The sequence below is a fragment of the Enterobacter cloacae complex sp. CDL013 genome (genome assembly GCF_049238805.1).
GTDB lineage: Bacteria > Pseudomonadota > Gammaproteobacteria > Enterobacterales > Enterobacteriaceae > Enterobacter > Enterobacter hormaechei_C.
The window spans coordinates 57,672-113,303 of record NZ_JBMKGT010000008.1 but is presented as its reverse complement, the minus strand read 5'-3'; the positions used below and the strand labels follow the sequence as shown (position 1 = coordinate 113,303).

The following is a 55,632-nucleotide window of genomic DNA, read 5'->3' as shown; positions in this document are numbered from 1 at the left end:
GCCTGCGTCGGCGTGGCGTCTTTTACCACCTGTAAATAGAGCGGCAGGAAAGTGACGGAGCCAAACAGCGACATGCCGATAATAAAACCGATCAGGCTACAGAGCAGGAAGCTGCGGTCGCGGAAGAGCGACAGCGGGATAATCGGCTCCCACGCCAGCCGCTCTTCGTAGATAAACCCGGCGATCCCCGTCAGGCCGAAGGCCAGAATACACCACAGCTGCGGGTCGCTCCATTGGCGGATCGTCCCGCCCTCGGTGGTAAACAGAATGATGCACAGCAACGCCATGCTGAGGTAAATCGCCCCCAGGTAGTCAATCTCATGCTTGCTGCGCTGCGCGCTGCCGTGGAAAACCGCGCCAATCACCAGCAGGGCAAACAGCCCCAGCGGCAGGTTGATGTAGAAAATCCAGCGCCAGGATGCGTGCTGAACGATAAACCCGCCGATCAGCGGCCCTATCACCGTCGCCAGGCCAAACACGCCGCCAAACAACCCCTGATAGCGACCCCGATCGGCAGGCGGGATCACGTCCGCCACGGCAGCCATGCTGATCACCATCAGACCGCCGCCCCCCAGCCCTTGCAGGGCGCGCATCAGCACCAGCTGGGTCATGTTCTGCGCCAGACCGCACAGCGCGGACCCTACAAGAAACAGCACAATCGCGATTTGCAGAACGATTTTTCGGCCAAACAGATCGCCGAATTTGCCGTACAGCGGCACCACGATGGTCGAACTGAGGATATAGGCCGTTACCACCCACGAGAGCTTATCCAGCCCGCCCAGCTCACCGACGATGGTCGGCAGCGCGGTGGAGACAATGGTCTGATCCAGCGCCGAGAGCAGCATCACCAGCAGGAGTGCGCTGAACAGCAGCTTAATCGACGGCGCCTTTTTCGCAGGTTGAGTCATTACGTCGGACTCCATAAGACATCACTTGAAATTAATTAATCGTATAATTAATATTTGTGGAAGTGATGAATAAGATCAAGAGATACGGTGACCATGCCAGCACAAAAGGACAATTCTGAACCCCGCCGCCCCGGTCGGCCACGCGGCGGCAAGCGCGTTACCGCCAGCCGTGAACAGCTGCTGGACATCGCCCTGAACCTCTTTTCCCGCCAGGGGATCGCCAATACGTCGTTGAACGCCATCGCCCGCGAAGCAGGCGTGACGCCCGCCATGCTGCACTACTACTTCAACTCCAGAGAACAGTTACTGGATGCGATGATTGAGGAGCGCTTCCTGCCGTTACGCGAGCGGATCGGGGCGATTTTCGCCGACAACCGGGATTCGCCGGTGGATGCCCTGACGGAAATGGTCAGGGTGCTGGCCGAACTGGCGGAAAAGTATCGCTGGTTTGCCCCGCTGTGGATGCAGGAGGTGATTGGCGAGATGCCGGTACTGCGCACCCATTTGCAGGCACGCTTTGGCGATGAGAAATATCACACCACGCTGGCAACCATCAAAGGCTGGCAGCAGGAAGGAAAGCTGAATCCGGCGCTGGCCCCCGAACTGCTGTTCACTACGCTGCTGAGCCTGGTGCTGGTGCCGTTCTCCCGCATGCGCAATGACGAGAGGCTTAGCGCCCTCTCGCCGGATATCGTGGTGCGCCACGTGTTAGCCGTGATAGGCACCGGGATCGGCGGTTAAAGATTTTTGGACAGATAGTGTCTCTGCATTCCCTGATAAGGGTAATCCTGCAAGGACATCTGCACCTGATAACCCTGTTTTTCATAGAACGGACGCGCCTGGAAGCTGACCGTATCCACCAGCGCGTGACGACAGCCTTTGCGACGGGCCTCCTCTTCAGCCGTTTTGATAAGCTGGCTTCCCACACCCGTACCCCGCACGCTGTCACTGACCCACAGATAGTCGATGTTCAGCCAGTCGCCTTTCCGTACGCCGATTAACCCGCCCAGCATGACGCCATTGTCGTCTCGCATATATACGCCAATATCGCCACTAAACGTCGCCAGATCTAAATACTGCGCGTTATAGGCTCTTAGCCCCGTTAATAATTCTTCTTTTTCTTCAGCCGTGACTTTATCTGTAATGCTCAGGTGCATAAATCTCTCCTTATTTTCAGCGCAATCTGAATATCTCACAGCTTAACCTTCATAAAAACTCCTTATTTCCTCCATTGTTTAAACAAGGAAATATTCATTCAATATGTAAATAAAAAAAACCTTTCCAATAGGCTCCGAAAACGTATAATGAGAACGATCATTCTCACTTTTTACGGTAGCCGACGATGAGCACAAAGCTGGAAGAACGACAAAAACTACGGCAGGACGAAATCATCACCGCCGCGCGCCGCTGCTTTCGCGCCAGTGGATTTCACGCTGCCAGCATGTCGCAGATCGCCAGCGAAGCCAGGCTCAGCGTCGGACAAATCTATCGCTATTTCAGTAACAAAGACGCGATCATTGAAGAGATGATCCGGCGCATTATCGACTCACGTATTGAGGAGATGCAGGGCAAAACCCTGGTTGAAGGGATGCCGCAGGCGCTTGCCTGGCGCCAGACGCTTAACGAAGATGATGACGCGCTAATGCTCGAAATGTCCGCAGAGGCCACGCGCAATCCGCTGGTGGCAAACATGCTGATCGAAGCCGAAGCCCGCATGTTCGCCAACGCCTGTGAGCACCTTAAAAAGCAGTTCCCCCACCTGAGCGATGAGCATATTCGCTGCTGCGTGGAGATTACCGCTGTGATGATCGAAGGCACGATTTACCGTCGACTCACGCCTTTAAAAGTACCGTCAGAACAATTAGAGCCCATATACCAGAATATTTTAAATATGCTTTTCTCTGCGAAGTAATCGCATGTGAATAATTAGCGGAAATAATTAATTTCCCTTTTTTCATTTCTGGCTCAGCCAGAGATGCGGGATCGCTGTGCTTTTAATTAGCCCTCCTCCCTGTTAAGCGATTAACAGGGCAGGCTTCGTTCACCCTGGAAAAAGATTATGAAAACCATAACAACCTCCATCGCGGCATTACTCCTCCTGACAGGGTGCGATAATGCGCAAACATCTGCTCCCCAGCGTCCTCTTCCGGAAGTGGGGATTGTCACACTCATGAGCCAGCCGGTGTCCGTCGTTAGCGAGCTGACCGGCCGCACCGCCGCCGCGATGAGCGCCGAAGTGCGCCCTCAGGTGGGCGGCATTATTCAGAAACGGCTCTTCACCGAAGGCGATACGGTCAAGGCCGGGCAGGCGCTGTATCAGATCGATCCTTCCAGCTACCGCGCCGCTTATAATGAAGCTGCCGCCGCACTGAAACAGGCGCAGGCGCTGGTGCAGGCCGACTGCCAGAAAGCCCGACGCTATGCGCAGCTGGTGAAGGACGACGGCGTATCACGTCAGGATGCGGAAGACGCGAAGTCCACCTGTGCGCAGGACAAGGCCAGCGTCGAGTCAAAGAAAGCCGCGCTGGAAAGCGCCCGCATTAACCTCAACTGGACCACCGTCACCGCGCCGATTGCCGGACGTATCGGCATCTCCTCTGTGACCCCTGGCGCGCTGGTGACCGCCCAGCAGGATACCGCGCTGGCCACCATTCGCGGGCTGGACAGTATGTACGTCGATTTAACCCGTTCCAGCGCCGATCTGCTGCGTTTACGCAAGCAAACCCTCGCCAGCAACAGCGATACGCTGAACGTGTCGTTGATCCTCGAAGACGGCAGCAGCTACAGCGAAAAAGGCCATCTGGCGTTAACCGAAGTGGCGGTGGATGAGTCTACCGGCTCAGTTACCCTGCGCGCCGTCTTCCCGAACCCGCAGCATCAGCTTCTGCCGGGCATGTTCGTCCGCGCCAGAGTGGATGAAGGCATCATGAATGACGCGATCCTCGCCCCGCAGCAGGGCATCACTCGCGACGCCAAAGGCACCGCCACCGCGCTGGTGGTGAACGCCAGCAACAAGGTCGAACAGCGTCAGCTGGAGACGGGTGACACTTACGGCGACAAATGGCTGGTGCTGAGCGGTTTGAAGGCTGGCGATAAGCTGATTGTGGAAGGCACCGACAAAGTCACCGCCGGGCAGGAAGTGAAAGCTGAAGAGATGAAAACCAACGGAGGAAACGCCTGATGTTTTCCCGTTTCTTCGTGCGTCGCCCGGTCTTTGCCTGGGTTATCGCCATTCTCATCATGCTCGCCGGAATGCTGGCGATCCGCACGCTGCCCGTTGCGCAGTACCCGGACGTGGCTCCGCCGTCGATCAAAATCTCCGCCACCTATACCGGTGCCTCCGCACAGACGCTGGAAAACAGCGTGACGCAGGTGATCGAGCAGCAGCTCACCGGGCTGGATAACCTGCTCTACTTCACCTCCACCAGCAGCTCGGACGGGTCGGTGAGTATTAACGTCACGTTTGAACAGGGAACCGATCCGGACACCGCTCAGGTACAGGTGCAGAACAAAGTCCAGCAGGCGGAATCGCGCCTGCCGACCGAGGTGCAGCAGTCCGGGATCACCGTCGAAAAATCCCAGAGCAACTTCCTGCTGATCATGGGCGTATATGACAAAACCGACACCGCCAGCAGCTCGGATATCGCCGACTGGCTGGTGAGTAATATGCAGGATCCGCTGGCGCGCGTGGATGGCGTCGGTAGCCTACAGGTGTTCGGTGCAGAATACGCGATGCGCATCTGGCTCGACCCGGCGAAGCTGGCGTCGTACTCGCTGATGCCCTCCGACGTGCAGAGCGCGATTGAAGCGCAGAACGTGCAGGTTTCCGCCGGTAAAATCGGCGCGCTGCCCTCGTCGAACGCCCAACAGCTGACCGCCACCGTCCGCGCTCAGTCGCGTCTGCAAACGGTCGATGAGTTCAAAAAGATCATCGTCAAGAGCCAGTCCAACGGTGCGGTGGTGCGCATCAGCGACGTCGCGCGCGTGGAGATGGGCAGCGAAGATTACACCGCCACCGCGAAGCTGAACGGCCACCCGGCGGCGGGTATGGCGGTGATGCTCTCACCGGGCGCCAACGCGCTTAACACCGCCACGGCGGTAAAAGATAAGATCGCCGAGTTCAAAAAGTCGATGCCGGAAGGCTACGACGTGGCCTACCCGAAAGACAGCACCGAGTTCATCAAGATCTCCGTTGAGGACGTGATTCAGACCCTGTTCGAAGCCATTATCCTCGTGGTGGTGGTGATGTACCTGTTCCTGCAAAACATCCGTGCGACGCTGATCCCGGCGCTGGCGGTGCCGGTGGTGCTGCTGGGCACCTTCGGCGTGCTGGCGCTGTTCGGTTACTCCATCAACACCCTGACGCTATTTGCGATGGTGCTGGCGATAGGGCTTTTGGTGGATGACGCCATCGTGGTGGTGGAAAACGTCGAGCGTATTATGCGCGACGAAGGGCTGCCCGCCCGGGAAGCGACCGAAAAATCGATGGGCGAAATTTCCGGCGCGCTGATCGCCATTGCGCTGGTGCTCTCTGCGGTATTCCTGCCGATGGCCTTCTTCGGCGGCTCTACCGGGGTCATTTACCGCCAGTTCTCGGTCACCATTATTTCGGCGATGTTCCTCTCCGTGGTGGTGGCGCTGACCCTGACGCCCGCGCTGTGCGGCTCGATCCTGAATCACACCGCTCCGCACAAAAAGGGCTTCTTCGGCGCGTTTAACCGCTTCTACAGTAAGACCGAGCACAGCTATCAGAACAAGGTGCTGCGCGCCCTGCGCCGTTCCGGTGGCATGCTGGTGATCTACGCCCTGCTCTGCGGCGCGATGGGGTTCGCCATGCTAAAACTGCCGGGCAGCTTCCTGCCAACCGAAGACCAGGGTGAAATCATGGTGCAGTACACCCTGCCTGCCGGCGCAACCGCGGTGCGTACCGCCGAGGTAAGCCGCCAGGTACGCGAGTGGTTCCTCACCAAAGAGAAAGCCAATACCGACGTGATCTTCACCATTGAAGGCTTCAGCTTCAGCGGCAGCGGCCAGAACGCCGGGATGGCGTTCGTCTCCCTGAAAAACTGGTCAGAGCGCAAAGGCGATGAGAATACCGCCCAGGCCATTGCCCTGCGCGCCACGCAGGAGCTGAGCACCATTCGGGATGCCACAATTTTCGCCATGACGCCCCCGGCGGTGGATGGTTTAGGCCAGAGCAACGGCTTTACCTTTGAGCTGATGGCCAGCGGCGGCACCGACCGCGACGCGCTGCTGAAACTGCGTAACCAGCTGATTGGCGAAGCCAACCAGGACAACTCGCTGCACGCCGTGCGCGCCAACGATCTGCCGCAGATGCCGCAGCTTCAGGTGGATATCGATAACAACAAAGCCGTGTCGCTGGGGCTGTCCCTGAGCGACGTCACCGACACCCTCTCCAGCGCCTGGGGCGGGACCTACGTGAACGACTTTATCGATCGCGGCCGCGTGAAAAAGGTCTACATCCAGGGCGACAGCGACTATCGCGCCGTGCCGTCGGATCTCAACAAGTGGTATGTGCGCGGCAGCGACAGCACCATGACACCGTTCTCCGCCTTCGCCACCACCCGCTGGGAGTACGGCCCGGAAAGCCTGGTGCGCTACAACGGCTCGGCGGCGTATGAGATTCAGGGCGAAAACGCCAGTGGCGCCAGCTCCGGCACGGCGATGAGCAAAATGGAGCAGTTGGCAAACAGCCTGCCGTCCGGCAGCACATGGGCGTGGAGCGGTTTGTCGTTGCAGGAAAAACTGGCGAGCGGCCAGGCGATGAGCCTTTATGCCCTCTCGATCCTGGTGGTGTTCCTGTGCCTGGCAGCGCTGTATGAGAGCTGGTCAGTACCGATTTCGGTCATCATGGTGATCCCGCTAGGGGTGCTGGGCGCGGCGGTTGCCGCCTCCCTGCGCGGCCTGAACAACGACGTCTATTTCCAGGTGGCGCTGCTGACCACCATCGGTCTGTCGTCGAAGAACGCCATTCTGATTGTCGAGTTTGCCGAAGCCAAAGTGGCCGAAGGCTACTCCCTGACGCGCGCCGCCCTGCGGGCCGCCCAGACGCGTCTGCGTCCGATCATCATGACCTCGCTGGCGTTTATCGCAGGCGTGACGCCGCTGGCGATTGCCACCGGCGCCGGGGCCAACAGCCGCGTGGCGATCGGTACCGGTATTATCGGCGGGACGCTGGCCGCGACGCTGCTGGCCATCTTCTTTGTTCCTTTATTCTTTGTACTGGTGAAACGTCTGTTCTCCGGTAAGCACGCAAACCGGAGGTCATAATGTTTCGTGTAACCGTATTAACGTTAGCGCTGCTGAGCGCGGGCTGTGTGTCATTAGATCCCACGTATCAGCGCCCGGACGCCCCCGTCCCGACGACGTTGCCGGGCGCCCATGGCGAAGCCAACGCCGTGGTGAGCCAGTGGCAGCAGGTGATGAATGATGCGCGGTTGAAAAGCGTGGTGACGATGGCGCTCAACAGCAACCGCGACGTGCAAAAAGCGATTGCGGATATCGACGCCGCCCGTGCCCAGTATGGCGAAACGCGCTCGTCCCTGTTCCCGACGGTGGACGCGGAACTGAGCCACACCCGCAGCCGCACGCTGGCGAGCGGTGTCGCGACAAGTGACGAAGCCAACGGCGCGGTCTCCAGCTTCGAACTGGATCTGTTTGGCCGCAACCAGAGCCTGTCGCGTGCCGCGCGTGAAACCTGGCTTGCCAGCGAATTCACCGCGCAGAACACGCGCCTGACGATGGTCAGCGAGCTGACCACGGCCTGGGTGACGCTGGCGGCGGATAACAGCAATCTGGCGCTGGCGAAGTCCACCCTGGAGAGCGCCGCAAACTCACTCAAGATTGTGAAGCGCCAGCAGGAAGTAGGCGTGGCAGCGGCAACGGACGTCAGTGAAGCGATGGCGGTTTACCAGCAGGCGCGCGCCAGCGTGGCGAGCTACCAGACGCTGGTGATGCAGGACAAAAACGCTCTCAACCTGCTGGCGGGCGATACGGTGCCCGAGAACCTGCTACCCGGCACGCTGGAGAGCCTGAGCGACAACGCCATCACGCTGATCCCGGCGGGCGTTAGCTCCAGCGCGCTGCTGCGTCGTCCGGACATTCAGGAGGCGGAACACAACCTGCTGAGCGCCAACGCCAACATCGGCGCGGCGCGCGCCAACTTCTTCCCGACCATCTCGCTCACCGCCAGCGCGGGCGTCGGCAGCGATTCGCTGTCGTCCCTGTTCAGCCACGGGATGAAGGTCTGGTCGTTTGCACCTTCCATCACCCTGCCGCTGTTCAGCGGCGGCAACAATATGGCGCAGCTGCGCTATGCGGAAGCCGAGAAAAAAGGGTTAATTGCGACCTATGAGAAAACCATCCAGAGCGCGTTCAAGGACGTGGCCGACGCGCTGGCCCGGCGCGAAACGTTGAGTGAACAGCTTGATGCCCAGCGTGAATACGTGGCGGCGGAGCAAAAAACGCTGGATGTGGCGACGCGCAGTTACAAGGCTGGCGCGGGCGATTATCTGACGGTGCTCACCGCGCAGCGGTCGCTGTGGTCGGCGCAGGAATCACTGATTGCCTTGCAGCAAACCGACCTGGAAAACCGCATCACGCTGTGGCAATCGCTGGGCGGCGGGATTCAGTAACATCACTGCCGGGCGGCGCAACGTTGCCCGGCCATCAGAGTAAATACCTATGGCAAAAGTCTCTTTTTCTTTCGCGGCCATCCTTGGCCTGCTGACGGCGATCGGGCCGCTGTGTTCCGATTTTTATCTTCCGGCGCTGCCGGAGATCGCCACCCAGCTCAACACCTCCACAACGCTGACGCAGCTTTCTCTTACCTCGGCGCTGATTGGCCTGGGGCTGGGACAACTCTTTTTCGGCCCGCTAAGCGATCGCATCGGACGTAAAACGCCGCTGCTGTTCTCACTTTTGCTGTTTGTACTGGCTTCAGTGCTTTGCGCCAGCACGCAGAATATTTACGCCCTGATCGGCTGGCGATTTGTGCAGGGCGTTGCCGGGGCGGGCGGCTCCGTACTTGCCCGCTCCATCGCCCGCGATAACTATCATGGCACGATGCTAACACAGTTTTTTGCCCTACTGATGACGGTCAACGGCATCGCGCCCGTGGTGTCCCCGGTACTCGGTGGCTATATCGCGTCGCATTTCGACTGGCGGATGCTGTTCTGGGTAATGGCAGGGGCGGGTCTGGCGCTGCTGATCGCCAGCCAGCTTTTTATCCGCGAGTCCCTCACAGAGAAACAGGGCAGGGGATCGCTGACGCAAACCGCCAGGACGGTACTTAAAAATCGTCGCTTTATGCGCTACTGCCTGATCCAGGCCTTCATGCTGGCGGGGCTGTTCGCCTATATCGGGGCATCCTCCTTTGTGATGCAAAACGAGTATGGCCTGAGCGCCATGCAGTTCAGCCTGCTGTTCGGTGTGAACGGTATCGGCCTGATCGTCTCAGCGCTGATTTTCTCCCGTCTGGCACGCCGCCATCTGGCGGAAAGATTGATGCGAACAGGCCTCGTTCTGGCGTTGTCCTGCGCGGGGCTGACATTGCTCTTTGCGTGGATGCAGCTTTCCGTTCCGGCACTGGTTGCACTCTTTTTCACCGTCGCATTTAACAGCGGGATCAGCACCATTGCGGGTTCAGAAGCGATGAGCGCAGTCGACACGAAGGAGTCCGGCACAGCGTCAGCCATTCTGGGCATGCTGATGTTTTTATTCGGCGGGATCGCAGCGCCTCTCGCGGGTATCGGCGGAGAAACGATGCTGAAAATGAGTCTCGCGGTGTTAGTAAGCTATGGCATTGCACTGGCGATCGGATCCCGCACGCAGAATGCGTAAATTCATACTTTTGGCTTGAATCGCGTTGATGAATGTAACGATATATTTCAGGGGAAGCATGTGACTTTCAAAGGAGGTTTCGATGAAATCTGCACACCTGGTTTGCCTGCTCGTTTGCCTGATTTTCGCTGCGTTTGTTCACGCGCAGGAGAAGAGCGCTCCGGAGAAAGAGGCCCAGATAAAACAGCAGGTCCTGAAAGATGTAAAGAAAACCTGTACCCCGCAGAAAAAGCAGAACGATAAGGCCTGGCAGGCGATGATTTTGTCGTCTGAGGCCAATCAGCTGCTGATCAAAAACGCCATCACCGCCGTGAAGCGTGACAACCTGGACGCCTACTGGGATGCAGTCAGTCAGGTGGATTGTATGGAAGATTACTGAGGGTTGAGCGCCGGGTGGCGCTGCGCTTACCCGGCCTACATTACACGTTTAACGCTTCCGCACATCTGGAATAATTAAATCCCCGCGCAGCACGTAGGACCCCAGCATCTGCGTTTTCTCTGTCAGCCAGCTCACGATACGCGCCGCCATGGCGTCCATGGAATACTCAATGGCCGGGATCACCGGGATACCCGGCAGATGCAGCGAACCGCCGAGGCTAAAGACCATGATGTCTTCCGGTACCGATTTATTAAACGCCTGTAACTGCGGGATCACCCGCTGGGCTTCCTGCTCATCCGCCACCAGCAGCGCGTTGAAGTTCAGCGTGGACGCGTTGTTGAGTAATTCCTGAAGCGCAACGGACGATGAAGTTGCGTCCATAAACACGAGGTTGCGATTAAAGGGCAGGAAGTTTTTCTCCAGCGCATGTTTGTAACCCAACAGCACCTGATCGGCAAAGCCGCTGCCGTGCGGGTGGATGAGCGCTATCTGGCGACGCCCCTGGCTGGTGAGATAGTTGCAGGCCGTTTCAGCCGCGAACGCGTGATCGAACTGAATGCTGTTGGCGTTATCGGCTTCCATACAGTCGACCAGAATCACGTTGTCCATGTCCACGTCCAGCGGGAAACGCGCGCCAATCACCAGAATGTCATCACATAAGCCGCAGGAGAGTTCTTCAAGGGCGTTCATCACTTCTGTTTTCGTGTGTGCGAAACGCAGCAGCAGATGTTTTTGATGCTGGCTGAGGTGTTTTTCCAGCGCGTACAGGTAACCGGTGGTCTGGTTAATGTTTTCCTGCGCGCAAATCACCCCAATGCAGCCCGTCGACTGGCTGAGCAGCGACTGGGCGATCACGTTGGGACGATAGTTCAGCTCGTCCACCGCTTTCAGAACAGCCTGGCGGCTGGCTTCTTTAACGCCACGCGACCCGCTCAACACCCGTGATACCGTGGCTTTGGACACCCCGGCCAGACGCGATACATCGTTGATTGTAGACATCTCTCTCCCCTGTCAGACGCAACTGGCGTCTGTAATTTCCATCACCGCTACGGCTCACATTATAGCCAGAACGGAGTATATCCGTTTCCGTTTTCCATGGAAACCGATTTTCCGTTTCCACTCAAATTGATGCCAAAACAGCCAAATTATGTGACCCACATCCGGTTAATTAGCCTCATAAGTAAGGGATCTTGATGGTTGTCACAGTTCTGTCTTTTATAAATGGAAACCGGTTTCCGTATCATGTCCAATCATCCTCGCAATAACTTTTTACATTTTGAGGATGGTTGTCGATGTTCAAGATTATGCTGTGCTGCTCTGCCGGGATGTCCACCAGCCTGCTGGTCAGCAAAATGATCGATGTTGCAAAAGAACGGGGCTTACCCGTGAAGATAGATGCGTATGGCGTATCCGAATTTGATACGCAGTTTCCGCACTATCAGGTGGTGCTTCTCGGACCGCAAGTGAAATACATGTTAAAGACACTCTCAGACAAGGCAGCGACGCAAGGCATTCCGGTGCAGCCCATCGACATGATGGATTACGGCATGCAGCGTGGCGATAAAGTACTGGACTATGCTCTGTCGCTTATCGAAGCGGCACACTAAAAGGTGTTCACATGAGTTCGTTATATCAATCTATGGTCGCGGTCATTGAGCAATCAATTACCCCGCTGGCCGCGAAGCTGGGTCAGCAAAAGTATGTGATTGCCATCCGCGACGGCTTTACCGCCGCGCTGCCGTTTATGATCATCGGCTCGTTTATGCTGGTGTTTATCTTCCCGCCGTTTTCGGCGGATACCACCAACAGCTTCGCCCGCGGCTGGCTGGATTTCTCCGAGACCTACCGCGAACAGCTGATGCTGCCCTTTAACCTCAGCATGGGCGTGATGACCTTCTTCATCTCGGTGGGGATTGGGGCGAGCCTGGGGCGTCAGTTTAACCTCGATCCGGTGATGTCCGGCCTGCTGGCCTTTATGGCCTTCCTGCTGGTCGCAGCACCCTATGCCGATGGCAAAATTTCGACCCAGTATCTCTCCGGCCAGGGGATCTTCACTGCGCTTATCACCGCGATCTACTCCACCCGCGTGTACGCGTGGCTGAAGCAGAACAACGTCACCATCCGCCTGCCGAAAGAGGTGCCGACCGGCGTGGCGCGTTCGTTTGAGATCCTGATCCCGGTGATGGTGGTGATCGGGACGCTGCACCCGCTGAACCTGTTCATTGAAGCGCAGACCGGCATGATTATCCCGCAGGCGATCATGCACCTGCTGGAGCCGCTGGTCTCGGCGTCTGACTCCCTGCCCGCGATTCTGCTCTCCGTGCTGCTGTGCCAGATCTTCTGGTTCGCGGGTATCCACGGCTCGCTGATTGTCACCGGCATCATGAACCCGTTCTGGATGGCGAACCTCTCTGCAAACCAGGCGGCACTGGCGGCGGGCGCGGCGCTGCCGCACGTTTATCTGCAAGGTTTCTGGGATCACTACCTGCTGATTGGCGGCGTAGGCTCGACCCTGCCGCTGGCGTTCCTCCTGCTGCGTAGCCGCGTTACCCATCTGCGCACCATCGGCAAAATGGGCGTTGTGCCAAGCTTCTTTAACATCAACGAACCGATTCTGTTCGGCGCGCCGATCATCATGAACCCGATGCTGTTTATCCCGTTCGTGTTCGTTCCGCTGGTCAACGCCTGCCTGGCGTACGGCGCAACTAAACTCGGCTGGCTGGCTCAGGTGGTTTCGTTAACCCCGTGGACCACGCCCGCGCCGATTGGCGCCTCGTGGGCGGCGAACTGGGCGCTGAGCCCGGTGGTGATGTGCCTCGTCTGCATGGTGATGTCGGCGCTGATGTACCTGCCGTTCCTGCGCGCCTATGAGCGTACGCTGATTAAAAACGAAGAGCAGAAAGCCCAGGCTGCAACCGTGGGTGCCGCTGAAGCCACAAGCAATTAAGTCAAAGAGGAAGGGTCATGAAATACGCATTTCCCGATAACTTCTGGTGGGGCAGCGCAAGCTCCGCTCTCCAGACGGAAGGGACACGAGAGGGTGAAACCACGTGGGACTACTGGTTTGCCCGCGAGCCGAACCGTTTTCACAACGGCGTGGGGCCGCAGCACACCTCCACGTTTTATCAGCACTGGAAAACGGACATTCAGCTGTTAAAACAGCTGAACCACAACAGCTTTCGTACCTCGATTAGCTGGGCGCGCCTGATCCCCGACGGTATCGGTGAAGTGAACCCGGACGCGGTCGATTTTTATAATCAGGTCATTGATGAGCTGAATGAACAGGGCATCACGCCGTTTATCACCCTGTTCCATTTCGACATGCCGATGGCGATGCAGGAAATTGGCGGCTGGGAAAACCGTGACGTAGTGGACGCGTACGCCCGTTATGCACAGATATGCTTCGAGCTGTTCGGCGACCGCGTGCTGCACTGGTTTACCTTCAACGAGCCGATCGTGCCGGTGGAAGGCGGTTATCTGTATGACTTCCACTACCCCAACGTAGTGGATTTCCGCCGGGCGGCCACCGTGGCGTATCACACGGTGCTGGCCCATGCGAAGGCGGTTCAGGCCTACCGCGCCGGGCACTACGCGGGGGAGATCGGCATCGTGCTGAACCTGACGCCGTCGTATCCGCGTTCGCAGAACCCGGCAGACGTGAAGGCGGCGCACGTTGCGGATCTAATGTTTAACCGCAGCTTCCTCGACCCGGTCCTGCGCGGCGAATACCCGGCGGATCTGGTGGCGCTGCTGAAATCTTACGACCAGCTGCTCGCCTGCAAGCCGGAAGACGGTTTCCTGATTGCGGAAGGGAAAATCGACCTGCTCGGCATTAACTACTATCAGCCGCGTCGCGTGAAGTGTCGCGACAGCGCGGTGAACCCGCAGGCGCCGTTTATGCCGGAGTGGTTCTTTGATAATTACGAGATGCCGGGCCGCAAGATGAACCCGTACCGCGGCTGGGAAATCTACGAGCCGGGTATTTACGATATTCTGGTTAACCTGCGCGACCATTACGGCAACCCCCGCTGCTTTATTTCGGAAAACGGCATGGGTGTCGAAAATGAGCAGCGCTTTATTGAAAACGGCCAGATTAACGATCAATACCGCATTGATTTTATTTCTGAGCATTTATCGTGGCTGCACAAAGGTATTAGCGAAGGCTGCAATTGCCTTGGCTACCATATGTGGACGTTTATTGATAACTGGTCGTGGTGTAATGCGTATAAAAATCGCTACGGATTTATCCAGCTCGATTTAAAGACGCAGCAGCGCACCATTAAAAAAAGCGGAGAGTGGTTTGCCGCTACCGCCTTAAATAATAGTTTTGATAAAGAGTAAAGATAATGATCGCACTAGAAGAAGCCGTAATGGAAATTATCGTCAACGCCGGTCAGTCCCGCAGCCTGTGCTTTGAAGCCCTGCACGCGGCGCGCCAGGGCAACCTTGACGAGGCCAAAAGCCTGCTGCGCGAAGCCGACGGCTACGCGCGCCAGGCGCACAAGATGCAGACCAAACTGATTGAGCAGGACGCGGGCGAAGCCCGCCAGCCGATGACATTAATTATGGTGCACGCGCAGGATCATTTAATGAATTCGCTATTAGCGCGTGAATTATCTGAAGAGATTATTCATTTATATCAGAGATAGTCTATGGCGAAATAATTTAATGTAATACCTCTGTACCTAAAACTAGAAATCCACTTGTTCTGATGATAGCGACATATTCTGTCAGATCGGAGCGGGATGGTTATTGTCTGAATAAAATTAAACTATATTGAGATAACCATGAATACGATTAAAAAACTTCCATTAACCATGGCGGTTATCGCCGCGCTTTGCCCAATTTCCGTCCTCGCTCAGGAATTCACGCAGGAGCAAATCGACGCCATTGTGGCGAAAGCGGTGGATAAAGCCCTGGCCGAGCGTCAGGCTAAAATGGATGCGGCGGTCGCGAAAAAAGCGGACGTGGTGACCGAGCCGCAGAGCGCGGCGCAATCTCCGGATATGGCGATCCCGTTCGGGGTTAAATTTACCGGCTACGCCCGCTACGGCGCGCACTTCCAGGCTGCCGATCAGAAATACGTGGCGGTGGACGGCTCCTACAACGGCGCGTCCGCCATTGGTCGTCTGGGTAACGAAGGCAACGGTGGCGAGTTCCAGCTCTCTAAAGCCTTCAAGGGCGAAAACGGCGCCATCTGGGACATCAACGTGATGATCGACCACTGGGGCGACGAAGTTAACCTCAAGAAAGCCTACGCCGGCGTGACCAACATTATGGCCTCCAACCCGAACGCCTACTTCTGGGCGGGTCGCGACTTCCACCAGCGTCCGCAGCAGGGCATCAACGATTACTTCTGGATGAACCACGACGGTCAGGGCGCCGGGGTGAAGAACTTCGATATCGGCGGCGTGCAGTTTGACGTCGCTGCCGTGGCGGCAGTGGAATCCTGTAGCCCGGAAGTGATGGAAGACGAAGCGAACCCGTCACGCATCACCTGTACCGGCGGGTCCGGCACGGGCGACAAAGGTAACTACGCGGCCACCTCTAAAATCCACGGCATGAAGCTCGGTCCGCTGGATCTGGAGCTGTACGCCAACTACGGCTTTGATTCAAAAGCGGTAGAGAGCGACGAGCGTCTTAACGCCTGGCAGGGCGGCGTGGTGCTGAGCCACACCAACGACAGCGGCGTGAACAAGGTGATCGCCCGCTACTCCGATAATTCGGACAACAGCGTGTTCAATAAAACCGAAGACCTGACCACGGTCTACGCCAGCTTCGAAGGGCTGTACAAATTCACCCAGGCGACGCAGGTGGAGTACATCCTCGCCTTCCACGATTACGACAATAGCCGCGATAAGACCGACAACCGCAAGAACTACAATGCCATCGTGCGCCCGATGCACTGGTGGAACGACGTTCACTCCACCTGGCTGGAAGCGGGCTGGCAGCACGTGGATTACGACAACGGCGGCGACAACAAGGGCTGGAAGCTGACCCTGTCGCAGAACATGTCTATCGCCATGGGGCCGGAGTTCCGCCCGATGCTGCGCTTCTACGTGACCGGCGGCAAGGTGGATAACGAACGCACCGCGCGCGTGAACAACACCAAAGATGAGACGCTGGACGACTTCAACGTCGGCGCGATGTGGGAGGCGTGGTTCTAAAGTAAAAGCAAAACGGCAACGAAAGTTGCCGTTTTTAGTGTTCGCTCCCTCTCCCCGTGGGAGAGGGCCGGGGTGAGGGCATCAGGCCGCACACAACCATGCTATGCTGTTGACCGAATTAACGACAACATAACAGGGGAGAACATGGGTTCCACACGCAAAGGGATGCTCAACGTCCTGATCGCCGCCGTTTTATGGGGCAGTTCCGGGGTTTGCGCGCAGTACATCATGGAGAAAAGCCACATTTCTTCGCCTTACCTGACCATGGTTCGTCTGCTGTTTACCGGCGTGATCCTGTTGACGCTCTCCTTCGTTCACGGCGACAAGATTTTCTCGGTCATCAAAAACCGCAAAGACGCCCTCAGCCTGCTGTTTTTCTCGCTGGTTGGCGCGCTCACCGTGCAGCTCACCTTCCTGCTGACGATTGAAAAATCCAACGCTGCGACGGCCACCGTGCTCCAGTTTCTGTCGCCGACCATTATCGTGGCATGGTTTGCGCTGGCGCGGAAAACGCGTCCCGGCATATTTGTCTTATCCGCGATTTTCACGTCGCTTGTGGGTACCTTCCTGCTGGTCACCCACGGCGACCCGACGTCGCTCTCCATCTCGCCTGCCGCGCTGTTCTTCGGTATCGCCTCAGCGTTTGCCGCGGCGTTTTACACCACCTATCCATCGACGCTGATTGCCCGCTACGGCACGCTGCCGATTGTCGGCTGGAGTATGTTGATTGCGGGATTAATGCTGACGCCGTTCTACGCCGGACGCGGCACCACCTTCGTGATCGACGGCGGCCTGCTGCTGGCGTTTTTCTACCTGGTGGTGATTGGCACCGCGCTGACGTTCAGCCTGTATCTGAAAGGCGCACAGATGATCGGCGGGCCGAAAGCGAGCATTCTGAGCTGCGCCGAACCGCTGAGCAGCGCGCTGCTGTCGGTGGTGTTGCTGGGGGTGGCATTCACCCTGCCGGACTGGCTGGGGACGCTGTTGATTGTGTCGTCGGTGGTGTTGATTTCGATGGATTCACGCAGAAGGGTTAAGGCATCGGCGTAGCCTGATGCCCTCACCCCAACCCTCTCCCACGGGAGAGGGAGAAAAGCACTACTTCGCCTTAACCTTCCCCGCCACCAGCAGCGCCGTCAGCAGCATCAGCGTGCCGGAAATCACCAGCGGTGACGTCAGCCCCAGATGGTCGAGCGCTACGCCGCCCACCGCCGCGCCGCAGGTGTTCGCCAGCTGGATCACCGCTACCTGAATCGACCCGGCTTTTTCCGCCTGATCGGCAAGCGAGCGGGTGATCCACGTCGACCAGCCCACCGGCACCAGCGCAAAGGCAAAGCCCCAGATAATCGCGATGGCAGACGCCACCCACTTATCGCTGCCCCACAACACCAGCACCGCGGCGCTGATCGCCAGCACCAGCGGGGCACCCGCCAGCGCCACTTTCAGGGAGCGCTTCAGGAACTGAGACGACAGTGAGGTGCCGACAAAACTGGCGATACCGAAGCTCAGGAGCACCAGCGTCAGGCCGTCCACGTCAAAGCCCGCCATGGTCATATACACCGGGCGGATATAGGTGAAGAAAGCAAACTGCCCGGCAAAGGCCATGAAGATGGCGGTCATCCCCGCCAGCACGCCCGGACGTTTCAGCAGCGCGAACATGTTCTGTTTGTGGTGCGCCGCCTCACCCGACAGGGACGGCAGCGCCTTCCACACCCAGATAATGCACAGCACGCCCATCACCGCCGCCGCGTTAAAGACGTTACGCCAGCCAATAATCCCGCCGAGGAAGCTGCCCAGCGGCGCGGCAATCACCAGCGCGATGGAGACCGCGCCGAAGATGACGGACAGGGCCTTCGGCACCGTCCGCGCGGGCACCAGGCGCATGGTCAGCGAGGCGGACATCGCCCAGAAGCCGCCTAACCCCAGCCCCAGGCAGGCGCGACCCAGCAGCAGCAGGGTGAAGCTTTCAGCGAAAGAGACCAGCAGGCAGGAGAGCGTCAGCAGCACGCTGAACAGAATGACCACTTTACGACGGTCAATGGTGCCGATCGCCTGAGTGATAAACAGGCTGGCGAACATCGCCACAAACGCGGTGACGGTAACGGACTGCCCCGCCACGCCCTCGGAAATGCCCAGATCCTGCGCCATCGGCGTCAGCAGGCTCACCGGTAGAAACTCGACGGTGATCAGGCAGGCGACGCAGAACGCCACGGAGAAAACCGCCGACCAGTTGGGGCGCGACACCTCTTTGGTCTGCGGTCTGGTTGTGGGCTGGATATGTTCTGTCATGGCATCACCTGAAGATAAAAACGTGCGGAAAAGTCGCGCAGTTTATCATCAAAAGTGTGACGAATTTAACGTTTCGACAACTTTTCTTGCATCGCTGCATTCGCCAGCCCAACGATCCACTCCTGGTGCCCGTTGATCATCGGATTCGGCACGGTGCGAGCAAGTTCCTGTGCAGGAACGCCTTTCTGCGACTCCTGAGTCAGAATACGGACGCGGTTTCCCGGCAAGTCTTCAAACAGCCAGGCGTGGATCACATCCAGACGCGAGCTGGCATCGCCCTCCACCCAGCCGTGCCAGGCGATCCGTGCGGCTTCGCCGTCAACGGGCGGAACATACTCCGTGACCTGCGCCTCAACCGGGAAGCCAAAGGTCGTAAAGCGGAAGCGGGCGTTGGCGCTCAGTTCCGGACCGCTGCCGTCGTGAAAACGAATATCTTCGGCGTTGCTGTAGTAGTTCGGCCACAGGGTAGTGTCGTTAAGCTGCGCCCAAATCTCTTTTGCGCTCAGCCCGGCGACGATGATTTCGTTGGATGCAAAGTTATCGGTTGTGCCTGGCAGGTAGTCGTTTGGCCAGATAATGGCGGATTGTTTCATGGTTCACCTCATCAGCGAGTGGATGAAGTGATGGTGCGCCTGCGGCAGATATAAATCTAATGACGATGCTTTATACTCTTCATCACGTTTCGTGATATCAGTGCAGATAAAACACGCCCTCTTCCGGGAGGAAAAGCTGGTTATAGCGCAGCTGGAAGGCGTCAAGCTCCTGCGGATCGGGCTCTATCTCGCGCATGAAGCCGAGCGCGAGGCGGATTTGCGCATCGGTGATCGGTGCGGCCAGGCGGGCTTTACGCAGCATGCGGTGCCAGGTATGCAGATTCTCTTCGCTCCCGTCGACGATGCAGACCTGCCAGATAAGCAGGACCTGGGCGGTGTTTTGCAGGTGCGCTTCGTCTGGGCGCTCAAGGTAGCGGATAAACTCATTGCCCGGCGTTTTACCGAACTGGTCGATCATCGATTCTACCGGCATCGGGGTGATACCCAGCCGTTCGCTCAAGCGTTTGATGGCGCGGCGGGAATCCGAGGTCAGGACACGAAACCCAACTACAAACACCACGGCAAGCGTTGCCAGCATTATCCAGACCATGCGTTCTCCTTAGACTAGCCGCCCATCATAGCGGGAAACGCAACGCGTCGACAGCGGGCAGCGCCATAATAGTGAACGGAAAAGAGGTAGCAAAACATCATGAAAGCGGATCTGCGCACGCTGGATCTAAACCTGCTGAAAACGCTTGACGCTCTGCTGGATGAACGCAGCGTCACCCGCGCGGCGGCGCGTCTTGCTCTGACCCAGCCCGCCGTGAGCGGCATGCTCAACCGCCTGCGGGACTACTTCGACGATCCGCTCTTTATCCGCGCCCCGCACGGCATGGTGCCAACCACGCGCGCGGAAGCGCTGGCCGCTCCGGTGAAGCGCATTCTCGCGGATATCGACGTGCTGCTTCAGCCCGTTGCCTTTGACCCAAATACCGCTCGCCTCACCTTCACTCTTGCCGCTACGGATTATGCACTTCGGGCGGTTGTTGTGCCGTTTATCGCCGCCCTTAAAACACAGGCGCCTGGCATACGCGTGCGCGTGGTGCCCGTTACCCCCGGTAGCCTTGTCAGCCAGCTTGAGCAGGGCGCTATTGACGTAGCGCTTATCACCCCCCACACCACGCCCGATGAGCTTCACAGCCGTGCGCTTTATGATGAATGGTACGTATGCATGATGCGCGCCGATCATCCAAACGCCGGAGAGCCAATGACGTTAGACCGATTTTGCGCCCTTGAGCATGTGCTGGTTTCTTACGAGGGAGACGGCTTTCGCGGGGTAACCGATAGCGCGCTGGAGAAAATTGGCCGGACGCGGCACGTGGGGCTCTCGGTGAGCCACTTTTTGGTTCTGCCGGACGTGCTGGCCCTCAGCGATATGATTGCCGTCGTGCCGTCACGCATCGCGGAAAATCAGACGGGGATGTTCATCTGCGAGACACCAGTTCCCGTGCCAGGCTTTACCAAGAGCATGGCCTGGCACGGCAGAACGCACCGCAATCCCGCGCAGGCGTGGCTGCGCGGGCTGTTGCTGCAAACCAGTCAGCGGGCCTGAAGCCCCTTAAGCAGCGCCTCGTGGAAGCGCTCAGGATCCTGCATCTGCGGCGCGTGGCCCATGTCGTTAAATTCCACCAGCGTAGCGTGCGGGATGCGCTTCGCCGTCTCCTTTCCCAGCACCGCATAGTTGCCGAGCGTTTTGCGGATCTCAGGCGGGGCGAGATCTTTCCCGATGGCGGTGTTGTCCTTCGTGCCGATCATCAATAATACCGGCATGCTGAGTTCGCTAAATTCGTAGATCACCGGCTGGGTGTAGATCATGTCGTAGAGCAGCGCCGAGTTCCAGGCCACACGTTCTTTTCCCGGCCCGTTGTTCAGCCCGGCGAGCATGGTCACCCAGCGTTCGTATTCCGGCTTCCACTCTCCGGCATAGTAGGTATTTTTCTCGTACTGACGAATGCCGTCGGCACTGACCTTCAGCTCACGCTGGTACCACTGGTCGACCGTAATATGCGGCACGCCGCGCGCTTTCCAGTCTTCAAGCCCTATTGGGTTCACCATCACCAGCTGCTCCACCTGCTGCGGCCACATCAGCGCGTAGCGGGTCGCCAGCATGCCGCCGGTCGAGTGGCCGATAACCGTGACGCGATCGACGCCCAGCGTTTTCAGCAGCGCGTGGGTGTTATCCGCCAGCTGCTGGAAGGTGTACTGATAATGCTCCGGCTTGGTGGATTTGCAGAAGCCGATCTGGTCGGGTGCGATCACGCGATACCCGCTGGCTGAAAGCGTGCGGATCGTGCCGTCCCAGGTACCGGCGCAGAAGTTTTTGCCGTGCATCAGCACCGCGGTGCGGCCGTTGGGTTTTTCCGGCTTCACGTCCAGGTAAGCCATATCCAGAGGCTGGTTCTGCGAGGTAAAGGTAAAGTGTTTTACCGGCCAGCCGTAGTCAAAACCTTCCAGCTTCTCGCCGTAGGTAGGTGCATTCGCGGCCATTGCGGGGGAGGCCAGCGCCATCAGCAGCGCCAGGCAGGACAATCGTCGGGTTAACATGCAAGCTCTCCGTTAGCAAAAGGGGCTAAGGCTGCACGAAAGGCGGCAGCAAAAACACTGTAGAGCATGGAGAAGGGTGAGTGTGTAAAGCGGGGTAAAGGTGTGGCGTGCAAATAAAAAAGCCCGGCATCACACACCGGGCAAAGAAGTTACCTGCACACTCAGGCTGTTTTTAATTTCTGCGCGCGATTTTCACGGCGAATTTTACGTTCTTCCAGCACCGCGACCATCGCCATCAGGACGATACAGCCGATCGCTGCCGCATCCAGCGCCGCGAAGGTGCCCGCCCAGCCGGTGAGGCCGAAAATCGGCGTGCCGTCGGCGATCATCCCCAGGCCCAGCTTGGCGAAGCTGTCGCCGATCAGGTAGGCGAAGGTGCCTTTAATCCCATCGGCGGCGCCGATCGCTTTTTTCGGCACGAACCCTACGGCCGCCACGCCAATCAGCAGCTGAGGGCCAAACACCAGGAAGCCGAGCGCGAACAGGGATGCGAGGTAAACGTACTGGTTGCTGGCGTGCTGGTAGACACCGAGGGTGGCGATAATCAACGCCAGCGCGATGCAGGCCACCAGCGCGCGACGGCCGTTGGCGAGGTCGGAGAGCCAGCCCCACAGCAGCGTGCCGACCAGCGCGCCCACTTCGAACAGGGTGAAGCCCTGAATCGCCACCTCTTTAGAAAGCTTCAGCTCCTGGAAAGCATACACGGTTGACCACTGGTCAATGCCGATACGCACCACGTAGAGGAAGATGTTTGAGAAGCAGAGCAGCCAAATCACTTTGTTTTTCAGCACGTACTCAACAAAGATCTGCCATTTGGTCATCTCGTTCTCTTCGGTCTCTTTGTCCTCTTCGCTGATCTCCTCGCCGAACAGCTCTTCGGCTTTGCCGAGGCCGTACGATTCCGGGGAGTCGCTGCCGTAGCGAAGGCCGATAAAGCCGACGATCAGGGCGATAATCGACGGGAAGATAAACATGCCGATCACATGGCCGTCGAACAGGTAGTTTGCGCCGAACAGCGCTACGCCAGCCGCGCCCGCCCCGCCGAGGTTGTGGGAGATGTTCCACATGCCGAGGTAGGAACCACGCTTGCGGCGCGGGGTCCATTTGGTAATGGTGGAATAGCTGCACGACCCGCCGGTACTCTGGAAGAAACCGCTCAGGGCGTAGAAGGCGATCATCAGGAACAGGCTAACGGAACCCGCGCCCATGCTGGCGCTGAAGCCGAGCATACAGATGGCGGAGAGGATCAGCATAAACGGCAGGAACTGCTTGGTGTTTTTGCCGTCTGCATAGTACGAGACAACGGTTTTCCCCACGCCGTACGTAATGGAGAAGCCCAGGCCAATCATCCCCAGCTGCGTCATGCTCAGCCCGTAGGTGGAGATCATGTCGTTCTGCGCGATATTAAAGTTTTTGCGGATCAGGTACATGGTCAGGTAGCCGATGAAGACCACCAGGTAGGACTGCATGAACGGTTTGAACCACATCTTGCGCCGCACGTCGAGCGGCAGATCCAGGGTCGGCTTGCGCACCTGATTTAAGAAGGCCAGCATGGTTGGTTTACTCCTGAGCTGATTTTTGCAGCATTGTAAAAATCAGCCGGGAGAGATGCCTGAGACAGCGTCCAGGTAAAACCGGGAAAATTTCTTAGTTTTGCGCCACTCGGAGTGAAAAGGTGAGGCGCATCACATCACACTGGCTTCACGCGGGGCCTGTGCATGTAAAAACGGCAGCAGCAGCAGGGCGGAAATTCCCGCCGCGATGGCGATCACCGCGAAGAAACCGCTCCAGTGCCAGATGTCGATGACCCGCGCCAGCGGCCAGCCGGAGAGCGATGCGCCCAAGTAGGCAAACAGCCCGACAAAGCCCGTCGCCGCGCCGGCCGCCTCCTTGTGCGAGCACTCCGCCGCCGCCATGCCGATGAGCATCTGCGGGCCAAACACGAAGAAGCCGATGGTGAAGAAGCACGCCGCCTGCATGACGTAGCTGGCGAACGGCATCAGCCACAGCGAGCCGACGGAGAGCAAGATCCCGGCGGCAAAGATCAGGTTCATCGGGCCGCGGTTGCCGTTGAACAGCTTATCCGAGCCCCAGCCCGCCACCAGCGCGCCGATAAACCCGCCCAGCTCGAACATCGTCACCGCCGAGTTGGCGGTCACCAGATCCACGCCGAGCGTCTCGGACATGTACAGATTGCCCCAGTCGTTGATGGCCGCGCGCACCACGTAGACCAGCACGTAGCAGAGCGACAGCAGCCAGATGTACGGGTTTTTCAGCACGTATTTGGTGAGGATCTCCCTGCGGGTCAGCCCCGCGCCCTCCTGCTGCTGGGCAATCTCCATCTCGTCGTGCCGCCAGTCGCCCACCGCAGGCAGGCCCACGGTCTGCGGCCTGTCGCGCAGGCGCCAGCAGAGGAACAGCCCGGCGACAATCGCCAGGCCACCCGCAATCATCATCCCCGCGCGCCAGCCGTAGTGCAGCGCCGCGGCACCCACCACCATCGGGATCAGCGCCCCGCCGACGTTATGTGCGGTGTTCCATATCGCCCACCAGCCGCCACGCTCGTTGCGCGAGTACCAGGCGGTGAGCAGACGCGCGCAGACCGGCGCGCCCCAGCCCTGGAAAAAGGCGTTCAGCGCCCACAGCAGGGCGAAGGCCCAGAGCGAGGTGGAGAAGCCAAACAGAATATTCACCACGCCGGTGGCGATCAGCCCGACGCCCATAAAATAACGCGCGTTGGAGCGATCGCTGACGATGCCGGAGAAGAACTTCGACAGGCCGTAGGTGATGTAAAACAGCGTCGCCAGCAGGCCGATATCGGTGCGGGTCATCACGCCGCTCGCGAGGATCTCCGGCGCGGCGGCGTTGAAGCTTTTGCGGGTAAAGTAGAACAGCGCGTAGCCGAGCCAGATGGTAATCAGGATATGGCGACGCCAGTAGCGGTAGCGGGAGTCGATTTCCGCTTTGTTGCTTAGCGGGGCGGCGCTGGCGGGGGTTTTAAACATGATGCGTCCTTAACGGCAAACTGACGCTGACGCGCGTCCCGTGGGTGCAGGAGAGGCTCAGCGTGCCGCCAAGCGCCTTTACGCGCTCGCGCATGCCCGCCAGGCCAAAGCCCTGCTGGCCGGAGCCCGGCGGCAGGCCGCAGCCGTCGTCTTCAATTACCAGCATCAGGCGCTCGTCCTGCTGCCAGCCCTGGATCGTGACCGCGCTGGCACTGGCATGTTTGACGATATTGTTCAGCCCCTCCTGACAGACGCGGAACAGGGTTACGCGCTGGCCTTCGCTCAGCGCAGATTCGTTAATTCGCCAGTCGAGATGGCTGACAATGCCGCGGCTTTCCAGCTCCATCTCGCGCATCAGGGAGCGTACCGCCTGCTCCAGGGAGAGATCGTCAAGCTGGCGCGGGCGCAGCCGCCCTAACAGGCGACGAACGGAATCATAGACGCCCAGCGAAAGCTGTTCGATATGCGCCCCGCCCTGCTTCACGCCCGCGTTTTCTGCCGCCAGGCGCTGAACAATGCCCGCCTGGGTACGGATGGCGGTGATGGTCTGGCCGATGTCGTCGTGCAGCTCGCGGGCAACCTCTTGCCGCACGCTCTCTTCCGTCTCCAGCAGACGCTCCGCCAGACGGCGGTTGCGCGCCAGCTCGTTTTGCAGGGACTGGTTCAGCTCGCGCAGGCGCTGTATGCCCGCGCCGAGCAGCAGCCCGGTCAGGCTCTGGGCCAGCAGGGAAAGCAGTAAATCTACCGGATGATCGTGCCAGGTCTGGCTGGCAATCAGCGCGATGGCGTTCATCAGCGTGGCGATCAATGCGCCCTGCCAGCCGTAGTGCCAGGCAAGGGCGATGATCGGCAGCGCCAGACAAAACGGCGTGAAGCGTGATAATTCAGCGGGGAGACCAAGCTGGAGCCACAGGCTCACCACAAACAGCAGCAGATACCAGATGAGATGCCGGGCGCGCCAGTTCACCGGCTGGGAGACCAGCGCCGGGCCGAGCGGCTGCCAGACAGTGCTTGTAAGATAATGCCAGATCACAAGGCAGGTCGGGGCCAGCGTCAGGCCGCCGGTAAGGGTCAGCAGCAGGGCGTTAAGCACCTCCTTTTCACCCACCCACGGCAGGGACTGCAACAGCGCGGCGGCAATTAGCGCCGCCCCCTGACGCAGCAGCGTGCGCCAGTCGCGCTGGTGACGGTAGCGGGAAATCAGGGCGACCGGGATAAGCGTGAGCAGGCTTCCGGTCATCAATAACGGCAGATGCGCCAGCGCCACTTCCTGCGCCAGCCAGATCAGCATCAGCCACTCTGCGCCCAGCAGCACCGGCCAGTAGCCGCGCGGGCATTGCAGCATCAGCCCCAGACGCAGGCCAAAGGGGAACAGCAGCACCGCCAACTCCGGGCGTTCCACCAGATGCAGGCTGATACTCCACAGGCAGAACCACGCGGCGGAGAAGATAAAAAAGCTGGCGACAACGGCGATCAGCCGCGAAAAAAGGGAGTTCATTGCCAGCTGTCAAACATACGGCGCGCCAGCTCGACATCGTTACTGACGTTGAGTTTTTCCATCAGGTTGGCGCGATGAACGTGAACGGTCTTTGGCGACAACCCCAGCTCTACGGCAATCTCTTTCACCGACATGCCCTGGGCAAGTTTCTCTGCCACCTGACGCTCGCGTCTGGTGAGTGGATCCTGCCGTCCCGCCGCCAGCTTGATGGCGATATCCGGCGTCAGGTAGCAGCCGCCGGTGGAGACGGTGCGCACGGCGGCGATCAGCTCATCCGGGCTACAGCGTTTTGAGAGGAACCCGCGCGCCCCCGCGTTGAGCGCCTGCTCGACCAGCGCCGGGCTGTCGTGGACCGAGAGCATAATGGTCGCCATTCCTTTCGGCAGCTGGCTTAACAGCTCCAGCCCGGAGAGATCCGGCATCGAAATGTCGCAGATACAGACCTGCACCCCGCGTCCCGGCAGGCCCGCCAGCGCCTCGCGACCGGAGCCAAACTCGGCCACGACCTGGAAATCCGGTTCGAGGTTGAGAAGCTGGGCAAAGCCGGAGCGGACGATAAGGTGGTCGTCGATAAGGGCGATGGTGGTCATGTGTGTTCCTGCGGTCTGAAAAAGCCGGATGACGCTGCGCTTATCCGGCCTACAAGAGCGAAAGACGCTTACCTTAAGCGATTTACTCGAAAAACACCGCAATTTTGTTAAACATGGTGGGATCGGACTGGTTGCGCGCCACGTTGGTGACGTCTTCCAGCTTGTCGATCTGCGCTATCATCTGCTCCAGACGCTGGTCGTCGTTGACCAGTAGCCAGATGCGGCTGTGCTCGCTGCCCTGAATCGGCAGGCAGAGAATGCCTTCCACGTTAAATGCCCGGCGGGCAAACAGCCCGCAGACGTGGGTCATGACGCCAGGGTGGTTGCGGACGGTGAGTTCCAGAATGACGTTATCATGTTGTTTCTGCATGGCTTATTCCCCCACCATCTCAGTATTGGCCGCACCCGGCGGCACCATCGGATACACTTTTTGTTCAGGGTCGATACGCACGTGGATCAACGCCGGGCCAGGGCGAGAAATCGCATCCTGCAACGCCGCGTGGGCATCTTCTTCGGCGTTCAGATCGCAGGTGTGCAGGCCAAAACCAGCGGCAATCTGCATGAAGTTGATCATCCCCGGATAGGTCGCCGCAAACACGCCCTGCTTATAGAACAGGCTCTGCTGCTGGTGTACCAGACCCAGCGCCTCGTTGTTCATCAGAATGATTTTGACGTCTAACTGGTTTTCGGCCGCCGTCGCCATCTCCTGAATATTCATCATCAGGCTGCCGTCACCGGAGAAGCAGATCACCTTACGGTCCGGGTTGGCGAGCGCCGCGCCAACCGCTGCGGGCAGGCCGAAGCCCATGGTGCCAAGGCCGCCGGAGGTCAGCCACTGGCGCGGGCGGTTCAGCGGATACGCCTGGGCAGTCCACATCTGATGCTGGCCGACGTCGGTGGTGATAATCGCGCTGTCATCCACGCAGGCGGCAACAGCGTTGATAAGACCATAGTGGCTCAGCGGGTCGCCCTCGGTTGGGATAGCGCCCGGGAACTCGCGTTGCAGATCGGCCACCAGCTGGCGCCAGTCGGCGCGGTCGGTTGCCACCGTCTGCGGGATCAGCTGCGCCAGCACCTCGGCCACGTCGCCCTGGATCGCCACGTGCGGCTGCTTGATTTTACCCAGCTCGGCGCGGTCGATATCCACGTGAATGATTTTGGCGTTCGGGCAGAACTGCTCGGTTTTGCCAATCGCCCGGTCATCAAAACGCGCCCCCATAACTATCAGCAAATCCGCCTCTTGCAGGATGTAGTTGGTGCTGCGCGCGCCGTGCATGCCCAGCATCCCTAAAGACAATGGATGCGCTTTGGGCAGCATACCCAGCGCCATCAGGGTCATGGTGGTCGGCAGGTTGGCTTTTTCCGCAAACTGGCGGATTTCATCCGCGGCGTTGATCGCCCCGCCGCCCAGATACAGCACCGGGCGTTTGGCGGCGTTGATCATTGCCGCCGCATCGCGCACGCTCTCAGCGCTGAACTCCGGCGCGGGGGCACGCTCGCCCGGCTCCGGCAGAATGTCGATCTCGATCTCTGCGGTCTGGACATCCTTAGGAATGTCTATCCACACCGGGCCCGGGCGGCCAGACTGCGCAATGCGGAACGCATCGCTGATAACCTGAGGCAGCTCGCTGATATCGCGAACTAAATAGTTATGTTTGGTGATGGGGATAGAGATGCCGTAGGTATCGACTTCCTGGAACGCATCGGTGCCGATCATCGAGGACGGCACCTGGCCGGTAATGCAGATCAGCGGAATGGAGTCGAGACGCGCGTCGGCGATGGCGGTCACCAGGTTAGTGGCGCCCGGCCCGCTACAGGCCATACAGACCGCCGGTTTACCCTGGGTACGCGCCATGCCCTGGGCGATAAAGCCTGCGCCCTGCTCGTGGCGCGCCAGCACGTGGCGGATCTGTGTGCTTTGGCTTAACGCATCATACAGCGGCAGCACGGTCCCACCCGGGATGCCCGCAACGGTGGTGATGCCCTGTCGTTCCAGTAAATGAACAATCAGCTGCGCGCCTGTAAAACGCGTCTTGGTGGATGTTGTGCCCGAACTTGCCATGCTCCAGTCCTTTTCTTCTGAGCCAGCTTTACGCGTCGTAGTTCAGGTTGCAGATGCGTTGGCTGCGTTCCCTCACCCCAGTCACGTACCTATGTACGCTCCTGGGGATTCGCTCACTTGCCGCCTTCCTGCAACCCGAACTACTTAGCGTATCCGGGAGGGGTCCTAAACGAAAAACCCCGCCCGGTTTGCGCCGGCGGGGTTTTGGATTCGTGTGTTGATCCAGTCCCTACGGCGCATTGCCGACGACCACCACCACACGCACGACGACCACTGCGGCAGGTTGCGCAGTTTTTAGTAGGGTCGAAGTGAAGATGGATGAAGTCATTGGGGACCTGTGTTTGGAATCATTGATTGGATTTATACAAACACAGGTTTTCGGGCGTGACAATGGAAATATTTTCATCTGCGCAAAAATGCGTCAGGGATCACGTTTCAGTAAGTTGCTCGCTCATTCCAGGCATCACTATAGATGACATTGCCGTCACAATACTTCCAGGTGATTTTCTCGTAGCGTATAAGAACCGTTTTAAGGTGTGTTCCGGTGTTTGCGCCGGGATACAGGTCTGGTGTGATTGAGGTTATTTTCACATTCTCAAGGAGGATATTAAAATATTCCTATTCTAAACCCGCCTCATTAATCTGATACATCTTAATAGTGGCTGACTTGAGCATTCTTCCCGTACTCAGCGCCCGAAATAAAATCGGGGTTACACGATCAAATTCCTTCTGAAACATGACGGGCATGTGTATGCGCGTGCCCGTTAATTTCCGGTATTTCCGTCGACTGGAATGTTGACATTATGAGTGAACGATTTGAGTTCAATTGCACCTTCACGCCCTGACACAAGGCAAGAGCCAACCATGGGAGAACCATTTTCATCTGTTAAAAACAAATAAGCTGGGTTTGACATAAAAAAATCCTTTTTATATTATTTAATCGTACTTATCAAAGTGGCCGAAAATTATCGGATGTACAATAATAAATACAATGATAGAAATGAATGTTAGTAATACCCAGTGGTCAGGCACCAACCACAGGAACAAGGAGGCGCACGCAAAAATATAAACAGGAAATAAAATATCCGTAAATAGAATTGATAACAGACTCTTAAACATGCTCCTTGCCCTTTAAGTCTTTATAAATTGCATCGAAATCCTTATAGAATCCCAACTGCACCTTCTTAATGAGTTCAGACAGGAAAGGCTCAAAAAAGTAGTAAAGCATCTCCAGTTGTGCGGCATAGAGGGTGGCGTAATACTTAGGGTCCAATGTTTTCAGGCGGCGAGCAGCAAGAGCGCACTTCTGTTCCGTTCCAATCAATTGAAGCGCCATGACAACGTTAGGTACGCGGCGTGCAAGCCGTTCGACGACGATTTCAGACAGCAGGCCTGATTCGGACAGGGATTTGGCCAGACCCCATGCTATTGCTAAACGCGCGGCCTTGCTGGTCGGTATGTTATTAACAAGCCCTGTTACTATTGAATCTATCTTGCGAACGCGATTGTGTTCATTCCCGTTTTCTGAATCGGAAATAACATGTTCAAAATAAAGATAGAGCATGTGTGCTATTACATCGCGATAACGGTAAAGCGAGAGGATTGAGAGGTACATTCTCTTTTCTTCGGAGAGAAGCTCGTCACACACATCGTGATAGCTGGGGGTTAAGCATGATGAGTACCAACTTACACACTCAATTCCTGAGTAAATATCAGAGCCAATCCCCTTTAATGCTCGCCATGTTCCTGCAACACCTTGCTGTCCATAAATAGCCAACTGCCTGTCACTCTGGAACTTCATCTTTAAATAATCAGATGCTTGCATAATGTATCCACACAATTATTGTGGCTATAGAAATATACATTGAAAAGTCCAGAAATTCAAACCAGTAAAATTGCTTTACATAAACATTCACATAAAATAAGTCAGTACGATTTTATTTATTAAGGTTATATACGAAACAACTTAATTACTTGAAGGGCATTAGCGGTTTTTATTAGTTCACACATTTTTAGTTTAATCATTGCAAAATGAGTCTAATACCTATCTCTATAAAGAAAGTTGCATAAGCGATGCTATCCCGTTCACAACGAAGCTAAATAGCAGAAACCTCGCTTTTACAGCAGTCTTTTTATGGGCAGTCCAGAAAACAAAAAACCCCGCCTAAGCGAGGTTTTTATCAGGGTTTTGCGGTTGGTCGCCGCAGAACACACTGTGTTACGTCAACGCGAAAAGTATACGCGATCGAAGACGAACGCGCAATTCCGGCACGGATTTTGACGTTTTTGAGTATGGATCGCCTTCCAAAATTTGTCCATAAAATACTGTTCATGCATACAGTATTTATCTATACTGAGGGTGTTCGCAGTGAGCGAGGGGGCCGCAGTTTACCGGCGCAACGAAGTCCTGGCTGAAACGGGTGGTGCCGTCAGTGCCTTAACCCCTGAAGTGAGCACACTGTGTTACGTCAATCCAGGTGCTGGCCACAGGCGGCGGAAAGGTACGCCAGCATCGTGCTCCTTTTAACCAAAAGGAGACGCGTATGAGCGTCGTGGATATGGTCATACTTGTCCTCAAACTCATTGTTGCTGTATTGCAACTGCTTGATGCTGTCCTGAAATACGTTCGGTGATTCAGGTTCAAGTCGCACCTGAGAGGGGCGGGCAACCGCCCCTCTTTAATAACGAGGGAATGCTATGTCGCGTCTGTTAATTGAGCCTGTTACGCCTGATGAACCGGGCTATATCGCCCTGAAGGCGGAGAGTATCGCGTTGAATTTCAATATGCTGCGCAGGCTGGAAGAAAACTGGCAGCGGGGTGAAAACCGCTTTAACACGCCGGGTGAAAAGCTGCTGGGGGCGTTTCTTAACGGCAGGCTGGTGGGCGTGTGCGGCCTCAACCGCGATCCGTTCAGCCAGCAGCCGCGCGCCGGACGTATTCGTCATCTCTACGTCAGCGAAAAGTGCCGTGGGCAGGGCATTGGCAAACAACTTTTGACCGTGGTGATGGCGGATGCCAGCATCTGGTTTGATTTTCTTAATACCCATGCGCCGGAAACCGCGTACGGATTTTACCATCGGGCGGGCTTCAGGCTGGTGTCAGACGAACCCCGGGTGACGCACCGCCTTTTTTGCGCAGTGTAAGCGGCTGGCAGCATCGACGGGTGAATGTTACAGTTGGATGACATTTCACCAACCGATACGCCATGACCATCACCGTTTTCTGCATTTTACTGTTCGCCGCACTGCTGCATGCCAGCTGGAACGCCATCGTTAAAGCCGGAACGGATAAACTCTACTCGGCGATCGGGGTCAGCGGTTCAGCCGCGCTTATTGCCCTGATTTTACTGCCCTTCTCTCCTCAGCCAACTGCCGCAAGCTGGCCATATTTGTTCGTCTCCTGTGCGTTACAGGTGGTGTATACGGTACTGGTGGCAAAAACTTATCAGGTCTCCGACATGAGCCAGACCTACCCCCTTATGCGCGGGACGGCCCCTCTGCTGGTGGCGCTGATCAGCGTAATGGTGCTCGGGGATCATCTCTCCCGGTTTGCGTGGTCCGGCATCGGGGTCATTTGTCTTTCGATTCTGGCGATGGCGATGAACGGCCGCATGCAGTCACGCAAGGGGATCTGGCTGGCGCTGCTGAACGCCTGTTTTATCGCCGGGTATACCCTGGTGGACGGCACCGGTGTGCGACTCTCGGACACTGCGCTGGGCTACACGCTCTGGACCTTCTTCATGAACGGTTTCTGTCTGCTGAGCTGGGCAATGGTGGCGCGGCGTCGCGAAGCGTCCAGCTACCTGCGCCTGCATTGGAAAAAAGGGCTGCTCGGCGGCGTCGGGACGATGGGATCTTACGGTCTGGCACTCTGGGCGATGACCCAGGCACCGCTGGCTGTGGTCGCCGCACTGCGTGAAACCTCTATTCTCTTCGGCGCATTAATCGCATTTGTGCTTTTAAAAGAGAAGGTTGCCGGCCTGCGCATCGCGGCGGCACTGGGAATTGCTGCCGGTGCGATCCTGCTGCGCCTGGCGTAATTCGCTGGCAACATTAGTTGCCGATCTTGTTTACAAATCCTGCCTTCACGTCTTCTGTCATTCATCACAGTAATGCTTAAATTGTCATCCCTCTGTGGTAGATTCCTCGCGCATTTATGGGAATGCATAGTCACTTATTCTTCATTTATCTCTTTTGGCAAAAGTATTCAGCGACATGAAAAAGCAACGGAACGTGAACTTATTGTTGATGCTGGTGTTACTGGTGGCCGTCGGGCAGATGGCGCAAACCATCTACATTCCGGCGATTGCCGATATGGCAAAAGATCTGAGCGTCCGCGAAGGTGCAGTACAGAGCGTGATGGCAGCCTATCTGCTAACCTATGGCGTTTCACAGCTGGTTTATGGTCCCCTGTCCGATCGCGTCGGGCGTCGTCCGGTCATTCTGGTGGGCATGAGCATTTTCATGGTAGCGACGATGATCGCCATTACCACTCACAGCCTGACCGTCCTGATTGCCGCCAGCGCCCTTCAGGGTGTGGGCACCGGCGTCGGCGGGGTTATGGCGCGTACCCTGCCGCGTGATATGTACCAGGGCACACAGCTTCGCCACGCCAACAGTCTGTTAAATATGGGTATTCTGGTCAGCCCGCTGCTGGCCCCGCTGATTGGGGGTCTGCTGGACACCGTCTGGTCCTGGCGCGCCTGTTATGCCTTCCTGCTGGTGCTGTGCATTATTGTCACCTTCAGCATGGGGCGCTGGATGCCGGAAACCCGCCCAAAAGACGCGCCGCGCACGAAGCTCATCGCCAGCTACAAAACGCTGTTCGGTAATGGATCCTTTACCTGTTATCTGTTGATGCTAATCGGCGGCCTGGCGGGCATTGCGGTGTTTGAAGCCTGTTCCGGCGTGCTGCTGGGCGCGGGCCTTGGCCTGAGCAGTATGGTGGTGAGTATTCTGTTTATTCTGCCGATCCCGGCGGCGTTCTTCGGCGCATGGTTCGCCGGACGTCCGAACAAGCGTTTCTCCACCCTGATGTGGCAGTCGGTGATCAGCTGTCTGCTGGCCGGGCTGATGATGTGGATCCCGGGGCTGTTTGACGTGATGTCGGTCTGGACGTTGCTCATCCCGGCAGCGCTGTTCTTCTTCGGCGCGGGCATGCTGTTTCCCCTCGCCACCAGCGGCGCGATGGAGCCGTTCCCGTTCCTCGCAGGCACGGCAGGCGCGCTGGTGGGCGGTTTGCAGAACATCGGTTCCGGCGCGCTGGCCTGGCTTTCGGCTATGATGCCGCAGACCGGGCAGGCGAGTTTAGGCTTGCTGATGACCCTGATGGGGCTGCTGATTTTGCTGTGCTGGCTGCCGCTGGCGTCGCGTGTCTCGCATCACGAACAGCCGGTTTAACCGCATGATGGCCCGGCTTCTCGCCGGGCTTTTCACAGACGGGCGCAATCATCGCCTGCAATAGCCGCTCTGGGGCAGGCCGCCACGCCCCCTCTTCCCCGTCATAAAACTGAACATCGGCGTTTATCGCATACGGGATGTTGGCATGTTGCAGCTCGCACGCCATCTGCGAGGCGGTTGGCGTCAGGCTTTTCGATTCGCCCACCCCCCAGCCGCCAACCCAGCTCACATGCCCGGTTTTTTGTTGCCAGTGCAGCGCGGCGTTGATTCGGTTACGGATAGCCGCTTTCTCAGCCGCAGTTCCGGACGTCCACGGGTATTTACCGTTCGTTTTCAGCGGACCCCAGGGGAAAATATGCCACTCCGCCAGCAGGTAATTCTGGCTGTGCGCGGGCAGCTTCAGGGTGGATAAATCCTCCGGCGCGGCGCGCAGACGAGGGGCGATAAAAATCATGCGGCTGGCATCAATGGCGTGAATGTCTTTGATCGCTTTCTCATACACCCGGTTGAGCGAAGCAACGTTGTGGTTGAGCTTGTCCGCCGGTTCGTAGATCAGGTCAAAGCCCAGCAACGGCGAGCGCTGACCAAAATAGTGCGCCACGGCAATCCACCAGTTAATCACCTCTTTTTCGGTATCCGCTTTCGGGTCGTTTTTATATTCATCGGCCTGATAAGCGATGATGGGGATGACGCCGTATTGCTCGCATGCCTCCACCAGCTTACGCAGGTGAATCAGCCGCGCTTCCGTCGGTTCGCCCGCCACCCGAATACGGACATGGTGTATGCCTTTCGCCTGAAAATCACGGACCACCAGCGGGTCGAATTCGCGGATACCGCGCTCGGTGCGTGCCCAGTCCACATCCATCCCGACGCCCAGCTGCTGCGCATAACGGGCAGCCGTCAGCGGCGGCTCAGCGGCAGTCGCCCAGCCGGAAGAGAGTAAGATCGCAGTGGCAATAAAAGGCTTTAACACGGTTTACCCTGGAAAAATCAAAAGCATTACCTGTATTTAGCACGCTTTTTCACATTTGGTGTAGAGCGAAAGCGTAATAATTCTTCAACCCGCCAGCTCTCTTAGCCAGCCGATAAAGGCGTCAATTTTCGGCCACTGACGGCCGGGAAGCGTTGAGACGTAATAATGCTGATGGCACTTGAGGGTTTCCCCATCAAAAGGTGCGATCAACTCCCCCCGTTCGAGACGTTTTTGCACCAGCCGCTTTCTCCCCATCGCCACCCCGACATTATTCATGGCCGCGATAATGGCTAAATCAGAACGATCGAAGCCAATACCCGATGATAACGGCATATTCACCGCGAAATGCTGCGCCCAGCTCAGCCACTCATGGAATCATTGCTCCAGGCCTGACGGTCGTGCAGTAACGTGCAGTGGCTGAGGTTATGGGGGTTTTTCAGCAGTTCATGCTCCCGGGCATACGCTGGCGAGCAGACGGGCAAAATCTCTTCATCCATCAAAAAGTGATGAGAAAGGTGGTTTGGCGGCGTATCGTCGAAATAGAGCGCCAGATCGATGCCGGTTCGCTGCATGTTGACGTAATCATTACCAGTCAGAATAGTAAGTGAAATCGACGGGTAGCGGCGGGTAAAATCCCCCAGCATCGGCACCAGCCAGCACTGGGCGATCGAGGGCCGGGAGTACACCGTTAGCGTACCTGACAGCGCCTGGTTTTTAATGTCCAGGATCTCCTGATTCAGGGTGTCGAGGGACGATTTCAGCGTCCAGTAAACGCGCTTGCCTTCCTGCGTCAGCTCCACTTTACGGTGTGAGCGGACAAACAGCTGAATGCCCAGCTCCTCTTCCAGCAGGTTAATGCGGTGGCTCACCGCGCTGGGGCTGAGCGACAGCTCCGCCGCCGCCAGGGCGAAGGACTCATGCCGGGCAGCCACTTCAAAGGTGTACATTTTCGACAGCTGCCAGCCGTTTAACAGCCGGTTTCTGGCTTCATTCGCATCGGTCATCACAATTCCCACACGTAATTTCTGCGTTCAGCATACCGCTCAAGAATGAATTTATGTGAACCAACGGCAAAATAAGTGCGCTTTTTAGAGTCCAGTCACTCAGTTGATCCAATCTGGCTCATCTGAACGCCAATTTATATCGTTTGTCAGCCCAAGCCGTTTTTTCGTCCAATATCCCCAGATGACATAAGGGTGAGGTGAGATATGGGATCTCAGGTCTGGGTTGTGGCAACGCTGCTTGTCAGCATCGTGTTGATTGTTTTAACCATCGTAAAACTGAAGTTTCACCCGTTCCTCGCGCTGCTGCTGGCAAGCTTTTTCGTTGGCGCGATGATGGGGATGAGCCCGCTGGATATGGTTAACGCCATTGAGAGCGGGATTGGCGGTACGCTGGGCTTCCTGGCGGCGGTTATCGGTCTTGGCACTATTCTCGGCAAAATGATGGAAGTCTCCGGCGCGGCAGAGCGCATCGGGATTACGTTGCAGCGCTGCCGCTGGCTGTCGGCGGACGTGATTATGGTCCTGGTCGGCCTGATCTGCGGCATTACGCTGTTTGTGGAAGTGGGCGTGGTACTGCTGATCCCGCTGGCGTTTTCCATCGCCAAAAAGACCAACACGTCGCTGCTCAAGCTGGCCATTCCGCTCTGTACCGCACTAATGGCAGTGCACTGCGTGGTGCCTCCGCATCCGGCCGCACTATTTGTCACCAACAAATTAGGGGCGGACGTCGGGACGGTGATTGTCTACGGTCTGATGGTGGGCCTGATGGCGTCTCTGGTTGGCGGCCCGCTGTTCCTGAAGCTGCTCGGCGATCGTCTGCCCTATAAGCCGGTTCCGGCGGAATTTTCAGACCTGAAGGTGCGGGAAGAGCACACTCTGCCGTCGCTGGGCGCCACGCTGTTCACCGTGCTGCTGCCGATTGCCCTGATGCTGGTGAAAACCATTGCCGAGCTGAACATGGCAAAAGAAGGCTCGCTGTATACCCTGCTGGAGTTTATCGGCAACCCCATCACCGCGATGTTTATCGCCGTGTTTGTCGCCTACTACCTGCTGGGGATCCGCCAGCACATGGGCATGGGCGCAATGCTGATCCATACGGAGCACGGCTTTGGCTCTATCGCCAACATTTTGCTGATTATCGGTGCGGGCGGGGCGTTCAACGCCATCCTTAAAATCAGTGGTCTGGCGGAGACGCTGGCGCATATTCTCTCGAACCTGCATATGCACCCTATCCTTCTCGCCTGGCTGGTGGCACTGGTGCTGCACGCCGCCGTGGGTTCGGCAACGGTAGCGATGATGGGTGCCACGGCGATAGTGGCGCCGATGCTGCCGCTCTACCCGAACGTAAGCCCGGAGATCATCACCATTGCCATCGGGTCCGGCGCTATTGGCTGCACGATCGTGACCGACTCTCTCTTCTGGCTGGTGAAGCAGTACTGCGGCGCGACCCTGAATGAGACCTTCAAATACTATACGACGGCGACGTTTATCGCCTCGGTGCTTGCACTTGGCGGCACATTCCTGCTTTCTTTCATTATCTGAGCGCGAAGAGACGTATTATGGAAAACGCAACTATCACTACTTTAACCGCACAGTTTCCTCTGGTTGAGGATCTGATTGCCCTGAAAGAAACCACCTGGCTTAACCCTCGCACCACGACGCTGGCGGAAGGATTGCCGTATGTCGGGCTGACGAAAGCCGACGTAGACGACGCGCACGCGCGCCTGAAACGCTTCGCGCCGTATCTGGCGAAAGCGTTCCCGGAAACGGCGGCAACGGGCGGGATTATCGAATCCGACCTGGTCGCGATCCCGGCGATGCAGGCGCGGCTGGAGAAAGAATCTGCGAAGCCTGTTACAGGCACGCTGCTGCTGAAAAAAGACAGCCATCTGCCGATTTCCGGCTCGATCAAAGCGCGCGGCGGCATCTATGAGGTGCTGACCCATGCGGAGAAACTGGCGCTGGAAGCCGGGTTGCTGAGCGTTGAAGACGACTACAGCGTTCTGCTGGAGCCGCGCTTTAAGGACTTCTTCAGCCAGTACAGCATCGCGGTGGGCTCAACCGGCAACCTGGGGATGTCCATCGGCATTATGAGCGCACGCATTGGCTTTAAGGTGACGGTGCATATGTCCGCCGACGCCCGCGAGTGGAAGAAAGCCAAACTGCGCAGCCACGGCGTGATCGTCGTGGAATATGAGCAGGATTACGGCGTGGCGGTAGAGCAGGGACGCAAAGCGGCGGAAAGCGATCCGAACTGCTTCTTTATTGACGATGAGAACTCACGCACGCTGTTCCTGGGCTATGCGGTTGCTGGCGAGCGCCTGAAGGCGCAGTTTATCGAACAGGGCCGCGTGGTGGATGCCGATCATCCTCTGTACGTCTACCTGCCGTGCGGCGTCGGCGGTGGTCCCGGCGGCGTGGCGTTTGGCCTGAAGCTGGCCTTTGGCGATAACGTCCACTGCTTCTTTGCGGAGCCAACGCACTCACCGTGCATGCTGCTGGGCGTTTATACCGGGCTGCACGATGAAATCGCCGTGCAGGATCTGGGTATCGACAACGTGACGGCGGCGGACGGTCTGGCGGTAGGACGTGCCTCCGGCTTCGTGGGCCGCGCGATGGAGCGCCTGCTCGACGGGTTCTATACCCTCTCCGATCAAAGCATGTACGACATGCTCGGCTGGCTGGCGCAGGAGGAAAGGATTCGCCTGGAGCCGTCGGCGCTGGCGGGGATGGCCGGGCCGCTGCGCGTCGATGCCGATGAGAACGTTACCCACCTGGTGTGGGCGACCGGCGGCGGCATGGTGCCGGAAGACGAGATGGCGAAATATTTAGCGAAAGGGAAGTAATTATGCCGGGTGGCGGCTGCGCCTTACCCGGCCTACAGGTGCAAAATTTGTTGAATGTGGGTTACCGCAAACAGCAGTGACAACGACAGCACGGCCAGGGCGATGAGGAACTTATCCCGCACCGCTTTCGGCTGCGCAAAGTCGTTCTGCGCCACGTCCATCAGGTTACGGCTGCGGGTGTAGCGCCATAAAATGATGGCTACCAGCGCCAGCACAACAATGGAGATCCAGAATGGCGCCCCCGTGCGGTGCCAGTTGTGCTTAATGGCAAGAGCGATCAGCGCGCCATACCCCAGCAGCGTGCGCAGCCAGGCCAGCGAGGTTCGCTCTGGCTGAAGGCCGGGGTCCGCTTCCCGCCGCGCTTTGCGGCTATCCGGCATACAGCACCAGTAACATCACTACGCCCGCAACCATCAGCAAAATCGTACTGATAATGAGCAAGCCGCGCGTGTAGGGGAGATCCTGCTTCAGACGCATCGCCTTTTCATTTCTCAGCCAGCGCAGATAGCCATAAATCGCCAGCACGCCGGCAATCAGGCACAGCAGCAGGGCCAGCACTTCGCGAATCAACGGGGTGGCAAAATCGGGGGCGAGCTGATCAAGGCCGACGCCTGCGGCCAGAAAGCCCAGGGCGGTGCGGATCCACGCTAAGAACGTGCGTTCGTTAGCCAGTGAGAAGCGGTAGTCCGGTGCTTCACCGAGGCGGGAAATGTTCATGAAAGTTCCTTGTCGTGCTGCATGCAGGCTTCAGCATAGCGTAATTCAGCCACGACAAGGAGACCGGCATCAGGCGATGCCGGTTAGAAAGATTAGTGCAGCTCTGGCCAGTAATCTTTATTCGCTTCAATCAGATCGTCCAGAATCGCCTTCGCCACCGATGCGCTCGGTACGGTTTTCGACAGGGTAATCGCCTGCCAGAGTTTCTGATACGAGCGCTGCTCCCAGGCGTCCACCACCAGTTTTTCCACCGCCACCTGCTGGCTCATGAGTCCTTTCTGGAAGTGCGGAATATCACCCACGGTCAGCGGCTCCGGTCCGTTGTGGCCGACCAGACAAGGGATTTCTACCATCGCGTCAGCATCAAAGTTATGGATAGCCCCATTGTTAGGCACAATCAGCAGCATGCGTTCCTGGGTGTTAAAGGCAATCGCGGTCGCCAGATCGACGATGTACGACGCATGTTCGTCAATTTCCAGTTCACCGGCAGAAGAATGACCGGCTTCGATAATCGCCCGACATGAACTGAATACATGCTTCTCACGGTGATCCATCACTTCATTGGCGCGGGTACGCTCCGGATTGGAATGGGCGACCACATAGTCCGGGAACAGGTAATACTTCAGGTAGGTGTTCGGCATGGTGTCCGGATCCAGCGCCTGTACGTCTTTGGCCTTGGCGAAGGTATCGTTCCAGCTCGCTTCAGTATGCACATCTTCCGAAGGCGGAACATAACCGTTTTTCGCCACGTATTCGCGCAGCTTCGGCATCAGATCGTTGCCGTTCTGATCTTCAATCGACGTCCACCAGCCGAAGTGGTTCAGACCGTAGTAGCGCACGCGCATCTCTTTGCGGTCTTTCAGGCCGACGATTTGCGCCATACGTCCTTCAATGCCGATCGGCATGTCGCAGATGTTGAGAATTTTCGCGTTCGGACGCAGGCGGCGCGTGGCTTCCGCGACAATCGCCGCCGGGTTGGAGTAGTTCAACATCCACGCGTTCGGGGAGTACTGCTCCATGTAATCCACCAGCTCCAGCACGCCGCCGATGGAGCGCATGCCGTAGGAGATGCCGCCCGGCCCGCACGTTTCCTGGCCCAGCACGCCGTGGCGCAGCGGGATTTTTTCATCTTTTTCACGCATGGGATATTTGCCAACGCGAATATGCGCCATCACGAAATCCACATCGGTAAAGGCCGCTTCAGGATCGGTGGTGTAACTAAATTCAATCTCCGGCGCCTGCTCCTTAAGGATGATTTTACACGCCTCGGCGATGATCTCCTGACGTGCTCCGTCATTGTCATAGAACTTCAGCGCACGCAGCGGGAAACGGTCACGGTTGGCTAACAGCATCAGGACGATACCAGGCGTGAATGTACTGCCGCCGCCTGCAATAACAACTGAGAATTTTTTCATGATATAGCCTCTGTCAGAGTGGTTTGTTCGTTTGTTAAAGGGGTTTTCATCAGCGATTCCAGCTGGTCGCGCACCTGAGGAACGTGCAGACCGACAATCACCTGTATGCCGTTGCCGCGCCGCACCACACCGTGTGCGCCCAGGGCTTTGAATACGTCATCGCTTTGGGTTTTCGTCATATCCACCAGGGCGATACGCAGGCGGGTGGCGCAGTTATTGATACTTTCGATATTCGCTGCGCCGCCGAGCGCCTGTAAGAACCCAGCGGCCTGTCCGACCTGCTGGCTGGCTGCCGCCGGGGCGGTGGTTTGCCCACGAGCGGCCTTATAGTCGGCCTTGCTGTAGAGCTTGATTTCGCTCTCTTCCCGGCCCGGCGTTTTGAGATTCAGACGTTCGATAAGCGTTCTGAAGACCACGAAGTAGATCCCGGTGAAGCAGAGGCCGATGCCAATCTGGGTGAATACCGTCGAGGCGTGGTTATGGAACATCGGGATCCAGTTTTGCGGCAGGAACTGGTCCAGCAGACCGCCGCCCATGTTCCCCACCACCCCGAAGATATACATCACCGTCGCCATCGTTGCGGCCAGCACGGCGTGGATGGCAAACAGCAACGGCGAGACAAACAGGAAGGTGAACTCCAGCGGTTCGGTAATGCCCACCAGCACGGCGGTAAGCGTGGCCGGGATCAGCAGACCTGCCACTTTGACGCGGTTCTCCGGTGACGCGGTATACCAGATAGCCAACGCAATACCGACTGAGCCAAACACCTTAGAGTTGCCGTGCAGCGCGAATCCGCCCTCCGGGAACAGCGTTTTAAGCGGCACAGTGCTCTGGCTGAATTCCTGAAGGTGCTGTGCCCAGTAGACCTGAATGCCGCCTTCTACCGCAGCCGGGCCGAAGATAAACGGGCCGTAGACAAAGTGGTGTAATCCGGTTGGGATCAGAATGCGTTCCAGGAAGGTATAAACCCATACGCCCAGCGCGCCAGCGGTACGTAGAAAGGCCTGCAACGACTCAATGCCCATCTGCACTTTCGGCCAGCCCAGCAGCGTCAGCCAGGCGCAGGGGATCATGACGAAGAACGCGAGGATAACGACAAACGAGGTGCCCTGGAAAATCCCCAGAAAGACCGGCAACGGCTTGTCGAAAAATCGGTTGTGGATGGCGGTGACGAGCCCGGAAATGATAATCGCCCCGATGATGCTGGTATCAAGCGTTTTGATTCCGGCAATCATCGCCAGCCCGCTGCCGGCAGTGGGTTCAGCAGAGAAGTCGACGCCAAAGAAGTGGCCCCAGGTCATCCCCATCGCGTTGATAAAATAGTTCCAGGTCAGGAAGCTAATCAGCACCGCCAGACAGGCGCGGCCCTGCGCCTGCTTTGCCAGGCCAATCGGTAAGCCGACAGCAAAAATCAGCGGCATATTACGGAACACCGCCCAGCCGCCCTCTTCGATGATGTGAACAATTTGCGCGAACAGATTATCAGGCGCGGTTAAGGCCTCACCGACAAACAGCGGATTGCGAAGCATGATGGCGATCCCAACCACGATCCCGGCAAAGGGAAACAGCAAAACCGGGGTGAACATGGCGCCGCCAAAACGTTGTATTTGACTGAGCATTTTTAAATCCTCATGAAACAACCTGTAGGGGATAGAGGCCTTTATGGTTTTTTACTGGCCTGAGGTGAGCATAAGAAGTTACTGATGCGGGAACATGGCGTGCCGCTGCGATTCGTGATCGCATTCATGGTTTTAATTTGACCAATCAGGTCTACTTTTTAAACTAAACATGGACAAGTTAAGACGTATTCCACGCCATGATGTGCGCAGAGAGGTCTACTGGTGATCTACAAATCAATTGCCGATCGGCTACGGCTGCGGCTGAATTCTTCGGACTACAACATTGGCAGTCCGTTACCCGGAGAAAAAGCGCTGGCAAAGGAGTTTGGCGTAGCCCGGATGACCGTCCGCAAAGCGCTGGATCTGCTGGTAAGCTGGGGGCTGGTTGAACGTCGACACGGTAGCGGGACGTTCGTGGCGCGCAAAGACGTTCATCATGAAACGACTAACCTGACTGGGCTGGTGGAGGTATTGCGCCAGCAGGGGAAAGAAGTGCAAAGCAAGGTGTTGCAGTTTGAAGTGATGCCCGCGCCGCCCGCCATCGCCAGCCAGCTGCGGATTCAGGTTGATGAGCGGATCTATTTTTCAAGGCGGGTGCGTTACGTGGACGGAAAACCGCTGATGCTGGAGGACAGCTTTATGCCGGTGAAGCTGTTCCGCAATCTTTCCCTGGCGCATCTCGAAGGGTCTAAGTTTGATTACATCGAGAAGGAGTGTGGGATCACCATCAGCGGCAACTACGAGAGCCTGACGCCGGTGCTGGCAGATAAACAGCTGGCCGGTTATATGAATGTGCCGGAACAGACGCCGCTGCTGCGCATCACCTCCCTTTCCTACAGCGACAGCGGCGAGTTCCTCAATTATTCCGTGATGTTCCGGAACACAAGCGATTACCAGGTGGACTACCATCTGCGGCGTATCCACCCGGAAGACTTATTAGCCCATCCCCCAGAATAGCACCGCCAGTAGCTGCGGGGTGATGATGCGCAGAAACATCACCAGCGGATAAACCGTGGCGTAGGATAACGCCGCCGCGCCGCTGGTGGCGTGCAGGTTATTGGCGAACGCCAGCGCGGGCGGATCGGTCATGGAACCGGCCAGCATGCCGCACAGCGTGAGATAGTTCATTTTAGCGAACATACGCGCCAATAATCCGACAGTTATCAGTGGGATAGCGGTAATAAATATGCCGTATCCTACCCAGCTCATCCCTTCGCCGTTCACCAGAGTATCGACAAAATCGCCGCCGGATTTCAGCCCCACCACCGCCAGAAACAGCACGATGCCCAACTCCCGCAGCGCCAGGTTAGCGCTCGGCGGCATAAACCAGTAGAGCTTACCGATGGAGCCGATACGCCCGAGGATAAGCGCCATAATGAGCGGCCCGCCTGCCAGACCCAGCTTCAGTGCTACCGGGAAGCCGGGCACATACAGGGGGATGGAGCCAAGCATGACGCCAAGCCCGACGCCGATAAAGACCGGCAGCATCTGCACCTGCTGGAGTTTTTGCTGGGCGTTGCCCACCATGTCCGCTACGGCATCAATAGATGAAGGACGCCCGACGAGGTTGAGAATATCACCGAATTGCAGGCTGGCATCCTGGCTGGCCACCAGCTCGACACCGGCGCGGTTAAGCCGGGAGATCACCACGTCATAACGCTCTTTAACCTGCAAATCGCGTATTTTCTTGCCCAGAACCTTCTCATTGGTCACTACCACGCGCTCCACGCGCATGTCCGTTCCACGGGTTGAGAGTGAGGTATCCACCTCCTGACCGATCACCAGCCGGGCATTGTTTAAATCCGCCGGTTGCCCTACCAGATGCAGGAGATCGCCGTGCTGAATAAGGGTATCCGGTGAAGGCACCATCAGCGTGTCATCACGTTTCAGGCGGGAACAGATAATGGTCGCGCTGTTCAGAATGGGAACATCCTGAATCGCCATATTGTTCAGATTAGGGTTTTCGACGCGAATGTTGATGGTTTTAATGAGCGCATGGCCGTTGGTCAGCGTGCTTTCATGCTCTTTTGCCTCCTGTCCAACGTTAACGCGGAACAGCACGCGCACCAGCCACATCGAGAGCAAAATACCGCAAATGCCAAACGGATAGGCCATGGCGTAGCTCATCCCCATCTGATCGACGACATCAGCAGGGATACCCAGATCGCGCAGAATTTGCTGGCCCGCCCCGAGCGCGGGCGTATTCGTGACGGCACCGGAGAAGATGCCCAGCACGACGGGCAGCGGAATAGCGAAGAGTTTATGCAGGATTGCGGTGACCAGCCCACCCATCACAACAATGCCGAAGGCAAAGAGATTAAGGCGTAAACCGGAGACGCGCAGGGAAGCGAAGAAGCCCGGCCCCACCTGAATACCGATGGTATACACAAAGAGGATCAGGCCGAACTCCTGGATGAAATGCAGCATATCGGCGCTGAGCACCCACCCAAGCTGGTCGGCAAAATGGCCGACAAAAATCCCGCCGAACAGCACCCCGCCAATCCCAAACCCGACGCCGCGGATTTTGATATTCCCCAGCCATAGCCCCACTACCGCGACAAGGGCCAACACGCTGACGGTTAACGCGATATCACTCATGTTCCACATCCTGTGTATAACCTTAGTTATGATAAGGATTCTCTCAGAGCTGGCGGCGGTTGTATGGGCGATGGCGCACAAAAAAGCCGAAGGTAAACGCAAAACGGTCACCCGAAGGTGACCGTTTTTAATGTTTGCATCCTCTCCTACAGGGAGAGGGTCGGGGTGAGGGCACCAGCCCGCACACGATTAGCTATTCAACGCCGGGCGTTCGCTAATGGCGATGCGCTGAGGCGCAATGGCTTCCGGCACGTTACGGGTGAGGTCAATGTTCAGCAGCCCGTTAGTGAACGTCGCGCCAGAAACTTCCATATGGTCTGCCAGAGTAAAGCTCAGGCTAAACGGCTGAGTGACAAGCCCCTGATGCAGCCATTTGGTCTCGGTGTCTGGTTTTTCCGGTGACCCTTTCACGGTCAGGCGCGCACCCTCAAGCTGGATGTCGAGATCTTCCTGGCGGAACCCGGCCAGCGCAAGCGTGATGCGGTAGTGGTTATCATCGCTTTTTTCGATGTTGTACGGCGGAAAGGTCTGCTGTTCGGTTGCGCTTTGCAGCGCGTTAGCCAGTTTGTCAAAACCGATCCACTGACGCAGCAGAGGGGAAAAATCATAGTTACGCATACTAAATCTCCTTCTGAGAAGCGAGTTCGGCACAGTTTAATTTTGTGCACAGTTGTACCTGCAAACCCTTGCGGATTCGCATATGCTCCCTTTACGGCAAGCAATTTCAGGTGGGCCGCAGCCGCGACCCGCTTAATTAATTGATTTCGATACGACGCGGTTTTTTCTCTTCCGGAATCACACGTTCCAGTTCGATAAACAGCAGGCCGTTCACCAGGTTCGCGCCCTTGACGTGGATGTTCTCAGCCAGCTGGAACTTGCGTTCAAAGTTACGCTCTGCGATACCCTGGTAGAGGTAGGTTCGTTCTTTCTGCTCGCCCGCATGGGAGCCTTTCACCACCAGCAGATTGTCCTGCGCGGTGATCTCCAGTTCGCTCTCTGCGAAACCGGCAACAGCAATCGCAATGCGATAGTGGTTTTCGTCAACCAGTTCAACGTTGTAAGGAGGATAGCCGTTGCTCTGGCTCTGGTTGTTTTCTAAGTGGTTGAACAGACGATCAAAACCAATGGCAGAACGGTATAGCGGAGAGAGATCGAAATTACGCATAGATAAATGCTCCTGAAATCAGCGAGAAAATGTAGCCTTCCACCATGGACAGGCTTCTGCTTCCCCGAACACCCATCAGGCGTGTCCGTTATCGGGTTACATTCTTAAAATGGGTATGGATACGGCCTTTTCAAGCCTGTTGATGTGAGATTTTTTTGCACTTTGCTGGTTGTCGCATAGACTCAGGGGCACAGCACAAAGGGTTAAATTGCGATGGCGACCACAGTGCGGGAGTTTGGAGCTATCCATTTTGGACGCGCCTCGCTATAACCCTGAGTTGCAGGTCAATGCCGTGCTACTAATGATGACTGAGTGATGATGAGAAATGTTCTGATTAAGCTGGCGACGTTCAGCGGGGTTGTTTTACTTTGCGGGTGTTCGAGCGTGATGTCGCACACCGGCGGTAAAGAAGGAACATATCCGGGGACGCGCGCCAGTGCCGCAATGATCTCTGATGATGAGACAAACTGGGGTACCAAATCTCTGGCGATTCTTGATATGCCGTTTACGGCGGTTGCCGATACGCTTTTGCTGCCGTGGGATATGTTCCGCACCGACAGCTCAGTGCGTTCGCGCGTTGAGAAAAGCGAGCAGGAGACGCTGGCAACCAACTCCGTCATCCCGCCCGCAGCGATGCCTCCACGCTAATTCTGTGCGGTTTCCGTTAGCCACAGCTGGCGGAAACCGTCCTTCTCTTCCATCCATGTAATAAATCGTCCGTCCGGGGAAAACACCACAGCGTCAGCAGACGGCGGATTGCCATGATCGGAGGTCAAAAACGTCACCTCACCGGTCTGCGCATCGCAGCAGGCAATGCGGCTTTCGAGCACAAACCCAAGTGCGCGGCCAGAAGGATGCCAGTTAAAAGCCGACTGAATATCACGCTCAGTGTGGGTCAGCTGGCGCGGCTCGCCGCCCTCAGGGGAGATAAGCCACAGCTGCACAACGCCGTTATCGTCCCGCATTAAAAACGCGACCTGCGTCCCCTGTGGATTGCTGCGCACCCAGTGGCGCGGCACGTTCACCAGCCCCGGATACGCCTTCTGATGGGTGAAGGTAAGGCGGCGTTGCATGACGCCCGCAGGCGGCGCGGGCATTGTATCCGGCGTTCCCTGCAACGGCGCATCGCCCGCTCGTTTCCAGCCCTGCTCGTCTTTGGGAAGATCGACAATAAACAGTTCGGGCACTTTCTCGCCTTTCGCAGACACCGTATCGCCGATAAACGCCAGCCTGTCGTTGCCCACCCAGCCCTCTTCATAGGCGCGGTTGATCTCATCGCTGCCCGGTTTCGGGTTCGGCGTTGTCCGGCTTACCAGTACGCTCCAGAAGGTTCCGGCATATTCCCGCGGATGGTTCCCCTGTGGGTTTACCGGACCACAAGGCGCCGCCACCCCGACGTTACGCAAATCCAGCTGCGGATCGCGCGCGTGCAGCACATGGTCGTTATAGGTAAAGCTGACGAACTGCCCGTTCGGGCTAAAAACGTGAACGTGGGTGCCGCCACGCAGCGCACCTGCCGTGTAAGGCGCGGTGATATCCATCGCATCAAGATTGCTCACCTGACCATTGTGCGCAATCACCCCCTGACGATGGTGAAAATCATACTGCCAGTCTGCATCCGGGTTTTTCGGGCCGTGGATAAAAACATATTTGTCCTGCGCCGGATGAACGGTTACCACGCCAACATGCGCGCCGTCAGTCGCACGGTAGATCGCCTCAACCTCGCCCGTACTAACATTGACCCGCTCAATGGTTTCACCGGTAAACGACGCGCCGGACGGGCGGACATCATAGACAAGCCACTGGCTGTCTGGCGTCCAGGTGTTGATGTTGGTGAGCTGGTGGTTGCGGGAAGCGAAGGTGATTTGTTTCATGAAAATACCCTGATGCGCGGTTATCGCATCAGGGTAAAACATCCGAAGGGATTAGCCTACTCGTTTCACGTCGCCGACCAGCAGGATATAGGAGAGCGCCCCGATCAGCGCCACGGCAGAGATATACACCAGCGCCGGACCAAAGCCGTAGTCCTGCGCCAGGTAACCGATGACCAGCGGCACGGTGATCCCGCCCAGGCCGCCAACGAAGTTAAACACGCCGCCGGTCAGGCCAATCAGACGCATCGGCGCCAGCGACGACACCAGCGACCAGGTGATGGAGGCAAAACCGTTCCCGAAGAACGCTACCGCCATCAAGGTCATGATCCACACCGGATCGTTGGTGTAGTTCGCTCCCATGATGCAGGTAGAGATCAGCAGGCCGCAGATAATAGGCGTTTTACGCGCAACGCCCAGTGAGAAGCCTTTTTTCACCAGTTTGTCCGCCAGCCAGCCCGAGAGCAGGACGCCGAAAAACGCCGCAAGGAAGGGTACGGTGGTCATAAAGCCCGCCTTTAGCGCGGTAATCCCTTTTTCCTGGGTCAGATAGTTCGGGAACCAGGTGAGGAAGAACCACAGCGTGGAAGTCACCGCGAACTGGCCCAGATATACGCCCACCAGCTTACGGTGGAAGACCAGCTTCCAGTCCGCTCTGGTCAGCGGCTGGCGCGCCTCTTTTTTCACGGGCGCATCGCCGTCCACCAGGCCACCGCCGTCGCGGATGTAGTCCAGTTCGGCTTTGGTGATGCTTTTGGTCAGGCGCGGCGGCTGATAAACCTTAAACCAGATTAACGACCAGATAATTCCGATCCCGCCGGTGACGATGAACACCCAGTGCCAGCTCAGTAGCTCCTGGATCCAGATTAACAGCGGCGTCAGAAATGCCAGGCCAACAAACTGCCCGGAGGTGTAAAAACCAACAGCGGAAGCGCGTTCGTGTTCCGGGAACCAGCTGGTCACCATGCGGTTGTTGGTCGGAAACGCGGGCGCTTCAAACACCCCGGTGATGGCGCGCAGGCCAATCAGTGACATCAGCCCGGTGGCGAAGCCCTGGAACAGGGTCGCCACGGACCAGCCAAAAATAGCGATAAAGTAGGTCAGACGCGACCCCACGCGGTCAAGGAACCAGCCGCCCGGGATCTGGCAGAGCGTATACAGCCAGGCAAACGCCGAGAAGACGTAGCCCATTTCCGCTTTGGTGATGCCAAACTCTTCCTGAATATGAGCCGATGCCACGGCAAGGTTGGCGCGGTCGACATAACAGATGACCACGGTAATAAAGATCATGATCAGCGTCAGGTAACGACGACGCCCGGTTTTTGCAGCAGTAACTGGAATATCCATCGCAATCTGTCTCCAGATTTTGGGCATAGCGAAGCCGCTCACCATGCCCTGTAATTTACAGAGGGTGTATTTGGTTTTTTTAATTAAAAACGTAAACGGAATACGCTAAATAATTCGTGCTGGGGGAAGGCGGCAAGTTTTCGCATCCCCGGGAGCATACAAAAGTATGTGACCGGGGTAAGAAAACGCAGCCAACGCATCACCAGCGCGAAGTATGACGCGCATTTACCACTCGGCTACGGAACCGTCTTCATGACGCCACAGTGGGTTACGCCAGTCCGGCGCACTTTTACTCAGCTCAATGACTTTGGCTTCGTCGATCTCCACGCCAAGGCCCGGCTTCGTTAACGGTTTAAAGAAACCGCCTTCCATGCTGAAGTCTTCCTTGTTTTTCACAAAGTCGAGCAGCTCCGCGCCCTTGTTATAGTGAATGCCCATGCTTTGTTCCTGGAACACCGCATTGCGCGAGACGAAGTCGACGTGCAGACAGGCCGCAAGCGCAATTGGCCCAAGCGGACAGTGCGGGGCCAGCGCCACATCGTAGGCTTCTGCCATTCCGGCAATTTTGTAGCATTCGGTGATGCCACCCGCGTGGGAGAGGTCCGGTTGCAGGATCGCAATGCCGCCCGCTTCCAGCACGCGTTTGAACTCGAAGCGCGAGAACATACGCTCACCCGCGGCGATAGGAATATGGGTCTGTTCAGCCAGTTTTGGATAGTATTCCGCCTGCTCGGCCAGCACCGGCTCTTCGATAAACAGCGGGCGATACGGCTCCAGCTCTTTAATCAGCACTTTGGCCATTGGCGCGCTAACGCGGCCGTGGAAATCCAGGCCAAACTCAATCTCGTTGCCGAAAGCCTCGCGGATTTGCGCCACGGTATTCACCGCCCGGTCTACCGCGCGCGAGTTGTCGATAACGCCCATCTCTTCGCAGCCGTTGAGTTTGAAGGTGTCAAAACCGATGTTGCGCAGTTGCCGGATACCGTCGATCACTTCCGCAGGGCGGTCACCGCCCACCCAGCTGTAGGCTTTGATTTTATCGCGCGCCAGGCCGCCCATTAATTGCCAGACCGGGGCATTCAGCACTTTGCCTTTGATATCCCACAGCGCCTGATCAATACCGGCGATGGCGCTCATCAGGATCGGACCGCCACGGTAAAATCCCGCCCGGTACATGACCTGCCACAGGTCGTTGATGCGCGCCGGATCCTGGCCAATCAGGTATTCGCCCAGCTCGTGAACCGCGGCTTCAACGGTGCGCGCACGGCCTTCAATCACCGGCTCGCCCCAGCCAACCACGCCTTCGTCGGTTTCGATTTTCAGGAACATCCAACGCGGGGGTAAACGGTACGTGGTGAGTTTGGTTATTTTCATTGCACTGCCTCTCGATACGCTTTCACAAATGCTGCCGCCTGCTGTGCGGTACGCTCAACGGGCTGTCCGGCACGATAGAGATCGCTGCCCAGCCCGGCGCCCACACAGCCCGCTTTTATCCACTGCACCAGGTTTTCCGGCGTGACGCCGCCCACGGCAAAGACCGGCACGCTGGCGGGTAAGACCGCTTTCAGCGCTTTGATGTAATCCGGACCAAAGGCCGACGACGGGAAAATTTTGAGAGACTGTGCGCCTGCATCGAGGGCGGCAAAGGCTTCTGTAGCCGTGGCGCAACCCGGGCAAACGGTCATGCCGTACTCCACCGCCCGGCGGATCACCTCGGGGTTGATATTCGGTGTGACGATAAGCTTGCAGCCCATCTTCGCCAGTTCATCCACCTGCTCCGGCTGTAATACGGTACCAGCGCCAACCAGCGCCTTATCACCAAACGCCTTCACAATTGCCGGAATGCTTTTTTCCCACTCCGGGGAGTTGAGCGGGATTTCCACCGCGTCGAACCCGGCGTCGATCACCGCGCCAACGTGCGCTAAGGCCTCACCGGGCGTGATACCGCGCAAAATCGCGATCAGGGGAAGTTCAGTTTGCCACTGCATGAGCGATGCTCCTTATGCCTGCCTGAAATGCCGTGTCGCCTTCCACCGCAGCAACATCCCGTCCGATAGCGTGGAACGCCTGGCGGTAACGAGACGTCAGCGATGAACCCGCGACGAGCGTGATGGCCTGCTGCCCGGCGAACGCGTCGCTCAGGGTGGCGACCTCTGCGCCAATCAGCAGGCCGGACAGAAATTCGCTGACCTGTTCGCGCGGAAGATTTCCCAGCACGTGCGAGGCGCGAACCTCAAAAAGTTGCGGCAAAACGGCAGGGGATGCGATCCCGCGCTCCAGCCCGGCGGCAAACGCTTCCGGCGAAGGGGTCTGCTCCGGCAAACCGGCCCCCACCAGCGAGTGCTTAAGCAGCAAGTGGTGCAATTCGCCGGTCATTACGGTGCGAAAGTCATGAATTTGCTCAGCATCCGCCTGGACCCATTTGCAGTGCGTCCCGGGCATGACGTAGACAGAAGAAGGAGAAAGCGTGCGCGCCCCGAGCAGTTGCGTCTCTTCACCGCGCATCACGTTATGGTTATCGTCGCGAGAGACGCATAAACCGGGGATAATCCAGACATTGTCGCCAACGGACGTTAACTGCTCGCCAACGGCAGTGAAATACACCGGAACCGACAGATAAGGCGCAACCTTCCAGCCTACGTTACTGCCGACCATTCCGGCCATCACCACTGGCGTAGTACCGTCGCGCCAGTTTTGTGTCACCTCTGCTAACACCGCTGCTGGGGATTTACCGTTCAGGCGCGTCACACCTGCTTCTGATTGCCTGCTTTCCAGGCACTGCTCACCCTGGTAGAGCCAGGCGCGCAGATTGGTCGATCCCCAGTCAATTGCGATGTAGCGTGATGTCATGTGATTTCCTTCAACCTTCGTGTCGAGCTGGCGATCATGGTCAGCGCCGCCTGCTCTGCCGCATCGCCGTCCTGATGCCGTATCGCATCGAACAGCGCTTTATGTTCCTGAAGCGTTTTCGGCATGTTGGCCTCATCGCCCATCCAGGTACGTTCAAATACTGCTCGCTGTAGTGAGCTGATCGCCACGCTAAGCTGCTGTAAAACCGGGTTATGCACCGACTGCAATACCGCTTCGTGGTAACGAATGTCCGCTTCGTTGAACGCCTCCCGATTCTGGTTATTGGCGATCATGTCGTTTAAAGCCGACTCAATCTGTGCCAGGTCACCTGACGTTGCGCGCTCAGCCGCCCAGCGGGCAATGGCCGGTTCCACCAGATTTCGGACTTCGCTCATCGCGCCGATAAGCCGTGGGTCGTAGTCGTTTTCCAGTACCCATTGCAGAACATCGGTATCGAGGTAGTTCCACTGGTTACGCGGCGCCACAAACGCGCCGCGATAGCGCTTCATTTCAATCAGCCGCTTCGCCATCAGCGAGCGGAACACTTCCCGGATGATGTTGCGCGAGGTTTCAAACTCCTCGCACAGTTCCGCCTCTGCTGGCAGCGGCGAACCGGGAACGTATTTGCCACCCACAATCTGAGTGCCCAGCGTGATGACAATGCGATCGGTTTTATTGAGTGTCATGGAGAGTCCTTGTGCTCTGTAAGTCCATCACTACTTTACCGCGACCGCTGAATTTCGCCTCACTTTTGCAGTACAAACGTGAGGCCTTTCGTCTTTGCCGTGGTGACAATGTAGTACAATCAATTAATGTTGTACTACAATCAAGATCACAAAAAGAACAATCCGATAAATTCAGGGCCAAAAAAAGCCCCGGTAGATAACCGAGGCTGATGATTACAGACAGCTGCTAGGAGAGGACAAATTTCTCGATCGCCCAGGCAACGCCGTCTTCCAGGTTAGATTTGGTCACGAAGTTCGCCACTTCTTTTACCGACGGGATGGCGTTATCCATCGCCACGCCCATGCCAGCATATTCGATCATCGCAATATCGTTTTCCTGGTCGCCCAGCGCCATGATCTCCTCAGGCTTGATGCCCAGCGCATCGGCAAGCGATTTGACGCCCGTGCCTTTATTGACGCGTTTATCGAGGATTTCGAGGAAGTACGGCGCACTTTTCAGCACGGTGTATTTCTCTTTTACCTCAGCCGGAATGCGTGAAATGGCTTTGTCGAGAACCGCAGGTTCATCAATCATCATCACTTTCAGGAACTGGGTTGCCGGATCCATTTTCTCCGCTTCACAGAACACCAGTGGAATGGTTGCAACGTAGGACTCGTGCACCGTGTAGTAGCTGATATCGCGGTTGGCGGTGTAAAGCGTATTGCGATCGAGCGCGTGGAAGTGAGAGCCCACGTCGCGGGAGAGTTTTTCCAGGAACCGATAGTCATCATAGCTCAGTGCAGTTTGCGCCACCGTGCTGCCATCGGCTGCCTTTTGCACCAGCGCGCCGTTATAGGTGATGCAGTAATCACCAGGCTGGTTCATGTGCAGCTCTTTCAGGTAACTGTGCACCCCGGCATACGGGCGTCCGGTGGTGAGCACCACGTTCACGCCTTTTTCGCGTGCGGCGGCGATCGCATTTTTAACGGCAGGAGAGATAGTGTGGTCTGGCAGCAGCAGCGTGCCGTCCATATCGATTGCAATGAGTTTGATGGCCATGGGGTCCCCGGGATAAATGAGTGCTACCTCATGCTAACGCGATTAAGCACACAAAAATAGAGCTACCTTGCGCAACAAAAAGCCCCTTTTACGTTTATTCCGGGAACGGGAACTCACTCGCGGGTGAGAACGATTTTGCCAAACGCACCGCGATACAGATGCTCAAGCGCCTGTTCCAGCTCGTCAAAGCGGTAGCGATGCTCAATCACCGGTTTTAACTCCGTGACATCAACAGCACGGACAAAATCTTCCAGCGCCCGGCGGTGTCCAACCCCAATCCCCTGAATGACGGGGGATTTCAGCAACAGCTCGCTTGCAGGCAGAGAAATTTCTGTCCCGGCCAGCACGCCAATGACCGATATCCGCCCATGAACGGCAACGGCCCGCAGGGAATGTCTCAGGTTCTCCCCACCCACGGTTTCGATAATATGGTCGATGCCGCGATCCTGCGTCAGTGCCAGCGTATTTTCAGCCCAGTCGCCTTTCAGTCGGTTGATGCCCTGGCTGGCCCCCAGCTTTTTGGCCCACGCCAGTTTTTCATCACTTCCCGAGGAGACAAACACCTCTGCGCCGTGCGCTTTTGCTATCTGCAAAGCGAATAGCGCCACACCGCCCGTCCCTTGTACCAGCACCGATTGCCCGGCGCGTAAATGACCGCGCTCCACCAGCGCGAACCATGCGGTAAGCCCCGCGCAAGGAAGCGTACTGGCCTCAGCGTCATCCAGGCTTTCCGGGGACGCCACCAGCGCGTTTTCACTCACAATCACATATTCGGCCAGCATGCCCTGGAAGTATCCACCGGACGTTTTATAGGGCAAATCGCGCGCGTCTGCCTGCGGCTTGCCGTCGATCCATTCCGGGAAGAAGGTTGAGATGACGCGTGCGCCGGGTTTGAAACGCGTAACGCCTTCACCGATGCTGTCCACCACGCCTGCCATGTCAGATGCTGGGGTAAACGGGAAGGAAAGCGGAATCGGCATCGTGCCTTCAATCACCATTTTATCCCGGTAGTTGAGCGCAACGGCATTTACCCGTACGCGAACCTCCCCCGGGCCTGGCTGTGGAACAGGCTCCTGAACGAGCCTGAGGCTTTCACGACCAAGGGCATCCATTGACCAGCGTTGCATTGTTGCTGTCATTTTTTTCTCCTGTCATCAGATGATTTTCATTTCTGACAGTCTACCGTTGACTCAGCGTCACCAGTG

The 55,632-nt window shown here is 57.3% G+C and carries 52 protein-coding genes, 3 pseudogenes and 1 other annotated feature (1 of these 56 cut by a window edge); of the genes and pseudogenes, 22 read left to right on the top strand and 33 right to left on the bottom strand.

All coding sequences use genetic code 11. The features are described 5' to 3' along the window. A protein-coding gene (locus ACOTXD_RS17510; RefSeq protein WP_061856888.1) for an MDR family MFS transporter crosses the window boundary here: on the bottom strand, positions 1-923 show its 5' portion. The gene continues 577 nt to the left of window position 1, outside the view; only the first 923 of its 1,500 coding nucleotides appear in the window; it begins with the start codon at positions 921-923; its stop codon lies off the left edge, out of view. Positions 924-1,001: 78 nt separating this feature from the next. On the opposite strand from ACOTXD_RS17510, the gene ACOTXD_RS17505 reads away from it, so the two are divergent. Next, positions 1,002-1,649 carry a TetR/AcrR family transcriptional regulator gene (locus ACOTXD_RS17505; protein ID WP_126501158.1) on the top strand — a complete coding sequence of 216 codons (648 nt, stop codon included), beginning with the start codon at positions 1,002-1,004 and terminating at the stop codon, positions 1,647-1,649. On the opposite strand, the gene ACOTXD_RS17500 is transcribed toward ACOTXD_RS17505, so the two are convergent. After that, entirely contained in the window at positions 1,646-2,065 is a 420-nt protein-coding gene (locus tag ACOTXD_RS17500; protein WP_022650109.1) for a GNAT family N-acetyltransferase, read from the bottom strand. The two genes, ACOTXD_RS17505 and ACOTXD_RS17500, sit on opposite strands and share 4 nt — an antisense overlap. A gap of 185 nt (positions 2,066-2,250) precedes the next feature. Here ACOTXD_RS17500 and ACOTXD_RS17495 point away from each other — a divergent pair, with 185 nt between their 5' ends. The 6 genes from ACOTXD_RS17495 to ACOTXD_RS17470 all read left to right on the top strand — a co-directional run bounded on the left by ACOTXD_RS17495 (position 2,251) and on the right by ACOTXD_RS17470 (position 10,149). Further along, on the top strand, positions 2,251-2,820 hold the full coding sequence (locus ACOTXD_RS17495; protein WP_022646570.1) for a TetR/AcrR family transcriptional regulator: 570 nt from the start codon (positions 2,251-2,253) through the stop codon (positions 2,818-2,820). A 147-nt stretch (positions 2,821-2,967) separates the two neighbouring features. Continuing rightward, positions 2,968-4,089, top strand: a complete 1,122-nt coding sequence (locus tag ACOTXD_RS17490) for an efflux RND transporter periplasmic adaptor subunit (RefSeq protein ID WP_023315101.1) — start codon at positions 2,968-2,970, stop codon at positions 4,087-4,089. Continuing rightward, on the top strand, positions 4,089-7,199 hold the full coding sequence (locus tag ACOTXD_RS17485) for an efflux RND transporter permease subunit (protein WP_045332988.1): 3,111 nt from the start codon (positions 4,089-4,091) through the stop codon (positions 7,197-7,199). The genes ACOTXD_RS17490 and ACOTXD_RS17485 overlap by 1 nt, the downstream gene beginning before the upstream one ends. Continuing rightward, positions 7,199-8,563 (top strand): efflux transporter outer membrane subunit, encoded by a 1,365-nt coding sequence (locus ACOTXD_RS17480; RefSeq protein WP_023323933.1) that lies wholly within the window; start codon positions 7,199-7,201, stop codon positions 8,561-8,563. The genes ACOTXD_RS17485 and ACOTXD_RS17480 overlap by 1 nt, the downstream gene beginning before the upstream one ends. A 49-nt stretch (positions 8,564-8,612) precedes the next feature. Next, complete coding sequence (locus tag ACOTXD_RS17475) at positions 8,613-9,770, top strand: multidrug effflux MFS transporter (RefSeq protein ID WP_022650105.1); 1,158 nt, start codon at positions 8,613-8,615, stop codon at positions 9,768-9,770. A gap of 82 nt (positions 9,771-9,852) precedes the next feature. Continuing rightward, entirely contained in the window at positions 9,853-10,149 is a 297-nt protein-coding gene (locus ACOTXD_RS17470; RefSeq protein WP_023315098.1) for a YicS family protein, read from the top strand. A gap of 48 nt (positions 10,150-10,197) precedes the next feature. Here the strand turns inward: ACOTXD_RS17470 and ACOTXD_RS17465 are convergent, their stop codons facing one another. Beyond that, positions 10,198-11,148: a LacI family DNA-binding transcriptional regulator gene (locus ACOTXD_RS17465; protein ID WP_003861033.1), complete on the bottom strand. Its 951-nt coding sequence runs from the start codon at positions 11,146-11,148 to the stop codon at positions 10,198-10,200. 293 nt (positions 11,149-11,441) lie between these two features. On the opposite strand from ACOTXD_RS17465, the gene ACOTXD_RS17460 reads away from it, so the two are divergent. The 6 genes from ACOTXD_RS17460 to ACOTXD_RS17435 all read left to right on the top strand — a co-directional run bounded on the left by ACOTXD_RS17460 (position 11,442) and on the right by ACOTXD_RS17435 (position 17,366). After that, the gene (locus ACOTXD_RS17460) at positions 11,442-11,756 is read left to right on the top strand and encodes a PTS sugar transporter subunit IIB (protein ID WP_003861034.1); all 315 of its coding nucleotides are present in this window, start codon (positions 11,442-11,444) and stop codon (positions 11,754-11,756) included. A gap of 11 nt (positions 11,757-11,767) precedes the next feature. After that, positions 11,768-13,096, top strand: a complete 1,329-nt coding sequence (locus ACOTXD_RS17455; protein ID WP_003861036.1) for a PTS cellobiose transporter subunit IIC — start codon at positions 11,768-11,770, stop codon at positions 13,094-13,096. A gap of 17 nt (positions 13,097-13,113) precedes the next feature. Continuing rightward, complete coding sequence (locus ACOTXD_RS17450; RefSeq protein ID WP_061856890.1) at positions 13,114-14,490, top strand: glycoside hydrolase family 1 protein; 1,377 nt, start codon at positions 13,114-13,116, stop codon at positions 14,488-14,490. Between the two features lie 5 nt (positions 14,491-14,495). Further along, positions 14,496-14,798 carry a PTS lactose/cellobiose transporter subunit IIA gene (locus tag ACOTXD_RS17445; RefSeq protein WP_014168006.1) on the top strand — a complete coding sequence of 101 codons (303 nt, stop codon included), beginning with the start codon at positions 14,496-14,498 and terminating at the stop codon, positions 14,796-14,798. Between the two features lie 138 nt (positions 14,799-14,936). Next, positions 14,937-16,316 (top strand): carbohydrate porin, encoded by a 1,380-nt coding sequence (locus tag ACOTXD_RS17440; RefSeq protein WP_022650103.1) that lies wholly within the window; start codon positions 14,937-14,939, stop codon positions 16,314-16,316. Positions 16,317-16,460: 144 nt separating this feature from the next. Next, a complete protein-coding gene (locus ACOTXD_RS17435; RefSeq protein ID WP_023315096.1) occupies positions 16,461-17,366 on the top strand; it encodes an EamA family transporter in 906 nt (301 codons plus the stop codon). Positions 17,367-17,414: 48 nt separating this feature from the next. On the opposite strand, the gene nepI is transcribed toward ACOTXD_RS17435, so the two are convergent. The 3 genes from nepI to ACOTXD_RS17420 form a co-directional block, all read right to left on the bottom strand. After that, complete coding sequence (nepI, locus tag ACOTXD_RS17430) at positions 17,415-18,605, bottom strand: purine ribonucleoside efflux pump NepI (RefSeq protein ID WP_061856891.1); 1,191 nt, start codon at positions 18,603-18,605, stop codon at positions 17,415-17,417. Positions 18,606-18,670: 65 nt separating this feature from the next. Further along, positions 18,671-19,198: an SRPBCC domain-containing protein gene (locus tag ACOTXD_RS17425; protein ID WP_003861040.1), complete on the bottom strand. Its 528-nt coding sequence runs from the start codon at positions 19,196-19,198 to the stop codon at positions 18,671-18,673. A gap of 97 nt (positions 19,199-19,295) precedes the next feature. Beyond that, a complete protein-coding gene (locus tag ACOTXD_RS17420) occupies positions 19,296-19,748 on the bottom strand; it encodes a DUF1198 domain-containing protein (RefSeq protein WP_061856892.1) in 453 nt (150 codons plus the stop codon). A gap of 99 nt (positions 19,749-19,847) precedes the next feature. On the opposite strand from ACOTXD_RS17420, the gene ACOTXD_RS17415 reads away from it, so the two are divergent. Continuing rightward, on the top strand, positions 19,848-20,750 hold the full coding sequence (locus ACOTXD_RS17415) for a LysR family transcriptional regulator (RefSeq protein WP_061856893.1): 903 nt from the start codon (positions 19,848-19,850) through the stop codon (positions 20,748-20,750). Here the strand turns inward: ACOTXD_RS17415 and ACOTXD_RS17410 are convergent. The 10 genes and pseudogenes from ACOTXD_RS17410 to ACOTXD_RS17365 form a co-directional block, all read right to left on the bottom strand. Further along, a complete protein-coding gene (locus ACOTXD_RS17410; RefSeq protein WP_061856894.1) occupies positions 20,738-21,742 on the bottom strand; it encodes an alpha/beta fold hydrolase in 1,005 nt (334 codons plus the stop codon). The two genes, ACOTXD_RS17415 and ACOTXD_RS17410, sit on opposite strands and share 13 nt — an antisense overlap. Before the next feature lie 161 nt (positions 21,743-21,903). Continuing rightward, positions 21,904-23,295: a hexose-6-phosphate:phosphate antiporter gene (uhpT, locus tag ACOTXD_RS17405; protein WP_003861048.1), complete on the bottom strand. Its 1,392-nt coding sequence runs from the start codon at positions 23,293-23,295 to the stop codon at positions 21,904-21,906. 132 nt (positions 23,296-23,427) lie between these two features. Next, positions 23,428-24,747 (bottom strand): MFS transporter, encoded by a 1,320-nt coding sequence (locus tag ACOTXD_RS17400; protein WP_061856895.1) that lies wholly within the window; start codon positions 24,745-24,747, stop codon positions 23,428-23,430. After that, positions 24,740-26,245, bottom strand: a complete 1,506-nt coding sequence (gene uhpB / locus ACOTXD_RS17395) for a signal transduction histidine-protein kinase/phosphatase UhpB (protein WP_003861052.1) — start codon at positions 26,243-26,245, stop codon at positions 24,740-24,742. Before uhpB ends, ACOTXD_RS17400 begins: the two co-directional genes overlap by 8 nt. Then, on the bottom strand, positions 26,242-26,835 hold the full coding sequence (gene uhpA, locus ACOTXD_RS17390; protein ID WP_003861054.1) for a transcriptional regulator UhpA: 594 nt from the start codon (positions 26,833-26,835) through the stop codon (positions 26,242-26,244). Before uhpA ends, uhpB begins: the two co-directional genes overlap by 4 nt. A gap of 82 nt (positions 26,836-26,917) precedes the next feature. Continuing rightward, entirely contained in the window at positions 26,918-27,205 is a 288-nt protein-coding gene (ilvN, locus tag ACOTXD_RS17385; RefSeq protein ID WP_003861055.1) for an acetolactate synthase small subunit, read from the bottom strand. Positions 27,206-27,208: 3 nt separating this feature from the next. Then, the gene (gene ilvB / locus ACOTXD_RS17380) at positions 27,209-28,897 is read right to left on the bottom strand and encodes an acetolactate synthase large subunit (RefSeq protein ID WP_003861056.1); all 1,689 of its coding nucleotides are present in this window, start codon (positions 28,895-28,897) and stop codon (positions 27,209-27,211) included. 229 nt (positions 28,898-29,126) lie between these two features. Further along, complete coding sequence (ivbL, locus tag ACOTXD_RS17375; RefSeq protein WP_057979964.1) at positions 29,127-29,225, bottom strand: ilvB operon leader peptide IvbL; 99 nt, start codon at positions 29,223-29,225, stop codon at positions 29,127-29,129. Positions 29,226-29,332: 107 nt separating this feature from the next. Then, positions 29,333-29,811: pseudogene (locus ACOTXD_RS17370) on the bottom strand (Hcp family type VI secretion system effector). A 197-nt stretch (positions 29,812-30,008) separates the two neighbouring features. After that, complete coding sequence (locus ACOTXD_RS17365) at positions 30,009-30,722, bottom strand: hypothetical protein (protein ID WP_059370128.1); 714 nt, start codon at positions 30,720-30,722, stop codon at positions 30,009-30,011. A 718-nt stretch (positions 30,723-31,440) separates the two neighbouring features. Here ACOTXD_RS17365 and tisB point away from each other — a divergent pair. From tisB to emrD, 4 genes are all read left to right on the top strand, one after another. Continuing rightward, on the top strand, positions 31,441-31,530 hold the full coding sequence (tisB, locus tag ACOTXD_RS17360; RefSeq protein ID WP_017383683.1) for a type I toxin-antitoxin system toxin TisB: 90 nt from the start codon (positions 31,441-31,443) through the stop codon (positions 31,528-31,530). A gap of 64 nt (positions 31,531-31,594) precedes the next feature. Continuing rightward, the gene (locus ACOTXD_RS17355; RefSeq protein WP_061856896.1) at positions 31,595-32,041 is read left to right on the top strand and encodes a GNAT family N-acetyltransferase; all 447 of its coding nucleotides are present in this window, start codon (positions 31,595-31,597) and stop codon (positions 32,039-32,041) included. Between the two features lie 62 nt (positions 32,042-32,103). Continuing rightward, positions 32,104-32,937 carry a DMT family transporter gene (locus tag ACOTXD_RS17350; RefSeq protein ID WP_003861067.1) on the top strand — a complete coding sequence of 278 codons (834 nt, stop codon included), beginning with the start codon at positions 32,104-32,106 and terminating at the stop codon, positions 32,935-32,937. A 175-nt stretch (positions 32,938-33,112) separates the two neighbouring features. Beyond that, the gene (emrD, locus tag ACOTXD_RS17345; protein WP_003861070.1) at positions 33,113-34,297 is read left to right on the top strand and encodes a multidrug efflux MFS transporter EmrD; all 1,185 of its coding nucleotides are present in this window, start codon (positions 33,113-33,115) and stop codon (positions 34,295-34,297) included. Here the strand turns inward: emrD and ACOTXD_RS17340 are convergent. Beyond that, positions 34,203-35,270: pseudogene (locus ACOTXD_RS17340) on the bottom strand (cellulase family glycosylhydrolase); the annotation flags it as partial. The gene emrD and the pseudogene ACOTXD_RS17340 sit on opposite strands and share 95 nt — an antisense overlap. Positions 35,271-35,354: 84 nt before the next feature. Continuing rightward, a pseudogene (gene dsdC / locus ACOTXD_RS17335) lies at positions 35,355-36,274 on the bottom strand (DNA-binding transcriptional regulator DsdC). Positions 36,275-36,478: 204 nt separating this feature from the next. On the opposite strand from dsdC, the gene dsdX reads away from it, so the two are divergent. Both dsdX and dsdA read left to right on the top strand, forming a co-directional pair. After that, positions 36,479-37,816: a D-serine transporter DsdX gene (dsdX, locus tag ACOTXD_RS17330; RefSeq protein ID WP_032660886.1), complete on the top strand. Its 1,338-nt coding sequence runs from the start codon at positions 36,479-36,481 to the stop codon at positions 37,814-37,816. A 17-nt stretch (positions 37,817-37,833) separates the two neighbouring features. Next, positions 37,834-39,120, top strand: a complete 1,287-nt coding sequence (gene dsdA / locus ACOTXD_RS17325; protein ID WP_022650093.1) for a D-serine ammonia-lyase — start codon at positions 37,834-37,836, stop codon at positions 39,118-39,120. A gap of 32 nt (positions 39,121-39,152) precedes the next feature. Here dsdA and ACOTXD_RS17320 read toward each other — a convergent pair whose 3' ends face one another. The 4 genes from ACOTXD_RS17320 to ACOTXD_RS17305 all read right to left on the bottom strand — a co-directional run bounded on the left by ACOTXD_RS17320 (position 39,153) and on the right by ACOTXD_RS17305 (position 42,871). Continuing rightward, positions 39,153-39,500: a DUF202 domain-containing protein gene (locus ACOTXD_RS17320; protein WP_003861078.1), complete on the bottom strand. Its 348-nt coding sequence runs from the start codon at positions 39,498-39,500 to the stop codon at positions 39,153-39,155. Then, the gene (locus tag ACOTXD_RS17315) at positions 39,490-39,837 is read right to left on the bottom strand and encodes a YidH family protein (protein ID WP_003861080.1); all 348 of its coding nucleotides are present in this window, start codon (positions 39,835-39,837) and stop codon (positions 39,490-39,492) included. The genes ACOTXD_RS17320 and ACOTXD_RS17315 overlap by 11 nt, the downstream gene beginning before the upstream one ends. A gap of 92 nt (positions 39,838-39,929) precedes the next feature. Next, a complete protein-coding gene (locus tag ACOTXD_RS17310; RefSeq protein WP_003861082.1) occupies positions 39,930-41,252 on the bottom strand; it encodes a 6-phospho-alpha-glucosidase in 1,323 nt (440 codons plus the stop codon). Continuing rightward, complete coding sequence (locus ACOTXD_RS17305) at positions 41,249-42,871, bottom strand: alpha-glucoside-specific PTS transporter subunit IIBC (RefSeq protein ID WP_061856897.1); 1,623 nt, start codon at positions 42,869-42,871, stop codon at positions 41,249-41,251. Before ACOTXD_RS17305 ends, ACOTXD_RS17310 begins: the two co-directional genes overlap by 4 nt. Positions 42,872-43,093: 222 nt before the next feature. Between ACOTXD_RS17305 and ACOTXD_RS17300 the strand changes: the two genes are divergently transcribed. Beyond that, on the top strand, positions 43,094-43,828 hold the full coding sequence (locus ACOTXD_RS17300; protein ID WP_003861087.1) for a GntR family transcriptional regulator: 735 nt from the start codon (positions 43,094-43,096) through the stop codon (positions 43,826-43,828). On the opposite strand, the gene ACOTXD_RS17295 is transcribed toward ACOTXD_RS17300, so the two are convergent. From ACOTXD_RS17295 to ibpA, 3 genes are all read right to left on the bottom strand, one after another. Continuing rightward, positions 43,808-45,469, bottom strand: a complete 1,662-nt coding sequence (locus ACOTXD_RS17295) for a putative transporter (protein ID WP_022650090.1) — start codon at positions 45,467-45,469, stop codon at positions 43,808-43,810. The two genes, ACOTXD_RS17300 and ACOTXD_RS17295, sit on opposite strands and share 21 nt — an antisense overlap. A gap of 189 nt (positions 45,470-45,658) precedes the next feature. After that, positions 45,659-46,087: a small heat shock chaperone IbpB gene (gene ibpB / locus ACOTXD_RS17290; protein WP_003861091.1), complete on the bottom strand. Its 429-nt coding sequence runs from the start codon at positions 46,085-46,087 to the stop codon at positions 45,659-45,661. 136 nt (positions 46,088-46,223) lie between these two features. After that, positions 46,224-46,634 carry a small heat shock chaperone IbpA gene (ibpA, locus tag ACOTXD_RS17285; protein ID WP_003861094.1) on the bottom strand — a complete coding sequence of 137 codons (411 nt, stop codon included), beginning with the start codon at positions 46,632-46,634 and terminating at the stop codon, positions 46,224-46,226. Further along, positions 46,628-46,702, bottom strand: a sequence feature (ROSE (Repression Of Heat Shock gene Expression) occurs in the 5'-region of heat shock genes and acts as an RNA thermometer to modulate expression.). It overlaps the preceding gene by 7 nt. A 247-nt stretch (positions 46,703-46,949) precedes the next feature. Between ibpA and ACOTXD_RS17280 the strand changes: the two genes are divergently transcribed. After that, a complete protein-coding gene (locus ACOTXD_RS17280; protein WP_003861096.1) occupies positions 46,950-47,282 on the top strand; it encodes a YceK/YidQ family lipoprotein in 333 nt (110 codons plus the stop codon). Here the strand turns inward: ACOTXD_RS17280 and ACOTXD_RS17275 are convergent. The 8 genes from ACOTXD_RS17275 to ACOTXD_RS17240 form a co-directional block, all read right to left on the bottom strand. Further along, the gene (locus ACOTXD_RS17275) at positions 47,279-48,508 is read right to left on the bottom strand and encodes a DUF3748 domain-containing protein (protein ID WP_072203066.1); all 1,230 of its coding nucleotides are present in this window, start codon (positions 48,506-48,508) and stop codon (positions 47,279-47,281) included. The genes ACOTXD_RS17280 and ACOTXD_RS17275 overlap by 4 nt on opposite strands. 51 nt (positions 48,509-48,559) lie before the next feature. Then, a complete protein-coding gene (locus ACOTXD_RS17270) occupies positions 48,560-49,897 on the bottom strand; it encodes an MFS transporter (RefSeq protein ID WP_015570129.1) in 1,338 nt (445 codons plus the stop codon). Positions 49,898-50,077: 180 nt separating this feature from the next. Next, positions 50,078-51,226 (bottom strand): galactonate dehydratase, encoded by a 1,149-nt coding sequence (gene dgoD / locus ACOTXD_RS17265; RefSeq protein WP_048209830.1) that lies wholly within the window; start codon positions 51,224-51,226, stop codon positions 50,078-50,080. Then, the gene (locus ACOTXD_RS17260) at positions 51,223-51,840 is read right to left on the bottom strand and encodes a 2-dehydro-3-deoxy-6-phosphogalactonate aldolase (RefSeq protein ID WP_048243368.1); all 618 of its coding nucleotides are present in this window, start codon (positions 51,838-51,840) and stop codon (positions 51,223-51,225) included. The genes dgoD and ACOTXD_RS17260 overlap by 4 nt, the downstream gene beginning before the upstream one ends. Further along, entirely contained in the window at positions 51,824-52,702 is an 879-nt protein-coding gene (locus tag ACOTXD_RS17255; protein ID WP_048243370.1) for a 2-dehydro-3-deoxygalactonokinase, read from the bottom strand. Before ACOTXD_RS17255 ends, ACOTXD_RS17260 begins: the two co-directional genes overlap by 17 nt. Further along, positions 52,699-53,388: a D-galactonate utilization transcriptional regulator DgoR gene (gene dgoR, locus ACOTXD_RS17250; protein WP_003861109.1), complete on the bottom strand. Its 690-nt coding sequence runs from the start codon at positions 53,386-53,388 to the stop codon at positions 52,699-52,701. The genes ACOTXD_RS17255 and dgoR overlap by 4 nt, the downstream gene beginning before the upstream one ends. A 226-nt stretch (positions 53,389-53,614) precedes the next feature. Continuing rightward, positions 53,615-54,427 (bottom strand): sugar-phosphatase, encoded by an 813-nt coding sequence (gene yidA / locus ACOTXD_RS17245; protein WP_023295661.1) that lies wholly within the window; start codon positions 54,425-54,427, stop codon positions 53,615-53,617. Positions 54,428-54,540: 113 nt separating this feature from the next. After that, the gene (locus tag ACOTXD_RS17240) at positions 54,541-55,566 is read right to left on the bottom strand and encodes a zinc-dependent alcohol dehydrogenase family protein (protein WP_061856898.1); all 1,026 of its coding nucleotides are present in this window, start codon (positions 55,564-55,566) and stop codon (positions 54,541-54,543) included. Positions 55,567-55,632 lie beyond the last annotated feature (66 nt).

What these genes read in the sequence shown, in the direction of transcription:
- dgoR (WP_003861109.1), bottom strand. Translation starts at nt 53,388, where the DNA reads ATGACACTCAATAAAACCGATCGCATTGTCATCACGCTGGGCACTCAG.
- ACOTXD_RS17500 (WP_022650109.1), bottom strand. Translation starts at nt 2,065, where the DNA reads ATGCACCTGAGCATTACAGATAAAGTCACGGCTGAAGAAAAAGAAGAA.
- uhpB (WP_003861052.1), bottom strand. Translation starts at nt 26,245, where the DNA reads ATGAACTCCCTTTTTTCGCGGCTGATCGCCGTTGTCGCCAGCTTTTTT.
- ACOTXD_RS17485 (WP_045332988.1), top strand. Translation starts at nt 4,089, where the DNA reads ATGTTTTCCCGTTTCTTCGTGCGTCGCCCGGTCTTTGCCTGGGTTATC.
- ACOTXD_RS17260 (WP_048243368.1), bottom strand. Translation starts at nt 51,840, where the DNA reads ATGCAGTGGCAAACTGAACTTCCCCTGATCGCGATTTTGCGCGGTATC.
- ACOTXD_RS17470 (WP_023315098.1), top strand. Translation starts at nt 9,853, where the DNA reads ATGAAATCTGCACACCTGGTTTGCCTGCTCGTTTGCCTGATTTTCGCT.
- ACOTXD_RS17400 (WP_061856895.1), bottom strand. Translation starts at nt 24,747, where the DNA reads ATGTTTAAAACCCCCGCCAGCGCCGCCCCGCTAAGCAACAAAGCGGAA.
- ibpA (WP_003861094.1), bottom strand. Translation starts at nt 46,634, where the DNA reads ATGCGTAATTTCGATCTCTCTCCGCTATACCGTTCTGCCATTGGTTTT.
- ACOTXD_RS17270 (WP_015570129.1), bottom strand. Translation starts at nt 49,897, where the DNA reads ATGGTGAGCGGCTTCGCTATGCCCAAAATCTGGAGACAGATTGCGATG.
- ACOTXD_RS17295 (WP_022650090.1), bottom strand. Translation starts at nt 45,469, where the DNA reads ATGAGTGATATCGCGTTAACCGTCAGCGTGTTGGCCCTTGTCGCGGTA.
- ACOTXD_RS17410 (WP_061856894.1), bottom strand. Translation starts at nt 21,742, where the DNA reads ATGTTAACCCGACGATTGTCCTGCCTGGCGCTGCTGATGGCGCTGGCC.
- ACOTXD_RS17320 (WP_003861078.1), bottom strand. Translation starts at nt 39,500, where the DNA reads ATGCCGGATAGCCGCAAAGCGCGGCGGGAAGCGGACCCCGGCCTTCAG.
- tisB (WP_017383683.1), top strand. Translation starts at nt 31,441, where the DNA reads ATGAGCGTCGTGGATATGGTCATACTTGTCCTCAAACTCATTGTTGCT.
- ACOTXD_RS17490 (WP_023315101.1), top strand. Translation starts at nt 2,968, where the DNA reads ATGAAAACCATAACAACCTCCATCGCGGCATTACTCCTCCTGACAGGG.
- yidA (WP_023295661.1), bottom strand. Translation starts at nt 54,427, where the DNA reads ATGGCCATCAAACTCATTGCAATCGATATGGACGGCACGCTGCTGCTG.
- ACOTXD_RS17275 (WP_072203066.1), bottom strand. Translation starts at nt 48,508, where the DNA reads ATGAAACAAATCACCTTCGCTTCCCGCAACCACCAGCTCACCAACATC.
- emrD (WP_003861070.1), top strand. Translation starts at nt 33,113, where the DNA reads ATGAAAAAGCAACGGAACGTGAACTTATTGTTGATGCTGGTGTTACTG.
- dgoD (WP_048209830.1), bottom strand. Translation starts at nt 51,226, where the DNA reads ATGAAAATAACCAAACTCACCACGTACCGTTTACCCCCGCGTTGGATG.
- ilvN (WP_003861055.1), bottom strand. Translation starts at nt 27,205, where the DNA reads ATGCAGAAACAACATGATAACGTCATTCTGGAACTCACCGTCCGCAAC.
- uhpA (WP_003861054.1), bottom strand. Translation starts at nt 26,835, where the DNA reads ATGACCACCATCGCCCTTATCGACGACCACCTTATCGTCCGCTCCGGC.
- ACOTXD_RS17415 (WP_061856893.1), top strand. Translation starts at nt 19,848, where the DNA reads ATGAAAGCGGATCTGCGCACGCTGGATCTAAACCTGCTGAAAACGCTT.
- ACOTXD_RS17355 (WP_061856896.1), top strand. Translation starts at nt 31,595, where the DNA reads ATGTCGCGTCTGTTAATTGAGCCTGTTACGCCTGATGAACCGGGCTAT.
- ACOTXD_RS17495 (WP_022646570.1), top strand. Translation starts at nt 2,251, where the DNA reads ATGAGCACAAAGCTGGAAGAACGACAAAAACTACGGCAGGACGAAATC.
- dsdX (WP_032660886.1), top strand. Translation starts at nt 36,479, where the DNA reads ATGGGATCTCAGGTCTGGGTTGTGGCAACGCTGCTTGTCAGCATCGTG.
- ACOTXD_RS17505 (WP_126501158.1), top strand. Translation starts at nt 1,002, where the DNA reads ATGCCAGCACAAAAGGACAATTCTGAACCCCGCCGCCCCGGTCGGCCA.
- uhpT (WP_003861048.1), bottom strand. Translation starts at nt 23,295, where the DNA reads ATGCTGGCCTTCTTAAATCAGGTGCGCAAGCCGACCCTGGATCTGCCG.
- ACOTXD_RS17425 (WP_003861040.1), bottom strand. Translation starts at nt 19,198, where the DNA reads ATGAAACAATCCGCCATTATCTGGCCAAACGACTACCTGCCAGGCACA.
- nepI (WP_061856891.1), bottom strand. Translation starts at nt 18,605, where the DNA reads ATGACAGAACATATCCAGCCCACAACCAGACCGCAGACCAAAGAGGTG.
- ACOTXD_RS17310 (WP_003861082.1), bottom strand. Translation starts at nt 41,252, where the DNA reads ATGAAAAAATTCTCAGTTGTTATTGCAGGCGGCGGCAGTACATTCACG.
- ACOTXD_RS17365 (WP_059370128.1), bottom strand. Translation starts at nt 30,722, where the DNA reads ATGCAAGCATCTGATTATTTAAAGATGAAGTTCCAGAGTGACAGGCAG.
- ACOTXD_RS17240 (WP_061856898.1), bottom strand. Translation starts at nt 55,566, where the DNA reads ATGACAGCAACAATGCAACGCTGGTCAATGGATGCCCTTGGTCGTGAA.
- ACOTXD_RS17315 (WP_003861080.1), bottom strand. Translation starts at nt 39,837, where the DNA reads ATGAACATTTCCCGCCTCGGTGAAGCACCGGACTACCGCTTCTCACTG.
- ibpB (WP_003861091.1), bottom strand. Translation starts at nt 46,087, where the DNA reads ATGCGTAACTATGATTTTTCCCCTCTGCTGCGTCAGTGGATCGGTTTT.
- ACOTXD_RS17445 (WP_014168006.1), top strand. Translation starts at nt 14,496, where the DNA reads ATGATCGCACTAGAAGAAGCCGTAATGGAAATTATCGTCAACGCCGGT.
- ACOTXD_RS17255 (WP_048243370.1), bottom strand. Translation starts at nt 52,702, where the DNA reads ATGACATCACGCTACATCGCAATTGACTGGGGATCGACCAATCTGCGC.
- ACOTXD_RS17455 (WP_003861036.1), top strand. Translation starts at nt 11,768, where the DNA reads ATGAGTTCGTTATATCAATCTATGGTCGCGGTCATTGAGCAATCAATT.
- ACOTXD_RS17305 (WP_061856897.1), bottom strand. Translation starts at nt 42,871, where the DNA reads ATGCTCAGTCAAATACAACGTTTTGGCGGCGCCATGTTCACCCCGGTT.
- ACOTXD_RS17465 (WP_003861033.1), bottom strand. Translation starts at nt 11,148, where the DNA reads ATGTCTACAATCAACGATGTATCGCGTCTGGCCGGGGTGTCCAAAGCC.
- dsdA (WP_022650093.1), top strand. Translation starts at nt 37,834, where the DNA reads ATGGAAAACGCAACTATCACTACTTTAACCGCACAGTTTCCTCTGGTT.
- ACOTXD_RS17440 (WP_022650103.1), top strand. Translation starts at nt 14,937, where the DNA reads ATGAATACGATTAAAAAACTTCCATTAACCATGGCGGTTATCGCCGCG.
- ivbL (WP_057979964.1), bottom strand. Translation starts at nt 29,225, where the DNA reads ATGACTTCATCCATCTTCACTTCGACCCTACTAAAAACTGCGCAACCT.
- ACOTXD_RS17475 (WP_022650105.1), top strand. Translation starts at nt 8,613, where the DNA reads ATGGCAAAAGTCTCTTTTTCTTTCGCGGCCATCCTTGGCCTGCTGACG.
- ACOTXD_RS17350 (WP_003861067.1), top strand. Translation starts at nt 32,104, where the DNA reads ATGACCATCACCGTTTTCTGCATTTTACTGTTCGCCGCACTGCTGCAT.
- ACOTXD_RS17450 (WP_061856890.1), top strand. Translation starts at nt 13,114, where the DNA reads ATGAAATACGCATTTCCCGATAACTTCTGGTGGGGCAGCGCAAGCTCC.
- ACOTXD_RS17460 (WP_003861034.1), top strand. Translation starts at nt 11,442, where the DNA reads ATGTTCAAGATTATGCTGTGCTGCTCTGCCGGGATGTCCACCAGCCTG.
- ACOTXD_RS17480 (WP_023323933.1), top strand. Translation starts at nt 7,199, where the DNA reads ATGTTTCGTGTAACCGTATTAACGTTAGCGCTGCTGAGCGCGGGCTGT.
- ilvB (WP_003861056.1), bottom strand. Translation starts at nt 28,897, where the DNA reads ATGGCAAGTTCGGGCACAACATCCACCAAGACGCGTTTTACAGGCGCG.
- ACOTXD_RS17435 (WP_023315096.1), top strand. Translation starts at nt 16,461, where the DNA reads ATGGGTTCCACACGCAAAGGGATGCTCAACGTCCTGATCGCCGCCGTT.
- ACOTXD_RS17420 (WP_061856892.1), bottom strand. Translation starts at nt 19,748, where the DNA reads ATGGTCTGGATAATGCTGGCAACGCTTGCCGTGGTGTTTGTAGTTGGG.
- ACOTXD_RS17280 (WP_003861096.1), top strand. Translation starts at nt 46,950, where the DNA reads ATGATGAGAAATGTTCTGATTAAGCTGGCGACGTTCAGCGGGGTTGTT.